The sequence below is a fragment of the Mycobacterium senriense genome (assembly GCF_019668465.1).
Classification (GTDB): domain Bacteria; phylum Actinomycetota; class Actinomycetes; order Mycobacteriales; family Mycobacteriaceae; genus Mycobacterium; species Mycobacterium senriense.
The window spans coordinates 2,514,557-2,569,999 of sequence record NZ_AP024828.1 but is presented as its reverse complement, the minus strand read 5'-3'; the positions used below and the strand labels follow the sequence as shown (position 1 = coordinate 2,569,999).

Below are 55,443 nucleotides of genomic sequence, written 5' to 3'. Positions count from 1 at the left end.
TCCAGTCCGAGTTCGCGGGCCAGCCCGAAGTGCTGGATCGACACGTCGGCTTCGGTGCAGTGGGTGGCGATCCGGCAGATCGAGCCGCCGTTGTTCTGGGCCTCTTTGATGTCTTCTTTGGTGCCGACGCCGGGCAGCATCAAGAAGGCGATCTTGGCTTCTTTGGCCGTCTCGGCGGCCAGTTTGATCAGCTCCTGCTCGGGGGTCTTGGAGAACCCGTAGTTGAAGCTCGAGCCGCCCAGACCGTCGCCGTGGGTGACCTCGATGACGGGCACCCCCGCGGCGTCCAGCGCGGCCACGATGGCGCCGACCTCGTCGGCGGTGAACTGGTGGCGCTTGTGGTGAGAGCCGTCCCGCAACGACGTGTCGGTCATCCGGACGTCCCAGACCGGGTTGAAGAAGATGTCGGTGGTCATGATTGCGCTCCTCCGGCCGTCGCGCTCAAGGATTCCTTGGCGATCTCCTCGCCGACCTTGGTCGCCGCGGCGGTCATGATGTCCAGGTTGCCCGCATATGGCGGCAGATAATCGCCGGCGCCCTCGACCTCCACGAAGGTGGTGACCAGCGCCTGGCCGCCGGAGTTGATCGACGGGTCGTCGAACTGGGGCTCGTTGAGCAGCCGGTAACCCGGCACATAGGTCTGCACCTCGGCCACCACGTCGTGGATGGACTTGGCGATCGCGTCCCGGTCGGCGTCCTCCGGGATGGCGCAGAAGATGGTGTCGCGCATGATCATCGGCGGGTCCGCCGGGTTCAAGATGATGATCGCCTTGCCGCGTTTGGCGCCGCCGATGGTCTCGACACCCCGGCTGGTGGTCTTGGTGAACTCGTCGATGTTGGCGCGGGTGCCGGGGCCGGCCGACAGTGAGGCGACCGAGGCGACGATCTCGGCATACGGCACGCCGCCGAGGTCGGCGACCGCGCGTGACACCGCGTAGACGATCGGGATGGTCGCCTGCCCGCCGCAGGTGATCATGTTGACGTTCGGCGCGTCCAGGTGCTGGCGCAGGTTGGCAGGCGGGATCACCGCGGGGCCCACCGCGGCCGGCGTCAGGTCGATGGCCCGGATGCCGGCGGCCTCGTACTTGGGGGCGGCGTCGCGGTGCACGTAGGCGCTGGTCGCCTCGAACACCAGGTCGGGCTTGTCCGACTGGGCCAACAGCCAGTCGACACCCTCGTGGGTGGTCTCCAGGCCCAGCTTGCGGGCCCGGGCCAAGCCCTCGCTTTCCGGGTCGATGCCGACCATCCAGCGCGGTTCCAGCCAGTCCGATCGGAGCAGCTTGTAGAGCAGGTCAGTGCTGATGTTCCCCGACCCGACAATGGCCACAGTCGCCTTAGTCGGCATGATTGCCCCTTTTCGAAGCGTTTGAGATTTAAGTTAGACGATTTAATTCGAGCTTATTCGAACGATAAACGCACCGAACCGAGGCCCGTGAAGTCGGCGACGAAATTGTCACCGGGGTGCGCGTCGATCGCCCGCGTGCACGATCCGGGCAGCACGACGTCGCCTTTGCGCAGGCGGACACCGAAACCGTCCACCTTGCGGGCCAGCCAGGCCACCGCGGTGACCGGATTGCCCAGCACCGCGTCGGTACGGCCTTCCGCGACAACCTCACCGTTGCAGCGCAACACGGCGTCGATCCCCTTGACGTCGATGTCGCGGGGGGAAACGCGCGCCTCACCGAGCACAAAACCCGCCGACGACGCGTTGTCGGCGATGGTGTCGCACAGCTCGATCTTCCAGTCGGTGATCCGGGTGTCGATCAGCTCGATCGACGGGACCAGCGCCTCGGTGGCCGCCAGCACGTCGTCCTCGGTGCAGCCGGCTCCCGGCAGGTCCGCGTTCAGGACGAACCCGACTTCGACCTCGACCCGGGGGTACAGGTAGCGGTCCGCCTCGACCGGGGTGTCCTCGAACAGCTGCATCTCGTCGAGCAGATGTCCGTAGTCCGGCTCGTCGACGCCCATCATTTGCTGGATCGCCAACGACGACAGCCCAACCTTGTGGCCCAGCACCCGGGCCCCCTCCGCGACTCTCTGGCGGATGTTGATCAGCTGAATCTCGTAGGCGTCGACGACGTCGATGTCCGGGTAGGCGGCGGTAAGCGGGGCGATCGGCTCGCCGCTCCGCTCGGCTTGCGCCAAGTCGGCGGCCAGCTCGTCGCGCGTGGCAACACTGAGCATTTTTTCACGTCTCCTCGTACAGTCGACCGGGCCAGTAGCGGCCGCCCGGGGCAATTCTATAACGTGTTCTACATGTCAGCGCAGGAGTACGACGTCGTCGTGGTCGGGAGCGGCGGGGCCGGCATGGTGGCCGCCCTTACCGCCGCTCACCGGGGTCTTTCCACCGTAGTCATCGAGAAGGCCCCACACTTCGGCGGTTCGACGGCGCGCTCAGGCGGCGGCGTTTGGATCCCAAACAACGAAGTCCTCAAGCGTGACGGGGTCCGCGATACCGCCGAGGCCGCCCGCACCTATCTGCACGGGATCGTCGGCAACGTCGTCGAGCCGGAACGCATCGACACCTACCTCGAGCGCGGCCCCGAAATGCTGTCGTTTGTGCTGAAGCACACCCCGCTGAAGATGTGCTGGGTGCCGAAGTACTCCGACTACTATCCGGAGTCGCCGGGCGGCCGCGCCGAGGGCCGATCGATCGAGCCGAAGCCGTTCAACGCCCGCAAGCTCGGCGCCGACGAAGCCGGCCTGGAGCCGGCCTACGGCAAGGTCCCGCTCAACGTCGTGGTGATGCAACAGGATTACGTGCGGCTGAACCAGCTCAAGCGGCACCCGCGCGGTGTGCTGCGCAGCCTGAAGGTCGGGGCGCGCACCATGTGGGCCAAGGCAACCGGCAAGAACCTCGTCGGCATGGGCCGGGCGTTGATCGGGCCGCTGCGCATCGGGTTGCAGCGGGCCGGGGTGCCCGTAGTGCTCAACACCGCGCTCACCGACCTCCACGTCGAAGACGGTGTGGTGCGCGGCGTCTACGTGCGCGGCGCCGGCGATGCCGAATCGGGCGAGCCGCAGCTGATCCGCGCCCGGCGTGGCGTGATCCTGGCGTCGGGCGGATTCGAGCACAACGAACAGATGCGGGTGAAATACCAGCGCGCACCGATCACCACCGAGTGGACCGTCGGCGCGGTGGCTAACACCGGCGACGGGATTCTGGCGGGCGAAAAGCTCGGCGCCGCACTGGACATCATGGAAGACGCCTGGTGGGGACCGACCGTCCCGCTGGTAGGTGCACCGTGGTTCGCGTTGTCCGAGCGCAACTCGCCGGGATCGATCATCGTCAACATGTCGGGCAAGCGGTTCATGAACGAGTCGATGCCCTACGTCGAAGCCTGCCATCACATGTACGGCGGCGAATACGGTCAGGGGCCGGGGCCGGGTGAGAACATCCCCGCCTGGCTGGTGTTCGACCAGCGGTACCGGGACCGCTACATCTTCGCGGGATTGCAGCCCGGACAACGTATTCCGCGTAAGTGGCTGGAGTCGGGTGTCATCATCACCGCCGACACTCTGGCGGAGCTGGCGCAGAAGGCCGGCCTTCCGGTGAGTGAATTCACCGCGACCGTGGAACGCTTCAACGGCTTCGCCCGCTCCGGCATCGACGCCGACTTCCAGCGCGGCGAAAGCGCCTACGACCGCTACTACGGCGATCCGACCAACAAGCCGAACCCCAACCTCGGCGAGATCAGTCACGCGCCGTACTACGCGGCCAAGATGGTGCCCGGTGACCTGGGCACCAAGGGCGGCATCCGCACCGACATCCACGGCCGGGCGCTGCGCGATGACGGCAGTATCATCGAGGGCCTCTACGCGGCAGGCAACGTCAGTGCCCCGGTGATGGGCCACACGTACCCCGGGCCGGGTGGCACCATCGGGCCGGCCATGACGTTCGGCTACCTGGCGGCGTTGCACATAGCCGGCGGAGCCGGGGAAAGGTAACCGCGATGCCAATCGACGTAGACGTCGCCCTGAATGCCGAGCTGGATCCCATCGAATTCTCTTGGGCCAGCAGTGATGTGCAGCTCTACCACCTCGGGCTGGGCGCCGGCGCCGATCCGATGGACCCGCGCGAGCTGCGCTACCTGATCGACGACACCCCGCAGGTGCTGCCGACGTTCGGCAACGTCGCCGCCACCTTCCATGTCACGAAGCCGCCGACCGTCAAGTTTCCGGGCATCGACATCGAGCTGGGCAAGGTGCTGCATGCCAGTGAGCGCGTGGAGGTGCCCGCCCCGCTGCCGCCGTCGGGCTCGGCCGAGGCCGTCACCCGGTTCACGGACATCTGGGACAAGGGCAAGGCCGCGGTGATCTGGAGCGAGACGACGGTGACCGCGCCGGACGGCACGCTGCTGTGGACGCAGCGACGGTCCATCTTCGCCCGCGGCGAGGGCGGATTCGGCGGCGAGCGAGGGCCTTCGACGTCGGACGGCGCGCCCGACCGTGCCCCCGATCTCGAGGTCGACGTGCCGATTCTGCCGCAGCAGGCGCTGCTCTACCGGCTGTGCGGCGACCGCAACCCGCTGCACTCCGATCCCGAATTCGCCGCTGCCGCAGGCTTTTCGCAGCCCATCCTGCACGGGCTGTGCACCTACGGCATGACCTGCAAGGCGATCACCGATGCACTGCTCGACGGCGATACTGGAGCAGTGGCGGCCTACGGCGCACGTTTCGCCGGGGTGGCTTTCCCCGGCGAAACGCTCAAGGTCGGCATTTGGAAGGACAACGGCCGCTTCCTGGCCAGCGTTGTCGCGCCCTCGCGCGACAACGCCGTCGTGCTGTCGGGCGTCGAATTGGTGCCGGCCTAGGCTCCTTGCCGTCGAGCGTGAAGTTAGTTTCACATTCGGCTGCGAGCGTGAAACTAACTTCACGCTCGACGGGCACGAGCCGCGCGAACACGTCGGACGATTTCCGCAGGCCGGTCTCCTGCCACCACTCGAATGACGATCCAGCCGAGACGCTCGAGCATCTCCATTCGTCGGACGTCCCAAGTGTATTGTCGTCGATCGCTACGGTGCTGTTCACCGTCGTACTCGACCGCTACTTTTATCTCCTCCCAGCCCATATCGAGATAAGCCACCGGGTCACCGAAGTCATCGGTGACGGCGATCTGCGTCTGAGGCGACGGTAACCCGGCCTGGACCAGTACAACGCGCAGCCAAGACTCCTTCGGAGACTGTGCCCCACTGTCGAACAGGGCTATTGCCTGCCGTGCTTGTACGATGCCTCGGCGGCCCGGGTATCTTGCTGCGAGCAACTCGACATCGGCCCCCTCGATTCCCGTTGCCCGAGCCAATGCATCGATGCCCGCCACCGCCGCGGTAAGCGGATACCAGCAGCCGAGGTCCAGGGCCGTCCTGGCTGCCGAGGTCACCGGCATCCCTCCCATCACAACGATTTCGTCTTCCTCGATACGGTCTCCGTGAGCCCGAACTCCAGCCTGACGGTGGCGGTTCTCGTGAATGAGGTCCACCATCGTCACGCTGTCAACCCATTTGCTCCCATGCAGTGCGGCCGCGGAGAACCCTGCGACCACGCCCCTGCGCCCAGTCCACAGCCATCCGGCCTTCGCGCGCAGTGCGGAAGTAGCGTCACAATCCCTACTGACGTACACATCTCGAAAAAGCCTTGTGTATCCGGTACTCAGCTGACTTCTGGTCAATGCGCCGCAAGCAACGGCCTCGCTGCCAAGGAAGGGCTCACCCACGACGGCAGCGTCGCACGAGTCACCCGCAGCGTCACTTCAGCCGTCGAGTGTGAAGTTAGTTTCACACCCGGCTGCGAGCGTGGAACTAACTTCACACTCGGCGTACAGAGACGCATCCGCGGGCCGCACACTCGCGCCCAAGGGCCACTCAGCCCAGGATCAAGCCCGACGTCGGCACACCGGTTCCGGCGGTGACGAGGACGTGCTCGACGTCGGGCACCGGATTGACTGAGGTGCCCCGCAGTTGCCGCACCCCCTCGGCGATGCCGTTCATGCCGTGAATGTAGGCCTCGCCGAGTTGGCCACCATGGGTGTTGATCGGCAGTCGCCCACCGATCTCGATGGCACCGTCGGCGATGAAGTCCTTGGCCTCGCCCTTGCCGCAGAATCCCAACTCTTCCAACTGAATCAGCGTGAACGGCGTGAAGTGGTCGTACAGGATCGCGGTCTGAATGTCGGTCGGCTTCAACCCTGACTGCCCCCAGAGCTGCCGGCCCACGACTCCCATCTCGGGCAGGCCGAGCTCGGGCCGGTAGTAGCTGACCATCGTGTACTGATCGGGGCTGGAGCCCTGGGCCGCCGCCTCGATGATCGCCGGTCGCTGCTTGAGATCCTTCGCGCGCTCCGGAGACGTCACCACGATCGCGACGGCGCCGTCGGTCTCCTGACAGCAATCCAGCAGCCGCAGCGGCTCGGCGATCCACCGCGAATTCTGGTGGTCCTCAATGGTTATCGGCTTCTCGTAGAAATACGCCTTCGGGTTCTTGGCCGCATGCTTGCGGTCGGCCACCGAAATCGCACCGAAGTCCCGGCTGGTCGCACCGGACAGGTGCATGTAGCGCTGCGCGATCATGGCGACCTGCGCGGCCGGCGTGGAAAGCCCGTGCGGGTAGGAGAAGGAGTTGTCCGCCGCCGTCGAATCAGCCTGCACGCCGGCGTTTCCCACCAGGCGGGTCTGCACCTGACCGAACCGCATGCCGGAGCGCTCGTTGAACGCCCGGTATGCGACGACGACGTCGGCCACCCCGGTGGCCACGGCGATCGCCGCCTGCTGGACGGTCGCGCACGCGGCGCCGCCGCCGTATCCGATCTGTGAGAAGAACTCCAGGTCACCGATGCCGGCCGCCCGCGCCACCGCGGTCTCGTTATTGGTGTCCATGGTGAACGTGGTCAGCCCGTCGACGTCCGAGGGACTCAACCCCGCGTCGTCCAGCGCATCCAGGACCGCCTCGGCCGCCAGTCGCAGCTCGCTGCGGCCGGAGTCCTTGGAGAAGTCGGTGGCGCCGATGCCGACGATCGCAGCCTTACCCGACAACATCAGGACCCCCCGATCGTGAGCGTCACGTTCGCGATGACATGATCGCCAAGGCTGTTGCGGCCAAACACCTTCAGCGTGATCAGGCCGTCGTCGATGGCGGTCACCTCGCCGGAGAAGGTGACGGTGTCGTAGGCGTACCACGGCACGCCGAGTCGCAGCCCGATCGATTTGATCCGCGCGGTCGGGCCCGCCCAGTCGGTGATGTAGCGCTGCACCAGGCCGGTATCGGTGAGGATGTTGACGAAGATGTCCTTGGAACCCTTGGCCTGGGCCAGGTCCCGGTCATGGTGCACGTCCTGGAAGTCCCTGGTGGCCAGGGCCGTTGAGATGATGAACGTCGGCGTACCGTGCAGCTTGAGTTCGGGCAGGGTGGTGCCCACTTCAACAACGGGTGCGCTCATGCTTGATCTCCCAAGGGCTCCCAGGCGTAGAGGCTCCACTCCGGGCCGGACTCACCGGCCGGGAAGTCGATATAGGTTGCGCGGACCGGCATTCCGATCTTGATCTCGGCGTGGTCGACGTTGCGTAGCTCGCCGAGCATCCGAACGCCTTCTTCCAGTTCGATAAGTGCGATCACGAACGGCAGCGTGCGGCCGGGCACCTTCGGCGCGTGGTGCACCACGAAGCTGAACACCGTGCCACGGCCGCTGGCCACCGCGTAATCGATGGGCTCGGCCTTGTCCTGCCACACCGCCGGCACCGGCGGGTGCTGCAGCGTGCCGTCGGCGAGGCGCTGGATGCGCAGTTCGTGTGCTTTGACGCCCTCCCAGAAGAAGGCGGTGTCGCGCGACACCGCAGGACGCATCATGGCGTCGGCGTCCAGGTCCTGCGGGACGGAGCCGGTGGCGCCGGAATCCTCGCGCGGCCTGAACTTCAGGATGCGCCAGGCCATTTCGGCGACATCTTCGTCGCCGACCCGCCAGGTGATGTGCTGGTTGATGAACCAGCCCTCGCCGAGGCCGGTCTGCTTGGGGCCGATCACGTCGCGCATCTCGGAGTGGACGGTGACCCGCTCGCCCGGACGTAGATACCGGTGATAGGTCTGCTCGCAGTTGGTCGCGACCACACCGATGTAGCCGGCGTCGTCGAACAGCTGCATGATCGGGCCCATGGGGTCGTCGGTCGGGCGTTCGCCACCCAGTCCGAACATGGTCCACACCTGAATCATGGCCGGCGGTGCGACGATTCCGGGATGACCGGCGGCCTTGGCGGCGGCCTCGTCGACGTAGATCGGGTTGGCGTCGCCGAGCGCCTCGACCCAGTTGTTGATCGTCGGCTGGTTCACCGGATCCCGGGCGTCCCGCGGCTTAGCGACGACGGTGGCGGTGATTTCCGCGACCGCTTCTTTGATATCGGTCATCGAGGCACCCTCGGCACCTTGAGGCCGGACGCGGCGATCATCTCGCGCATCACTTCGTTCACGCCCCCGCCGAAGGTGATGACCAGGTTGCGCTTGGTCTGGGAGTCCAGCCAGTTGAGCAGCTCGGCGGTGTCCGAGTCGGCGGGGTTGCCGTACTTGCCGACGATTTCCTCGGCGAGCCGGCCGATGTACTGGATGCGCTCGGTGCCAAAGACTTTCGTCGACGCGGCGTCGGCCACGTTGATGTCCTCGCCCGCGGCGGCGACCTGCCAGTTGAGCAGCTCGTTGATCCGCCACATCGCGTGGATCTCACCGAGCGCCCGCTTGACGTCCTGGTGGTCGATCGGCGTGACGCCGTCGCTGCCCGGCTTGGACGCCCAGGCGTGCACCCGATCGTAGATGCCGGCGGTCCGGCCCGCGGGGCCCAGCATGACCCGCTCGTTGTTGAGCTGGGTGGTGATCAGCCGCCATCCGCCGTTCTCCTCGCCGACCAACATGTCCGCGGGCACCCGTACGTCGTTGTAGTAGGTGGCGTTGGTGTGGTGCGCGCCGTCGGACAGGATGATCGGAGTCCAGGAGTAGCCGGGATCCTTGGTGTCGACGATCAGGATCGAAATGCCCCTGTGTTTCACGGCTTCCGGGTCGGTGCGGCAGGCCAGCCAGATGTAGTCCGCGTCATGGGCGCCGGTCGTGAAGACCTTCTGCCCGTTGACGATGTACTCGTCGCCCTGGCGCACGGCGCTGGTCCGCAGGGAGGCCAGGTCGGTACCCGCCTCGGGCTCGGTGTAGCCGATCGCGAAGTGCACCTCGCCCGCCAGGATGGCGGGCAGGAACTTCTTCTTCTGCTCATCGCTGCCGAACTGCTGCAGAACCGGGCCGACCGTCTGCAGCGTCACCGCGGGCAGCGGCACGTCGGCCCGGTGCGCCTCGTTGACGAAGATCGACTGCTCGATCGGGCCGAAGCCCAAGCCGCCGAACTCCTTTGGCCATCCGACGCCGAGCTTGCCGTCGCGGCCCATCCGCCGGATCACCGCGCGGTAGGCCTCGTTGTGACGGTCCTGCTCCATCGCCTTCATCTCGTCGGACGAGATCAGGTTCGAAAAGTATTCTCGCAGTTCCGCTTGCAGCTGGCGCTGCTCCGGAGTCAGGTCTATGAACATTGCGCTCCCACCAGATCGAGACGATGAGAAGGGCCGCCCAGCAGCCGGGACAGGTCCTTGATCGTGGAATAGTACCGGTGCATCGGATAGGTGATGTCCATTCCCATCCCGCCGTGCAGGTGATGACAGATCTGCATGACCGGTGGCGCCTGCGAGGTGATCCAGTAGCCGAGGACATCCAGGTCGTCTTGTACTTGAGGGGCGGATCCACCCCGTTCCGACAGCCCCCAGGCAACCGACTTCGCCACCAAATCGATGGTCCGCGAGGCGATGTAGACCTCGGCGAGCTGGGCGGCCACGGTCTGGAACGTCGACAGCGGCTTGCCGAACTGCTTGCGGTTGGCCACGTAGTCGGCGGTCAGGCGCAGCGCCCCGGCCACCAGCCCGTCGGCATAGGCGCCGATGGCGGCCAGCACCAACTGGTTGACCTGGGAAGCCGTCGCACCCTCCAGAACGTCGGAGCCTTCGACCGCGACATCGGCGAACGTGATTGTGTACTCCTCGGAGTCGTTCGAGGTCGGGGTTTGAACCACCTCGACCCCGTTGGCCTTCGCCGACACCACCACCACCGCGCTGTCGGCGGTGACGAGGATCCAATCCGCTTGTCCGGCATAGCCGACGCCGACCTTGGTGCCCGACAACCGTCCGTTCGCGAACGTGGTCGAGGGACGGTCCGGAAGCGCGGTACCCGGCTCGTTGAGGGCCGCGGTCAGGACCGCGCCCTTGGCGACGCCGGCCAAAAACCTGTCCTGCTGTTCGTTGGAGGCCAGCTCGAGCAGCGGCAGCACGCCGAAACCCAGGGTGGCCAGCGCCGGCGTGATGGCGCCGTGGCGGCCGATCTCGGTCAGCACGGTGGCAACCTCGAGCAGACCCACGCCGTCACCGCCGAGACGTTCGGGCACCGGAAGCGCCGTCACACCCCCGCTGACCAAAGCGTCCCAGCTCAATTCGCGCTCGGACACCGACGTCACCACATCGGCGACGGCCTGTTGCGTCGCGGTGAGATCGAAGTCCATCAGGACGTCACCGCGGCATTGCCGGCGTAGTCAACCTGCCAGTGCTTGATGCCGTTGAGCCAGCCCGACCGCAGCCGCTCGGGCTCGCCGATCGGCTTGAGATCCGGCATGTGATCGGCGACCGCATTGAAGATCAGGTTGATCGTCATGCGGGCCAGGTTCGCACCGATGCAGTAGTGGGCTCCGGTGCCGCCGAAGCCGACGTGCGGGTTCGGGTCGCGCAGGATGTTGAAGCTGTGCGGGTCTTCGAAGACCTCTTCGTCGAAGTTGGCCGAGCGGTACGACATCACCACCCGCTGGCCCTTCTTGATCTGCACGCCGCTCAGCTCGGTGTCCTCGTTGGCGGTGCGCTGGAAGGCCGAAACCGGTGTGGCCCAACGGATGATCTCGTCGGCCGCCGTCGCCGGGCGCTCCTTCTTGAAGAGGTCCCATTGATCGGGGTTGTTCGCCATCGCGATCATGCCGTGGGTGATCGAGTTCCGCGTCGTCTCGTTGCCAGCCACGGCCAGCATCACCACGAAGAAACCGAACTCGTCGTCGGAGAGCTTCTCGCCGTCGATGTCGGCCTGGATGAGCGTGGTGACGATGTCGTCGGTGGGGTTCTGGTTGCGCTCCGCGGCCATCGCCATCGCGTACATGATCAGTTCCATCGACGACTGCGCGGGGTCGACGGTGGCGTACTCGGGGTCGGTGCCCCCGGTCATCTCGTTGGACCAGCGGAAGAGCTTGTCGCGATCCTCCTGCGGAACGCCCAGCAGACCCGCGATGGCCTGCAGCGGCAGCTCGCACGACACCTGTTCGACGAAGTCACCGCTGCCCTCCTTCGCGGCGGTCGCGGCGATGTTCTGGGCACGCTCGGCCAGTTCGGCCTCCAGCCGTCCGATGGCCCGCGGCGTGAACCCGCGGGAGATGATCTTGCGTAGCCGGGTGTGGTGCGGCGCGTCCATGTTGAGCATGACGCTGCGCTGCAGCTCGACCTGCTCCCGCTTCATCTCCGGCGGCCAGGTGGGGATGGCGCCGTTCATCCAGCTGGAGAAGATGTCGCTGCGCTTCGACACCTCCTTGACGTCGGCGTGCTTGGTGACGAGCCAATAGCCGTGGTCCTCGAATCCACCCGCGCCGTTCGGGATGTCAACCCAGTGGATCGGCTCTGCCTTACGCAGCTGGGCAAGCTCCTCGACTGGCAACCCGGCGAGGTTGACATCAGGGTCAAGAAAGTCGAAGTCGGCGGGAATATTGGGGGGTGCCATATAGAGTGCGCTCCTTTTACAACACTAATTGCAACGTGTTCTAGTTCCAGTAAAACACGCCTCGTAGGCAGATAAAAGGCAGGTCACCATCCTCGCTTGTCAGAGTAATGAAACGTGTTCTAGCCTGACGGAATGGGTAACCCTGTCATCGTTGAAGCCACTCGTAGCCCCATCGGCAAGCGGAACGGATGGCTGTCCGGCCTGCACGCCACCGAGCTGTTGGGTGCGGTCCAGAAGGCGCTGGTCGAGAAGGCCGGCATCGACGCCGGCGACGTCGAACAGGTCATCGGCGGCTGCGTGACACAGTACGGCGAGCAGTCCAACAACATCAGCCGGGTCAGCTGGCTGGTGGCCGGGCTGCCGGAGCACGTCGGCGCCATGACCGTGGACTGCCAGTGCGGCAGCGGCCAGCAGGCCAACGGCCTGGTCGCCGGACTGATCGCCGCGGGTGCGATCGACATCGGCATCGCGTGCGGCATCGAGGCCATGAGCCGCGTCGGACTCGGCGCGAACGCCGGTCCGGACCGCACCATCCTGCGGCCCGCCTCGTGGGACATCGACCTGCCTGACCAGTTCACCGCGGCCGAGCGGATCGCCAAGCGGCGCGGCATCACCCGCGAGGACATCGACGAGTTCGGCCTGGCGTCCCAGACCAAGGCCAAGCAGGCCTGGGAAGAGGGGCGCTTCGACCGGGAGATCTCCCCGATCGAGGCCCCGGCGCTCGACGAGAACAAGCAACCGACGTCCGAGCGCGTCACGATCAGCCGCGACCAGGGCCTGCGCGACACCACGCTGTCGGGCCTGAGCTCGCTGAAGCCGGTGCTCGAGGGCGGAATCCACACGGCGGGAACGTCGTCGCAGATCTCCGACGGCGCGGCGGCCGTGCTGTGGATGGACGAGGACAAAGCCAAGGCGCTGGGCCTGCGCCCGCGGGCCCGCATCGTCAGCCAGGCGCTGGTCGGGGCGGAGCCGTACTACCACCTGGACGGCCCGGTGCAGTCGACGGCGAAGGTGCTGGAGAAGGCCGGGATGAAGATGGGCGACATCGACATCACCGAGATCAACGAGGCATTCGCTTCCGTCGTGCTGTCGTGGGCACGGGTGCACGACCCGGACATGGCCAAGGTCAACGTCAACGGCGGCGCCATCGCCCTGGGCCACCCGGTCGGCAGCACCGGCAGCCGGCTGATCACCACGGCGCTGCACGAGCTGGAGCGCTCCGACCAGACCACCGCGCTGATCACCATGTGCGCGGGCGGCGCCCTGTCGACCGGCACCATCATCGAGCGCATCTAGCGCTCGATCGTTTTCCGGTACCTGGTGAGCGTCTCCGACGACAGCCGCATCGCCGCGGCGCAGGCCTACATCGACGCGTTGGTCAGCCATGACGGTGATGCCGTTCCGTTCGCGCGCAGGTGCACCCGCATCGAGCAGGGAATCAAGAACGGTTTCTCCGGAAATCACCTGCGGCGCAGCCTCAATCGCGGGCTCCAGTACCGCCTGCTCGCGGACACGACGCCGCCGGATTACCGCATCGACGGTGACCGGGTGCACGCGTCGTACCAGGTGCTGACCAAGGTCGCGCTCGGCGGCAGGCGGCTCGCCGCGCACGTCGACGAGACCTTCGTGATTCCGGCCGAAAGCGCAAGCGGGAAAGCCGAAATCCACCACATCAAGGTTCGCTTCCAACCCTTTATCCAGCGTTAAGGACGTCAAGGAGTTCCATGCCGAAACCGAAGCCGCGTTCACTCAATGCGCCCTGGGTCAGCTTCATCATCAAGTGGATGGCCAAGGGCAACACGTGGGTCTACAAGCGCAGCAACGGAAAGCTCGGCAACACCTTCCAGAAGGCTCCGGTCGCGCTGCTCACCACCACGGGCCGCAAGAGCGGCGAACCGCGGGTCAGCCCGCTGCTGTACCTGCGCGAGGGAAACCGGGTGATCCTGGTCGCCTCCAAGGGCGGCAGCGACAAGCACCCGCAGTGGTACCTCAACCTCAAGGCCAATCCAAAAGTCTCCGTGCAGATCAAGGACGAGGTCCTGCAGCTGCAGGCACGCGATGCCACCGAGGCGGAACGCGCCGAGTACTGGCCGAAGCTGGACGCCATGTATCCCTCGTTCGACGACTACCGGGCCTGGACCGATCGGGTCATCCCGGTCATCATCTGCGATCCCTGAGTTTCCATTGCGTCCAGCCGGGGAATCATCTGGGCACCATGTCCGACCGCCGCTGGATTCGCAACTCGCGCCCGATTGCGCTGCTGCTCAAGTATTTCGCGCGCGCCCATATCTGGGTGTACCGACGAACCAACGGCAAGGTCGGCGCCAAGCTGCTGCGGTTCCCGGCGGCCTTGCTGACCACCACCGGACGCAAGTCCAACGAGCCGCGGACCACCGCGACGCTGTACCTGCGCGACGGCGAGCGGGTGATCCTGCCCGCGTCCTTCGGTGGCCGCGACGACGATCCGCTGTGGTACCTCAACCTCAAAGAGAATCCCGACGTGCAGGTGCAGATCCGCGCCCAGTGCCTTGACCTGGTCGCCCGCGACGCCACCGACGCTGAGCGCGAACGGTATTGGCCACGACTGACGCGGATGTACCCGCCCTACCGCAAGTACCGCGAGGCCACCGACCGGGTCATCCCGCTGGTGGTGTGCGAGCCTCGCTAGGCGCCGTACACCGGGACCGGCCGGCGCGCCTTGGCGAGCAGGTCGGCGACGACGCGGCCCAGTTCCGCGGGATCCCACCTCGCGCCCTTGTCGATCTCCGGCCCGTGCGCCCAGCCCTCGGCGACCCGGATCTTGCCGCCCTCGACCTCGAACACCTTGCCGGTGACATCGCGTGCCTCGGCGCTGCCCAGCCAAACCACCAGCGGTGAAACATTTTCCGGCGCCATGGCGTCGAAGTCCTGATCCTGCGTCGCCATCATCTCGGCGAAAACCGTCTCGGTCATCCGGGTGCGGGCCGAGGGCGCGATCGCATTGACGGTGACGCCGTAGCGCCCCATCTCGGCGGCGGCGACCAACGTCAGCGCCGCGATGCCGGCCTTGGCGGCGCTGTAGTTGCCCTGCCCGACGCTGCCCTGCAGGCCGGCGCCCGAACTGGTGTTGATGATCCGGGCGTCAACGGTTTTGCCCTCCTTGGACAGCCCCCGCCAGTACGACGCGGCGTGGCGCATCGTGGCGAAGTGCCCCTTGAGGTGCACTGCGATGACGGCGTCGAACTCCTCTTCGCTGGTGTTGGCCATCATCCGGTCGCGCACGATGCCGGCGTTGTTCACCAAAACGTCTAGGCCGCCGAAGTTTTCGACGGCGGTCTGAATCAGGCTCTCCGCCTGGTCCCAGTCCGCGATGTTGGATCCGTCGGCGACGGCTTCACCACCGGCGGCGACGATCTCGTCGACCACACCTTGGGCGGCGCTGCCACCGCCGGCCGGCGAACCGTCCAGGCCCACCCCGATGTCGTTGACCACCACACGCGCGCCTTCTTCTGCGAAGGCCAGCGCGTGCGCGCGACCGATACCGCCGCCCGCTCCGGTGACGATGACGACGCGGCCGTCAACCACTCCCATAGTCCTTGTCTCCTCTACTTGATCGCGCTCGCGTTCGTGGTGGCCAGATAGTGCGGCGGCTCGCCGCCGCCGTGCACCTCCAACGACGCCCCGCTGATGTAGGACGCTATATCAGAGGCCAGAAACGCTGCGGCCCAACCGATATCGGCGGGCTCGGCGAGCCGGCCGAGTGGCACATTCTTCGAGATCGCGGCGATGGAGTCGGCATCGCCGTAGAACAGTTCGGATTGCTCGGTCTCCACCATGCCCACCACGCAGGCGTTCACCCGGACCTTCGGACCCCACTCCACGGCCAGGGTCTGCGTCAGGCTTTCCAGGCCTGCCTTGGCCGCGCCGTAGGCGCCCGTCCCGGGGGACGGCCGGCGGCCGCTGAGGCTGCAGATGTTGATGATCGACCCGCCCTGCTGCCGGGTTTGCATGTGGGCATTCGCGTGCTGCGAAACCGACAGCGCACCAATGAGATTGAGTTCGATGATCTTGCGGTTGAACTTGGCGCTGGACTCCGCGGTCAGCACGTAAGGCGATCCCCCGGCGTTGTTGACGACGACGTCGAGGCGCCCGTGCCGGTCCACGATGGTGTCGACCAAGACCTTGACGGCGTCGTCGTCGCGGACGTCGCACGAGTGAAATTCGTAGGGCAAGCCCTCGACCGCGCGCCGCGCGCAGGTGACGACGGTGGCGCCCTGCTTGGCGAAAACGGAGCTGATGCCGGCACCCACGCCGCGGACACCGCCGGTGACGAGAACCACCCGCCCGGCCAGCCCCAAGTTGATGGCGTCGGATGCTTCGGCGCGAGTCACTGTGCTAGCGTACCAAGCAAGTGCTTGCTTAGGTAGTTACCCCACAAGGAAGTGGCACCTTGCCCATCACATCCACAACCACCGAACCGGGCATCGTCGCGGTCACCGTCGACTTCCCGCCCGTCAACGCCATCCCGTCGCGCGGCTGGTTCGAACTTGCCGACACCATCACCGCGGCCGGCCAAGACCTCGCCACGCACGTGGTGATCCTGCGCGCCGAGGGCCGCGGCTTCAACGCCGGGGTCGACATCAAGGAGATGCAGCGCACCGAGGGATTCACCGCGCTGATCGACGCCAACCGCGGCTGCTTCGCCGCGTTCCGCGCGGTCTACGAGTGCGCGGTGCCCGTCGTCGCCGCCGTCAACGGGTTCTGCGTCGGCGGCGGCATCGGGCTGGTCGGCAACTCCGACGTCATCGTGGCCTCCGACGACGCCACCTTCGGGCTGCCGGAGGTGGAGCGCGGCGCGCTCGGCGCGGCGACGCACCTGTCGCGACTGGTTCCGCAGCACATGATGCGGCGGCTGTTCTTCACCGCGGCCACCGTCGACGCCACCACCCTGCACCAGTTCGGTTCGGTGCACGAGGTGGTGCCGCGCGACGAGCTCGACGAGGCCGCCATGCGGGTCGCGCGCGACATCGCCGCCAAGGACACCCGCGTCATCCGCGCGGCCAAGGAAGCGCTGAACCTGATCGACGTGCAACGAGTCAACTCGAGTTACCGCATGGAGCAAGGCTTTACGTTCGAGCTCAACCTCGCCGGGGTGTCCGACGAGCACCGTGACGCGTTCGCCGGTACCGAGAAGGGCAAGAAGTAGTAGCCGCCGGCGACGATGCAGAGCGAAGCGATGAGGAGGAGCGGCGCATAGTGTCCGACAAGAGAACCACCCTCGACGAGGCCGTCGCGCAAGTGCGCAGCGGCATGACCATCGGGATCGGCGGCTGGGGATCGCGGCGCAAGCCGATGGCGTTCGTGCGTGCGCTGCTGCGCACCGACGTCACCGACCTGACGGTAGTCACCTACGGCGGGCCGGACCTGGGCCTGCTGTGTTCGGCGGGGAAGGTCAAGCGGGTCTACTACGGATTCGTCTCGCTGGATTCCCCGCCCTTCTACGACCCCTGGTTCGCCAAGGCCCGTGCCAACGGCGCGATCGAGGCCCGGGAGATGGACGAGGGCATGCTGCGGTGCGGCCTGCAGGCCGCAGCGCAGCGCCTGCCCTTCCTGCCGATCCGCGCCGGGCTGGGCAGCTCGGTGCCGGACTTCTGGGAGGGCGAGCTGCAGACGGTGACCAGCCCGTACCCGGCACCCGGCGGTCGGCACGAGACCCTGATCGCGATGCCGGCGCTGCGCCTGGATGCCGCGTTCGCACACCTCAATCTCGGTGACGCGCAAGGCAATGCGGCCTACACCGGGATCGACCCGTACTTCGACGACCTGTTCCTGATGGCCGCCGAGAGGCGCTTCCTGTCAGTGGAGCGCGTCGTGTCCACCCAGGAATTGGTCAAGGCGGTCCCCCTGCAGGCACTGCTGGTGAACCGCATGATGGTCGACGGCGTGGTCGAGGCGCCGGGCGGCGCCCACTTCACCACCGCCGCACCGGATTACGGCCGCGACGAGAAGTTTCAGCGGCACTACGCCGAGGCGGTCTCGACGGACGAGGGTTGGCAGCAGTTCATGCAGACCTTCCTGTCGGGCAGCGAAGAGGACTATCAGGCGACCGTGCGCGCTTTCAAGGAGGAGGCCTCGTCATGAGCGGCGTTGTGATCACTCGTCCCGAGATCTGCGCGGTCGCCTGCGCGGAATTGTTCCGGGATGCCGGCGAGATCATGGTCAGCCCGATGACCAACATGGCCTCGGTCGGCGCGCGACTGGCCCGGTTGACCTTTTCACCGGACATCCTGCTGACCGACGGCGAGGCGCAGCTGCTTGCCGAGACCCCGGCCCTGGGCGCATCGGCTCCCGTCGAGGGCTGGATGCCGTTCGGCCGCGTCTTCGAAACCCTGGCCTGGGGCCGGCGGCACGTCGTGATGGGCGCCAATCAGGTTGACCGCTTTGGCAATCAGAACATCTCGGCGTTCGGCCCGCTGCAGCAGCCCAAGCGCCAGATGTTCGGTGTCCGGGGTGCGCCCGGCAATGCCATCAACCACGCGACCAGCTACTGGGTGGGCAACCACTCCAAGCGGGTGTTCTGCGAGAAGGTCGACGTCGTCTGCGGAATCGGTTGGGACAAGGTGGACAACGACAACCCGGCGTTCCGTTTCGCGAACACGTATCGGGTGGTGTCCAATCTCGGTGTGTTCGACTTCGGCGGACCGGATCGCACCATGCGGGCGGTGTCGCTGCATCCCGGTGTCGCGGCCGACGAGGTCGCCGAGAACACCTCGTTCGAGGTGTACGGCTTGGACGGCGCCGCGGAGACCAGGCTGCCGACCGATGACGAGCTGCACCTGATTCGCGAGGTCATCGACCCGAAGACGCTGCGCGACAGAGAGATCCGTTGATGAAGCTGCGCACGCCGCTGACCGAGCTGGTCGGTGTCGAGCACCCGGTGGTCCAGACCGGGATGGGCTGGGTGGCCGGCGCCCGGCTGGTGTCCGCCACGGCCAACGCGGGCGGGCTGGGCATCCTTGCCTCGGCCACCATGACCCTCGACGAATTGGCCACGGCCATCGCGAAGGTCAAGGCCGCCACCGACAAGCCGTTCGGTGTGAACATCCGCGCCGACGCCGCCGACGCCGGCGACCGCGTCGATCTGATGATCCGCGAAGGCGTCAAGGTGGCGTCGTTCGCCCTGGCGCCCAAGCAGGAACTCATCGCCCGGCTCAAAGATGCCGGTGCGGTGGTGATTCCGTCGATCGGCGCGGCCAAGCATGCCCGCAAGGTGGCGAGCTGGGGCGCCGACGCGATGATCGTGCAGGGCGGCGAGGGCGGTGGCCACACCGGGCCGGTCGCCACCACCTTGCTGCTGCCCTCGGTGCTGGATGCCGTGCAGGGCAGCGGGATTCCGGTGATCGCGGCCGGCGGATTCTTCGACGGACGGGGCCTTGCCGCCGCGCTGAGCTACGGCGCCGCCGGCGTCGCGATGGGCACCCGCTTCCTGCTGACCTCGGATTCGACCGTGCCGGATGCGGTGAAACGCCGTTACCTGGAGTCGGCGCTGGACGGCACGGTCGTCACGACGCGTGTTGACGGCATGCCGCACCGGGTGCTGCGCACCGGCCTGGTCGAGAAGCTGGAAAACGGCACACCGATCAGGGGTCTGACCGCCGCGGTGCGCAACGCCGCGAAGTTCAAGCACATGTCGCAGATGACCTGGCGATCGATGATCAGCGACGGCCTGGCGATGCGACACGGCAAGGAGCTGACCTGGTCGCAGGTGGTGATGGCGGCCAACACCCCGATGCTGTTGAAAGCCGGGCTGGTGGACGGGGACACCGATGCCGGCGTGCTGGCTTCCGGGCAGGTGGCCGGCATTCTCGAGGACCTGCCGTCGTGCGCCGAACTGATCGAATCGATCGTGCGCGACGCGGTAAAACACCTGCAAGCGGCATCCGGGCTGGTGGAAGGGCCGTAACCGGCTGGCCCCGACGACTGAAGCATATAGCTGAAGTTATGCGTTATTAAGCTATAGTCTTCATATGGTCCGGATGAAGCAGTATTCTTCACCGCGAGCGACCCTCATCGGCGACGTCGTCGGCTCCCGCCGCGCCACCGACCGCTCGAAGCTGCACCGGGCCTTGGCGAGCGCCCTGCGGCACGTCGCCGCCGACGCCATCGACCCACCGGCGTTCACCGTCGGCGACGAGTTTCAGGGCAGCTACCCGACCGTGGGCGCCGCGATCGATGCCGCGCTGTCGCTGCGGCTGGCCGTCGGCCCCGACATCGACGTCCGGTTCGGCATCGGCTGGGGCGCGGTCACCGTCCTGGATGCCGACACAGGAATCCAGGACGGACCGGGCTGGTGGACCGCGCGAGAGGCCATCCAACAGACCGCGGCGGCTCAGCGGCAGCCGGGCTTCCAGCTGGTGCGCACGACGTTCCGGGCGGATAGCGACACACGCGACGACGTCGCCGCGGTCAACGCGGCCCTGATTTGTCGGGACCATCTGCTTGGATCGCTCGATGAAAGGTCATTGCGGATTGTGACGGGGTTGATGACAGGCCGGACCAAAAAGGAGCTCGCCGCCGACGAGGGCATCAGCCCGTCGGCGGTGTCCCAGCGCGCGAGTCGCGACGGCTTGGATCTGGTTGTCCTTGCCAGCCAATACCTTCGGAGCCTGCCATGAGCGCCATCGCGGTCTTTCTCATCGCACTGGGAGTCGCGGACCTCTGCCGGCGGGTGACCCGCGCGGTCTGGCCGCCGCTGGTGATCGGGCCGGTGGTGGTGCTGGCATGTGCGGCGCTGGGGGCCCTCTGGCGTGCCGGCGACATCGCATTGCTGGTGTTGGCGGCCGCGGCGGTCATCGCCTGGGAATGGCTGTGCGCGCGAAGCGAGCGCAGCGGCACCGCGCAAGGCGCACCGTTGGCCGTCTTCGGGTCGGCGCTGGCGCTGCTGGCGGTGTTGTCGGGCTGGTCCTCGCCGGCCAACGGCGCCGTTGCGCGGTGGTCGGCCTGGGTCCACCTGCCGCTAGACCATGTCGCGCCCACGCGGCTGCTGATGCTTCTCGGCGTGGTGCTGGTCCAGTTCGCCACCGCAAATCAGTTGGTGCGCTTGGTGCTTGGCTCGGTGGGCGCGGTGCGCCCGGCCGGTGAGCCGCAGCCGTCGGACCGGCTCAAGGGCGGCAGGCTGTTGGGACCGATGGAGCGCCTGCTGATCCTGAGCCTCGGTGTCGGCGGACAGGTGGCCGCGGCCAGTGCCGTCGTCGCCGCCAAGGGCATCATCCGGTTTCCCGAATTGAACGCTCAGACAAACCGCAACGGCGGCGTCGGCATCGACGAGGTGACCGAGTACTTCCTGGTCGGCAGCTTCACCAGCTGGCTGCTCGCCCTGGGCAGCATCGGGCTGGTGGTAGCAACCCGCTAGCGGCGTAACGAGTGCGACTGCACTTCGGCCCGCACAAATCAACGCCTAGTTCGCAGTGGCCAGTTTGGAGCGGACGCGCACCAGCGGCGGGCTGGGATTCCACGGCTGCGGAACAGCGGCCAGACTGAAGTCCGCGATCACCCCCGGGCGGAAGATGAGGCACTCGGTGGAGCCGCCGAACTGGAAGTAGCCCAGTTCGTCGCCCTTGGCGATCCGGTTGCCGGGCTTGATGTTTGGGCCGATGACGCAGGAGGACACCTCCGACATGCCCACCCCCAGGAACGCGACAAGACCGATCTTCGGATCGTCCGCCTCGATCAGGATGATCGCCCGCGCGGCGACATGGGCCAGATAGCTCTGCGAGGTGGTCGGGTCCACCGCCTGGGCGCCCTCCGAGTCGTCCTCGGAGTAGTAGGTACCTTCCTGAACCAACGCGCGCGAGATTGTGCCGGCGACGGGGCTATGCCAGCGATGGTAGTTGGTGGCGCTCAAAAACGCTTGGTAGACGGTGCCGTCGACGAACTGATCAACGGCGTCGTCGTTGGCTAGCAGGTCGTTGAGTGAATACGGCTGGCGTTTGATCCAAAAGTAGTCCTGGCGTTGCACGCCGGTGCTGATCCGGTAGGGAGTCGACTCGCAGGCGCTGACGATCACCTTGTCGTCCTCGGGGGCGGCGACCGGTCGCGCGGCCTCGACGAAGCGTCGGGTGAAGTAGTCATTCCACGACGTGAAGCCCCAGTGCTCGTCCGCCGGGTCGTGCACGAACTCCTCGATGCCCACAGCACGTTTGGCGGCCTCGCATTTCCAACCCGACGGCGAATCGTTCAGCACGTACAGCGAATCCGCGCTGCTGAGGAATTCGCACCAAGCGTTGAGAATTTTTTTGAACATGGCGTTGATCCGCGGATCGCGGTAGGCGGCGAACCCGGCGGGTGTGCCCATGGTCCAGTCCAGGATCGCGTTGAGCGGCAGCGTCACCGCACTCTCGCCGAATTCGGGGGCCATCCTCAGCACCTCGTTGATCATGCGCAACAGCTGCGGCACGTCGTGCAGGTGCCGTTTGCGATAGGGCTTGCGCTCGGGTACCTGGGCGATCATCTCGTTGAGGTACAGCCGCACAACCGGATCGGCGTCGATCAACTGTTGGAACTCGACGAGCACAGGATGCAGCGGCACGTCCTGGCCGCGGCTCTCCGTCCGGTCGGCGTGACCCTCGAGCCAGGACTCGAGGTCTTCCTGGTTGGAGGGCAACCAGCCGGCGAGTTGCGGTGCACTTCTGGTTTCACTGCGCGATGTCATAACTGGCACGCATAACCGGCGCGCAGAAAATGAAACCTTTGACAAGGGTGCGCCCGCGGAAACTACGCGGGCGTCGTGTGCGTAATTTCGGTGTCGCGGTAGAGGCGCGCAGGCCTACCGGTTACAGGCGCTCGATGATAGTGACGTTAGCCGTGCCGCCGCCTTCGCACATCGTCTGCAGGCCGTAGCGCCCGCCGATGCGCTCCAGCTCGTTGAGCATGGTGGTGAACAGCTTGGCGCCGGTGGCACCCAGCGGGTGCCCGAGCGCGATCGCGCCGCCGTTGGGATTGACCTTCTCCGGGTCGGCCTTGATCTCCTTGAGCCAGGCCAACACCACCGGCGCGAAGGCCTCGTTGATCTCCACGGTGTCGATGTCGTCGATGGACAGCCCGGCCTTGTCCAGCGCATAGCGGGTCGCCGGGATGGGCCCGGTCAGCATGAAGACCGGGTCGGCGGCGCGGGCGCTGATGTGGTGGATGCGCGCCCGCGGCGTCAGATTGTGTTCCTTGACCGCCTTTTCGGACGCCAGCAGCACGGCACTGGCACCGTCTGAGATCTGACTGGCCATGGCCGCCGTCAGCCGGCCCCCTTCGACCAGCGGTTTGAGGCCGGCCATCTTCTCCAGCGACGACTCACGCGGGCCCTCGTCAACCCGGAACGGCCCGGATTCCGTTTCGACGGTGATGATCTCGTTGTCGAAGTGACCGCCGCGGATGGCCGCGAATGCGCGCTCGTGGCTGGTCAGCGCGTAGCGCTCCATCTCCTCGCGAGACAGGTTCCACTTCTCGGCGATCAGCTCCGAACCGCGGAACTGCGAGATCTCCTGGTCGCCGTAGCGGTGCAGCCACTGCTTGGACTCGTTGGTGGGCGAGGTGAAGCCGAACTGCTCGCCCACCGTCATGGCCGACGAGATCGGGATCTGGCTCATGTTCTGCACACCGCCCGCGACGATCAGGTCGGCCGTGCCGGACAGAACCGCCTGTGCCCCAAAGGAAATGGCTTGCTGGCTGGAACCGCACTGGCGGTCGACGGTGACGCCGGGAACCTCTTCGGGATAGCCGGCGGCCAGCCACGAGAGCCGGGCGATATTGCCCGCCTGCGCGCCGATGGCATCCACACAGCCGGCGATCACGTCGTCAACGGCGGCGGGATCGACGTCGACCCGGTCAAGCAGTCCGCGCCAGCCCAGGGCGCCCAGATCCACCGGGTGAACCCCGGAAAGCGATCCGCCGCGCTTGCCGACCGCGGTACGCACAGCATCGATGACGTACGCCTCTGGCATTTCAGACTCCTTCTTCGGTCTTCTTCGATTCCGCAGTGATTCCGCCAAGGACGATGGCGAGGTATTGCCGGCCTACCTGCTCCGCGGTGAGCGGCCCGCCGGGCTGATACCAGCGCACCGACACCCACGTGGTGTCCCGGATGAAGCGGTAGATCAGGTCGACGTCGAGGTCGGGCCGGAAACAACCCTGCTCCACGCCCTGATTGAGCAGCTCGAGCCACATCTTGCGTTGCTGCCGGTTCATGTCCTCGATGTAGGAGAACCGGGGCTGCGACAGCAGCCGCTGAGCCTCGTCCTGGTAGATGACGACCTGGGCGTGCCGGTGCTCGATCGCCTCGAACGACGCCATGAACAAGCCCTTGAGCCGCTCCAGCGGATTGGCTTCGCTGTCCACGATCTCGCGGTAGCGCGCGAACAACCAATCCAGGAAACTGCGCAGCAGCTCGTCGACCATCTCCTCCTTGGAGGAGAAGTGGTGATACAGGCTGCCGGACAGGATGCCGGCGCTGTCGGCGATGTCGCGCACGGTGGTGGCACGCAATCCGCGCTCGGCGAACATGGTCGCGGCGAGCTCTAATAGCTCGTCTCGCCGGCTGTTGGCCTGACCGGGCACTCGGTCCACCCGATCAGAGTATCAACCAAGCGCTTGCTTGGCCACTGGGACTCACGGGTGCTGGCTGGAAACCGAGATGACCTCGCCGGTGAGGTAGCTGGAGTAGTCGCTGGCGAGGAACGCGATGGTCGCCGCCACCTCCCACGGCTCGGCGGCCCGCCCGAAGGCCTCGCCGGCCGACAGCCGGTCGAGCAACTCCGACGACGACGTCTTCTCCAAGAACTTGTGCCGCGCGATGCTCGGCGACACCGCATTGATCCGCACGTCGTATTCGGCGGCTTCGATTGCGCTGCAACGGGTCAGAGCCATCACCCCGGCCTTGGCCGCGGCATAGTGCGACTGCGAGTGCTGCGCGCGCCAGCCGAGGACGCTGGCGTTGTTGACGATCACCCCGCCGTGCGGCGCATCGCGGAAATAGCGCAGCGCCGCGCGGGTGGCACGAAACACCGACGTGAGGGTGACGTCCAGGACGCGGTCCCATTCCTCGTCGGTCATGTCGACCACCGGGGTCTGCCCGCCCAACCCGGCGTTGTTCACCAGGACGTCGATGCGTCCCATCCGCGCGGTGGCCGAGGCGAACAAAGCATCGATCTGCGCGGTCGACGTCACGTCGCACAACACGCTTTCCACCCGGCCCTGCCCCAGGGCGGCGAGCTCGTCGGCGGTTTCCCCCAGCCGGCGTTCGTGGTGATCCGAGATCACCACGTCGGCACCCTCGGCCAGCGCCCGCCGTGCCGTCGACGCGCCGATGCCGGTGCCCGCGGCCGCGGTCACGACCACCACCTTGCCCTGCAGAAGCCCGTGTCCGGCAATCTCTTTCGGAGCTTCGGACAGACTCATCCTTTGACCTCTCGGGGTAGGCCGAGCACCCGCTCGGCGATGATGTTGCGCTGGATCTCGTTGGATCCGCCATAGATTGTGTCGGCGCGGGTGAACAGGAACAGCCGCTGCCATTCGTCGAACTCGCCGTCGGTCAGCGTGAGTCCGGGCTTGCCGACGACGTCCATGGCCAGCTCGCCCAGATCGCGATGCCAGTTGGCCCACAACAACTTCGACACGTTGTCCTGACCGGGCTGCTCGACGTCCATGGTGGCCAGCGCGTAGCTGCGCATGGCCCGCAGCCCGGTCCACGCCCGGGTCAGCCGCTCGCGGATGAACGGGTCGTCGGCGGCGCCGGTGCGCTGGGCGAGCTCGGCCAGGTTGGAAAGCTCACGGGCGTAACGGATCTGCTGCCCCAGTGTCGACACGCCGCGCTCGAAGGTTAGCGTCCCCATCGCGACCCGCCAGCCGTCGCCGGGCTCGCCGACCACCAGAGAAGCCTCGGTGCGGGCGTCGTCGAAGAACACCTCGTTGAATTCCGAGTCGCCGGTCAGCTGGATGATCGGGCGGACTTCCACGCCCGGCTGATCCAGCGGCACCAGCAGATACGACAGCCCGGCGTGGCGCTTGGACCCCTTCTCGGTGCGCGCGACTACGAAGCACCACTGCGCCCAATGCGCCAACGACGTCCACACCTTCTGGCCGTTGATCACCCACTCGTCGCCGTCGAGTTCGGCGGTGGTCGCCACGTTGGCCAGGTCACTGCCGGCGCCGGGCTCCGAATAGCCCTGGCACCACAGCTCGGTGACGTCGAGGATGCGCGGCAGGAAGCGCTGCTGCTGCTCGGGCGTCCCGAAGGCGATCAGCGTGGGACCGAGTAGCTCCTCGCCGAAGTGGTTGACCTTGTCCGGGGCGTCGGCCTTGGCGTACTCCTCGTAGAACGCCACCCGGTGCGCGGTGGACAGGCCGCGGCCGCCGTGCTCGACCGGCCACCCCAGGCAGGTCAGCCCGGCCTCGGCGAGATGCTGGTTCCATGCCCGGCGCTCCTCGAACGCCTCGTGCTCGCGTCCGGGCCCGCCGAGGCCCTTGAGAGCTGCGAATTCGCCGACCAGATTGTCGGCGAGCCACTGACGGACCTCCGCCCGGAACTCCTCGACGTCCTGCATGCCCTGTAGGCTAACCTACCAAGCACTTGCTTTGTTAGGCCGCCGGTGACTGCGCTTCGCGGGTGGAACTCTCTAGGAGCATTCGATGACCAACGATCCGCGCACGGTGCCCGCGGCGCTGGATCGTTTCGCGGGCCGGCTCCCCGATCACGACGCGTTGATCACCGACGAACGGTCCTTCACCGCGGCCGCGCTGCGCGACGAGGTGCACCGGGCCGCCGCCGCGCTCATCGACCTCGGCGTGCGGGCGGGCGACCGGGTGGCCGTCTGGTCGCCGAACACCTGGCATTGGGTGGTGGCCTGCCTGGCGATCCATCACGCCGGGGCGGCGATGGTGCCGCTGAACACCCGCTACACCGCCGCCGAGGCCTGCGACATCCTGGCCCGCACCAACGCGCCCGTGCTCTTCGGGATGGGCCGATTCCTCGGCCACGACCGCCTCGCCGACCTGGACCGTGCGGCGCTGCCCGCGCTGCGGTACATCGTTCGGATACCGATCGACGCCGACGACGGAACCTGGGACGAATTCGTCGCGCGCGGCAGCGACCTCGACGCGGTTGCCGCTCGCGCGTCCGCCGTCGCGCCCGACGACGTCAGCGACATCCTCTTCACCTCCGGTACCACCGGCCGCAGCAAAGGTGTGCTGTGCGCGCACCGGCAGTCGCTGTCGGCCTCGGCGGCCTGGGCGGCCAACGGCAAGATCACCAGTGACGACCGCTACCTGTGCATCAACCCGTTCTTTCACAACTTCGGTTACAAGGCGGGCATCCTGGCCTGCCTGCAGACCGGCGCGACGCTGATCCCCCACCTGACCTTCGACCCGCTGCGCGCGCTGCAAGCCATTGAGCTACACCGCATCACGGTGCTGCCGGGGCCGCCCACCATCTACCAGACGCTGCTGGACCACCCGGCGCGCAACGATTACGACCTGAGCTCACTGCGGTTCGCGGTGACCGGCGCCGCGACCGTGCCGGTCGTGCTCGTCGAACGCATGCAATCCGAACTCGACATCGACATCGTGCTGACCGCCTACGGGCTGACCGAGGCCAACGGCATGGGGACCATGTGCCGCGCCGACGACGACGCCATCACCGTGGCCACCACCTGCGGACGCCCGTTCGCCGATTTCGAACTGCGCATCGACGCCGACTCAGCCGGGGAATCGGGCGAGGTGTTGCTGCGCGGGCCGAACGTGATGCTGGGCTACCTGGAAGACCCGGAGGCCACCGCGGCCGCCATCGACGCCGACGGGTGGCTGCACACCGGTGACATCGGCGCCGTCGACGCCGCCGGCAACCTGCGGATCACCGACCGGCTGAAAGACATGTACATCTGCGGCGGATTCAACGTCTATCCCGCCGAGGTCGAGCAGGTGCTGGCCCGCATGGACGGTGTGGCCGACGCCGCCGTGATCGGGGTTCCCGACGAGCGGCTCGGCGAAGTGGGCCGGGCGTACCTGGTGACCCGGCCCGATGCCCAACTCGACGAGCAATCCGTGATCGCTTACACCCGTGAGCATCTGGCGAACTTCAAGGCACCGCGGTCGGTACGGTTCGTCGACGCGTTGCCGCGCAATGCGGGCGGCAAGGTGGTCAAACCCCAACTGCGAGAGCAGGACTGATGGATCTGGACCTCGATGAAGACACCCTGGCCTTCCGGGCCGAGGTGCGGGAATTCCTGTCGGCCAACGCCGATTCGATCCCGACGAAGTCGTACGACAACACCGAAGGCTTCGACCAGCACCGGCAGTGGGACCGCGTGCTGTTCGACGCCGGGCTCTCGGTGATCAACTGGCCGAAGAAGTACGGGGGCCGTGACGCGCCGTTGCTGCACTGGGTGGTGTTCGAGGAGGAGTACTTCCGGGCCGGCGCGCCGGGCCGGGCCAGCGCCAACGGCACCTCGATGCTGGCACCGACGCTGTTCGCACACGGCACCGAGGAACAGCGGATGCGCATCCTGCCGAAAATGGCCAGCGGCGAGGAGATTTGGGCGCAGGCGTGGTCGGAGCCCGAGTCCGGCAGCGACCTGGCGTCGCTGCGGTCCACCGCCACCCAGACCGACGGCGGCTGGCTGCTCAACGGGCAGAAGATCTGGAGCTCGCGGGCACCGTTCGCCGAGCGCGGTTTTGGGCTGTTCCGCTCCGATCCCGGCGCCGAGCGGCACAACGGGCTGACCTACTTCATGTTCGACCTGAAGGCCAAGGGCGTCACGGTGCGGCCCATCGTCCAGCTGGGCGGCGACACCGGGTTCGGCGAGATCTTCCTCGATGACGTGTTCGTGCCCGACGAGGACGTGATCGGCACCCCGCACGAGGGCTGGCGCGCGGCCATGAGCACGTCGAGCAACGAGCGCGGCATGTCATTGCGCAGCCCGGCCCGCTTCCTGGCCACCGCGGAGCGGCTGGTGCAGCTGTGGAAGGACAGCGGCTCACCCGACGCGTTCGCCGACCGGGTCGCCGACGGCTGGATCAAGGCCCAGGCCTACCGGCTGCAGACCTTCGGCACGGTGACGCGGCTGGCGCTCGGCGGCGAGCTGGGCGCCGAATCGTCGGTGACCAAGGTGTTCTGGTCTGACCTCGACGTCGAACTGCACCAGACCGCGCTCGACCTGCTCGCCGCGGACGGCGAGCTCACCGGCCGCTGGACCGAGGGCCTGCTGTTCGCGTTGGGTGGCCCGATCTACGCCGGCACCAACGAGATTCAGCGCAACATCATCTCCGAGCGGTTGCTGGGCCTGCCGCGCGAGAAGTCCGGGGGCAAGAAGTGAAATTTGCGCTAGACGAACAGCAGCGTGACTTCGCGGCCAGCATCGACGCCGCGCTCGGCGCCGCGGATCTGCCCGGCGCGGTGCGCGCGTGGTCCGCGGGCGATACCGCACCGGGCCGCAAGGTGTGGGAGCAGCTGGCCAACCTCGGCGTCACCGCCCTGGCCGTCCCGGAGAAATTCGACGGCATCGAGGCCCATTCGGTCGATCTCGTCGTCGCCATCGAGCGCCTCGGGCGTTGGTGCGTGCCGGGACCGGTGGCCGAATCCATCGCCGTGGCACCGGTATTGCTTGCCGAAGACGAGCGCTGCGCGGGATTGGCGTCCGGTGAGCTGATCGCCACCGTCGCGCTGCCGCCGCAGACGCCGCGTGCGGTCGACGCCGACGTTGCCGGCCTGGTGCTGCTGGCCGGCCAGGACGGCGTCACCGAGGCGACAGCGGGTGAGGTCCACGAGTCCGTCGACCCCAGCCGGAAGCTCTCCGACGTGTCCGCGACGGGGGCGGCGTGGCAGGCAGACGTCAAGCGCGCCTACGAATTCGGCGCACTGGCCACCGCGGCCCAGCTGATCGGTGCGGCCGAGGCGCTGCGCGACGGCGCGGTCGACTACGCCAAGCAGCGCACCCAGTTCGGCCGGGTGATCGGCTCGTATCAGGCGATCAAGCACAAGCTCGCCGACGTGCACATCGCCATCGAACTGGCCCGGCCGCTGGTCTACGGCGCGGCGTTGACGATGGACCCGCGGGATGTCAGCGCCGCCAAGGCGGCCGCATCCGAGGCGGGGCTGCTGGCGGCGCGGTCGGCGTTGCAGACCCACGGCGCAATCGGTTTCACCCAGGAACACGACCTGTCGCTGTTGCTGCTGCGCGTGCAGGCATTGCGGTCGGCCTGGGGAACGCCGGCGGGACATCGGCGGCGAGTGCTGGAGGCGCTATGACTGAAGAACGCGAGCTACTCCGCGAGACCGTCGCCGCCCTGGTGGCCAAGCACGCCGGCCCGGCGGCCGTGCGTGCGGCCATGGAGTCCGACCGCGGCTACGACGAATCACTGTGGCAGCTGCTGTGCGAGCAGGTCGGCGCGGCGGCCCTGGTGATACCCGAGGAGTTGGGCGGTGCGGGCGGCGAATTGGCCGATGCCGCAGCCGTTTTGCAGGAGCTCGGCCGCGCCCTGGTGCCCTCCCCGCTGCTGGGCACCACGCTGGCCGAGCTGGCGCTGTTGAGCGCGACCGAGCCGGACGCCGCGACGCTGGAAGACCTCGCCGAGGGCGCCTCGATCGGCGCCCTGGTGCTCGATGCCGACTACGTGGTGAACGGTGATGTCGCGGACGTCGTGGTCGCCGTCGAGGACGGCAAGGTGAGCAGGTGGACGCGGTTCGGTGCGGAGGCCGTCACCACCATGGACCCCACCCGGCGGCTGGCGCGACTGACGGCCGAGGAGACCGAGTCGATCGGCACCGACCCGGGTCTGGCGGACAGGGCGGCCGTCCTGCTGGCCGCCGAGCAGATCGGGGCCGCCGAGCGCTGTTTGGAACTGACCGTCGGATACGCCAAGGACCGAGTGCAATTCGGCCGGCCGATCGGCAGCTTCCAGGCCCTCAAGCATCGGATGGCCGACCTGTACGTCATCGTCGCCGCCGCGAAGACCGTCGTCGCCGACGCTTGCGATGATCCCACTTCCACCAACGCTGCCGCCGCCCGCCTGGCCGCCACCGAAGCGCTGAACACGGTGGCCGCCGAGGGCATCCAGCTGCACGGCGGCATCGCGATCACCTGGGAGCACGACATGCACCTGTACTTCAAGCGCGCCCACGGCAGTGCGCATCTGCTGGAGTCGTCGCAAGATTTGCTTAAGCGCCTGGCATCCGAGGTACTCAAGACGCCGTGACCGACCGTGTCTCGCTGCGCGCCGGCATCCCCCCGTTTTATGTGATGGATGTCTGGCTGGCGGCCGCGGAACGCCAGCGCAGCCACGGCGACCTGGTCAACCTGTCGGCGGGCCAGCCCAGCGTGGGGGCGCCCGAGCCGGTCCGAGCGGCCGCGGCCGCCGCCGTGCATTCCAACGAGCTGGGTTACTCGGTGTCGTTGGGCACCCCCGAGCTCCGCGCCGCGATCGCCGCGGACTATCAGCGCCAGCACGGGCTCGACGTCGAACCGGACGCGGTGGTTATCACCACGGGCTCCTCGGGCGGCTTCCTGCTCACCTTCCTGGCGTGCTTCGACGTCGGTGACCGGGTGGCGCTGGCCAGCCCCGGCTACCCGTGCTACCGAAATATCTTGTCCGCGTTGGGCTGCGAGGTGGTGGAGATCCCCTGCGGCCCCGAGACGCGTTTCCAGCCGACCGCGCAGATGCTGGCCGAGCTCGACCCGCCGGTGCAGGGGGTCATCGTGGCGAGCCCGGCCAATCCGACGGGCACCGTCATCGAGCCGGCAGAGCTGGCCGCCATCGCGTCCTGGTGCGACGCGACAGGTGCGCGGCTGATCAGCGACGAGGTCTACCACGGTCTGGTCTACGAAGGGGCACCGCAGACCAGTTGTGCGTGGCAGACATCGCGAAATGCCGTGGTGGTCAACAGCTTTTCCAAGTACTACGCGATGACCGGCTGGCGGCTGGGCTGGCTGCTGGTGCCCCCCGAGCTGCGCCGCGCGGTGGATTGCCTCACCGGGAACTTCACCATCTGCCCGCCCGTGCTGTCCCAACTCGCCGCGGTGGCGGCCTTCACCCCGGAGGCCACCGCCGAAGCCGACGGCCACCTGCATCACTACGCGACCAATCGCTCGCTGGTGCTGAACGGGCTGCGCAGCATCGGCATCGAACGCCTGGCACCGACCGACGGCGCCTTCTACGTGTACGCCGACGTCTCGGAGTTCACCGACGACTCGATGGAGTTCTGTTCAAAGTTGTTGGCAGAGACCGGTGTTGCGATCGCACCGGGCATCGACTTCGACACCACGCGCGGGAATTCGTACGTCCGGCTGTCCTTCGCGGGGCCGACGAACGACATCGAGGAAGCGATGCGGCGCCTGGGTCCCTGGCTCTCGGCCCGCTAGCGAAATGCGGCCGGGCGCTACGCGTCGAGCACCTGCGCGATGCGCGCCTCGAGCGCACCGCGGTCGCCGATGCCCGTCAGGTCGATGCCGAACCGCTCACCGAGCACGTCGACGACCGCCGCCGCGTCGTCCAAACGGATCTTCTCGCTGCCGTCGGCGCGGTGGATGGTCAGGTTGCGCCCGGCCAGGTTGTAGCGGGCGTCCTCGGTGGTCCGCGCGACCATCAGGCCGGTCACGAAGATCGAGGACGGGTGCGTGGACACGTACCAGCTGCCGACCCGCAGATCGACCTGCGGCACGGTGTTCGTGCCGAAGATGTACAGGGGTTGCCACTCGTCGCGGACCAGGGCTTGCAGGACCAGGCCGTCGCCGCGGTCGTTGAGCCGGTACGGCTCGTGCGTGGTCTGCTGGGTGTTCCCGGTCTGAAAGCGAATGGGTGAGGTCAGGGTCTGGCCACCGAACCCGACGTCGACCAGGAATGAACCCTGCGATCCCGGGAACGTCACCGCCAGCACCGTGTGCGTCTGGGCGCCCAGCGGCGTGTCGGGCGGTAGCATCCAGACCACCCGGCCGGCCAACCGCCGCACCCGAAACCCGATCTCGGTCAGCACGTACCCCATTAGGCCGTTCTGCTCGTAGCAGTAACCGCCGCGGCGACGGCGGACCAGCTTGTCGGTCAGGGCTTCCGGACTCAGGTCGTCGACCGGCACCCCCATCAGCGGGTCGAGGTTCTCGAACGGAATCGACCCCGTGTGCGCGGTCATCAGCTCCTGCAGCACCTCGAGGGTCGGCTCGGGGGCGCCGCGGTAGTTGATGCGGTCGAAGTACCCATCCAGGTCCAGCGTCATGACACCATTCTGGCCCAGTGCACCGCATCGAGCTGCCGCCTGCCTGCGGGCCCGGAGGCCATCGGCGAGAGGTCGCTGACCTCGCAGTAACCGTGCAACTGGTTTGATTCGTGCCGAAGAGGGCAACCGGCTAGGACGGGGCAGCCCGGGAATAGCAAACATCGATCGATCAAACGGAGCTCGCCATGAGTACCAACCAGATCACCTGGATTGTGATCGCCGCGGTAGCAGTCGTCTTAGTCGTCGTCCTGATCATCGTGGCCAGGCGGGCCACGATCCACCGCCGTCAGCGCGAAGCCGCACGAATCCGTCAAGAGGCCAGTGTGCAGACGCAGAAGGTTGAACGCCGTGAAGCGCTTGCCGCCGAGACGGCAGCAAAGGCGCGTGCCGCGCAGGCGGAGGCCGAGGCCAAAGCCGCGGAGGCAGCACGGCTGCAGGATCGGGCGGGCGCGCACCAGAGCGAGGCCGCCGCATCACGCGAAGAAGTCCAACAGCAGTGGGAGCGCGCCGACAGCATCGACCCGAAAGTCAAGGCCGACCCAGGCGCGGCCACGGACCAGTCCGGCGCCGAGCGCGATACCGCGTGGAGCGGGGAGCGGCCGACCGACGCCCAACAGCCCCGGCACGGCAACCACCGCGACGCGCGATAGTCGAAGCCGCGGCCCGTGTTGCCCGTCAGAGCCGCCGGGCGTCGTGACGGCATTGGCGAGCGATCTGCTGTTCGCGCGCATACATCATGCCGAAGGTAAAGCCGTTCTCTCCGACCGTGGTTCCCGCCGCCAAGCCCATCCTGCGCAGCGCTTCCGCGGCTACCACGCAGTCCTGATGATCGCCCAGCGTGCTCTGGATTCGCTTGTAGCGCTTGATGGTTCGTTTGGCGCGATTTCGCTTGCCCAACGGGTCGCAGAGTTCGGCGGCGTACCGGGCACGCTTGGCCGCTTTGCGCGCGCGGTGCAGCATCGCGGCGTCTCCGGATTCGAGCGCGGCCGCCAACCGCCGGTCCGCCTTGCGCTGTGCACGGCGCGCCCGCTGTCGCAGCGCCGCGGCCGCCACGGCCCCCGCGATGGGAGGTTCGGCGCGCCAGCGTCGCAGCGCGGCCATCATGCTCTGGTAGCGCGCGGATTCCATTGTCTCGTCGATGTGTTTGCGTGCCGGAAGCTCGATGGATGCAAAATGATCGCCGATCCGCGATTTGACCGGACCGAGGATCAGTTCGTCGGGCATGCCGTCGAGCACCTGATCGAACCGGGCGCGTTGGACTTGGCAATCGCGAACGTCGCCGAGTAATCCGGCAAACCACTTGAGTTCGGTTTCCATACCCTCGATTTCCGATGCGTCCAGCGCTTTGGCGAACACCCGCAGGGTGCTGCGCAACCTCCGGATCGCTACCCGGGTGTCGTGAATGGTGTCGTCATCCTCACCGTGGCGCAGCGCGAGGTCGCCGGCCTCTGTCCGATCGATTTGCGTATTCAGATAGTCGCCCAGCGTCCGGGTACCCCGGGCGGTGCGACCCTGTGACGGCGCGGTCGCGTGCATGCGTCACGCATTCCCGTCCGAGCGCGGGCGAAACATCGGCGTCAGAGCCAGGCGTCTCTAGAAAAGAGTTGGACGCGAAGTACCGGCCGGAGCGAATGAGTCGGGATCGCCTTACCGGTGGTCAGACACGGGGATGGCGGGGGTGGCTCAGAGCCAGGTGTCCTGCGTGGTGGTGGTCAGGAACGCTTCCAGATCGTCGCGCCACTGCGCCGGCGTCGTCTTGTCCGGCTCGATCCCGGTGTATTCGCCGCGATAGAACAACAGCGGCCGGGGCTTGATCTTCGGTGCCTCCGAAAGCGACTGCACCGCACCGAAAACCACGAAGTGATCGCCGCCGTCGTGCGCGGAGGTCACCGTGCAGTCGATGTAGGCCAGCGACCCGTCGATGATCGGCGAGCCGAGTTCGGAGGGGTGCCAGTCGATCCCGGCGAACTTGTCGGGCTCCTTGGAGCCGAACCGGGCCGAGACGTGCTTTTGCTGCTCGGTCAGCATGTTGACGCAGAACCGGCCGCTCGCCTCGATGGCCTTCCACGACCGGGACACCTTGGTGGGACAGAACAGCACCAGCGGCGGGTCCAAAGACAGCGCCGCGAAGGACTGGCAGGCGAAGCCGACTGGGGCGTCGTCGTGCACGGTGGTGATGATGGTGATCCCGGTGCAGAACTGGCCGAGCACGCTGCGGAACGTGCGCGGGTCGATCGGCGCGGCAGTCATAACCCCGAAATTACCCCTTGAAGCCGACGCTGAAGTCGTGGCCCCACAGGCTGATCGCGGTGCTTTCCCGGGCGATCCAGTCGTCGTCCTCGACTTGCCTTCCCTCGCAGCCGAATTCGACATCGAATCCGCTGGGTGTCTTCATGTAGAAGGACAGCATCAGGTCGTTGACGTGGCGGCCCAGGGTCGCCGACATCGGCACCTTCTTACGCAGCGCCCGGTCCAGGCACAGCCCGACATCGTCGGCCTCTTCGACCTCGACCATCAGGTGCACGATGCCGCTGGGGGTCTGTCCGGGCATGAACGCCAAGCTGTGGTGGCGAGGATTGCAGCCCAAGAAACGCAGCCAGGCCGGCGGGCCGTCGGCGGGCCGGCCGACCACCTGGGGCGGCAGCCGCATCGAGTCGCGCAGCTTGAAGTCCAGCACATCGCGGTAGAAATGCAGTGTCTCTTCGTCGTCGCGGGTGGTCAGCACCACGTGCCCCAGGCCCTGCTCGGCGGTGACGAACTTGTGGCCGTACGGGCTGACCACGCGGCGGTGCTCCAAGGCGGCGCCGTGGAAGACCTCGAGGCAGTTGCCCGACGGGTCGGAGAACCGGATCATCTCGTCGACCCGGCGATCGGCCAGTTCGGCGGCGGTGGCCTCCTTATAGGGCGTGCCCTCGACGTCGAGTCGGTTCCGGATCTCTTGCAGGCCAGCCGCATTCGCGCACTCCCAGCCCGCTTCGATGAGACGGTCCTGCTCGCCGGGCACGATCACCAGCCGGGCCGGAAAATCGTCCATCCGCAGATACAGCGCACCCTCGGTCGTGCCCTTGCCCTCGACCATGCCGAGGACCTTCAACCCGTACTCGCGCCAGGCCGCCATGTCGGTGGCCTCGATACGCAGGTAGCCCAGAGAGCGGATGCTCATCGCGCACCTCCCAGGAAATCGATGGTGAGCTTGTTGAACTCGTCGAACTTCTCCACCTGCGCCCAGTGCCCACATTGCCCGAAAACGTGAAGCTGTGCACGCGGAATGGTTTTCAGCGCGACCAGCGCCCCGTCCAGTGGGTTGACCCGGTCCTCGCGGCCCCAGATCAGCAGTACCGGCTGACGCAACCGGTGCACCTCGCGCCACATCATGCCGAGCTCGAAATCCGCTCCGGCGAACGACATTCCCATCGCGCGCGTCGCCGTCAGCGATTCGGGCGTGCTGGCCAACTCGAAGCGTTGGTCGATCAATTCGTCGGTGATCAGTTTCTGGTCGTAGACCATCACCCGCAGAAAAGCCTCGAGGTTTTCGCGGGTGGGGTCGGCGGAGAACTTGCCCAGCCGCTTGACGCCCTCGGTCGGGTCGGGGGCGAACAGGTTGACACTCACCCCGCCCGGCCCCATCAGCACCAGCTTGCCCGCCCGGTCGGGGTAGTCCAGCGCAAACCGCACCGCGGTGCCCCCGCCCAGCGAATTCCCAATCAGCGGAACGCGTCCCAGGCCAAGCTGGTCGAAGAGACCCTTGAGGGCCCGCGCCGCGTAGTGGTTGAACTGCCCGTGCTCGGTGCGCTTGTCGGAGTGGCCGTAGCCGGGCTGGTCGACGGCCAGCACGTGGAACTGCTGCGCGAGCACCGGGATGTTGCGCGAGAAGTTTGTCCAACTCGCCGCGCCCGGGCCACCGCCGTGCAGCAGCACCACCGTCTGCTCGTTGCCCACGCCGGCCTCGTGGTAGTGCAGCTTCAGTGGCCCATCCACGTCCACCTCTGCGAAGCGCGAGGTGGACTCGAAGGTCAATTCCTCGGTCGCAGTCACTGATCAGACCATGGTGTCGCCGGGCGGCAACCCGAACTCGTTGTTCCCGAAGATCTGGTAGGCCCGCTCGGGGTCGTTGGCCGCGTGCACCCGGCCGGCGTGGGCGTCGCGCCAGAACCGTTGCACCGGTTGGTCGTTGCCCAGGGCCGTGGCACCGGAAGCCTCGAACAGCCGGTCGATGGAGGCGATCGCGCGGCCGGTGGCGCGCACCTGGTCGCGGCGAGCGCGGGCACGCAGGTCGAACGGGATCTCCTTGCCGGCCGACAGCAGCGCGTACTCGTCGGCGACGTTGCCGCTCAGCTGGCGCCATGCCGCGTCGATGTCGCTGGCCGCTTCGGCGATGCGAACCTTGGCGAACGGGTCGTCCTTGGCCTTCTCACCGGCGAACGCGGCGCGCACCCGCTTGCCCTGGTGCTCGACGTGCGCGTCGTACGCGCCGTAGGCCATGCCGACAATCGGCGCCGAGATGGTGGTGGGATGCATTGTGCCCCAAGGCATCTTGTAGACCGCGGCGGTGTTGTTCTCGTACCCACCCGCGGTGCCGTCGTTCATCGCCTTGTACGACAGGAACCGGTGCCGCGGCACGAACACATCCTTGACGACGACGGTGTTGCTGCCGGTGCCGCGCAGGCCGACGACATGCCACACGTCGTCGATGCGGTACTCGCTGCGCGGGATCAGGAAGCTGCCGAAGTCGACCGGCCGGCCGTCCTTGATCACCGGACCGCCGAGGAACGCCCACGTCGCGTGGTCACACCCCGACGACCAGTTCCACGAACCGTTGACCAGGTAGCCGCCGTCGGTCACCACGCCCGCACCCATCGGGGCATACGACGACGAGACCCGGGTCGTGGGGTCCTCGCCCCAGACCTCCTCCTGCGCCTGCTGGTCGAACAGCGCCAGGTGCCAGTTGTGCACGCCGATGATCGAGCTCACCCAGCCGGTGGAACCACACGCGCTGGCGAGCCGCCGCACCGCCTCGTAGAACAGCGTCGGATCGCACTGCAACCCGCCCCACTGCTCGGGCTGCAACAGGGTGAAGAAGCCCACATCCTGAAGGTCCTGAACGGTCTCGTCGGGCAGCCGCCGCAGGTCCTCCGTCGCCTGAGCGCGTTCGCGAATCTGCGGGAGCAGATCATCGATGCCAGCCAAAACCGACTGCGCATCACGCTGTTGAATGGACGTCACTTACGTTTGCCTCCTGCGCCAGACTTACTCAGCGGACTTACACCAGAGACTAGAACACGTTCCGATTTGTGTCGAGCAGGGTATTCCTGCGGCTGGTAGCGATACGAATCCGCTTTTCTGTAACATGTTCTAGTTGCAACGAAAGGAAGGGAGGGCCTTGACCGAGGCTGATCCGGACCAAACACCCGACGAGCCACTCGGTGACCACGTCCTTGAACTGCAGGTCGCCGAGGTCATCGCAGAGACCGACGATGCGCGGTCCCTGGTGTTCGCGGTGCCCGACGACGTGGGCGACCCCGAAATCCCGCCCGAGCGGCTACGGTACGCGCCGGGCCAGTTCCTGACGCTGCGCGTTCCTAGCGAGCGCACCGGCTCGGTGGCCCGCTGCTATTCGTTGTGCAGCTCGCCGTTCACCGACGACGCTCTGACGGTCACGGTCAAACGCACCTCGGACGGTTACGCCTCCAACTGGCTGTGCGACCACGCGCACAAAGGCATGCGGATCCACGTGCTGGCCCCGTCGGGCAACTTCGTGCCCAAAACGCTGGGCGACGACTTCCTGTTGATGGCCGCCGGCAGCGGGATCACCCCGATCATGTCGATCTGCAAGTCGGCCCTGGCCGAGGGCAGCGGGCAGGTGACGCTGGTCTACGCCAACCGCGACGAAAATTCGGTGATCTTCTCCGACGCCCTGCGGGAGCTGTCCGCCAAATATTCCGACCGGCTCACGGTGCTGCACTGGCTGGAATCGCTGCAGGGCCTGCCCAGCGTGGCCGCGCTGGCCAAGCTGGCCGCCCCCTACACGGATCGGCCCGTCTACATCTGCGGCCCTGGCGCCTTCATGGACTCGGCGAAAGAAGCGCTGCACACGCTGAAAGTGCCTGCGCCGCAGATACATATCGAAGTGTTCAAGTCGCTGGAGTCTGACCCGTTCGCGGAGGTGAAGATCGAGGACACCGCCGAAGGTGACGAGCCGCCGGCGACCGCGGTGGTCGAGCTGGATGGCGAAACCCACACCGTGTCGTGGCCGCGCAACGCCAAGCTGCTCGACGTCCTGCTGGCCAAGGGCCTCGACGCGCCCTTCTCCTGTCGCGAGGGTCACTGCGGCGCGTGCGCGTGCACGCTGCGCAAGGGCGACGTGAGCATGGAGGTCAACGACGTGCTCGAGCAGCAGGATCTGGACGAGGGCCTGATTCTGGCCTGTCAATCTCACCCGGAATCTGATTCGGTAGAAGTCACCTACGACGAATAGTCGCGGGGTTAAGTTCACCCCGGGGTCAGAGGGAAAGGAACATCGATGATGCGGCTGGTATCGGGATTCGCAGTCGTCGCAGTGATGCCGATGTTTCTGCCCGCCGCGGTGTGCGCGGCGGCGAGCAACACCGCCACCACGCTGTTCCCCCTGGATGGCCCCAACCAACTGGAGACGCGCGTCATCCTCAATTGCTTCAAGGCCGATGGCCACTGCGACTTCACCGCCGGGGCGGACATGTTGACGCCCGGTGGGGTGACCGGCTTCCCGCCCAGCCTGTGGGCCCGGCAAACCACCGAGATCCGCTCCTCGAACCGGCTGGCCTACCTCGACGCGCACGCCGACGGCCAGTACGAGCGGGTGATGAAGTCGATGGGTTCCGACGAGATCACCACGATCTACATGGGTGAGGGCCCGCCGGAGAAGTACCAGACCAACGGGCGCATCGACTCCACCGACTGGCAGACCGGCCAGCCCAAGACCGACAACAACGTCATCGCCTGCACGCACATTCAGGTCGTCTACTCCGGGGTCAACATCACGTCGCCGAGCACCTGCGCGGTCACCACGTTCTCCTGAAATCCGGGCGAGCCAGCGGTTTATCTCCCCATTCGTAAGATGCGAGCCGAAACATCCCGATAGGCTGCGGCACTCGTGGATCCCACCGGGACTTACCTGAACGTGTCATAGCTTCTACCCCGTGGACGATTCGCGGGGTGTGTCGTCATCTCACTGACAACGGAACGGCCTTGTCCGCGAGGAGATTCCTTTGCTGCGGACAGCAAAACATCGACAGAGCGCGCGATTCCGGTGGCGATATCGTCGACTCCAGGCACGCTGTCGGGGCATGCGCAAACGCTCACGTCCAGCTTCTCACCATGGGAGGTCAGCGCAACGTTCAGCCCACCCCCCTCGGCTAGTGGCGCTACGCTATGCATACCGACGACCTTGGCGCCGGCGCAATACGCCGGCACCGGCCCATTGGCGATGTAGGAGACGCTGCCGTGACAGATCGGCTCGAACCGGTGCCGCAGACCTGATCGTGTGTAGAGCTGCGTACCGACGCGAGCTACGCTCGGTGGCATAAGCGACGCCAGCGTCGCCACATCAACTGTAGGACAACCCTTTTGATTGCTTCCGCCGCGGATGGCGTTCAGCCGTTCGGTGGCGGTATGCAGATTGGCGAGGACCTGCACAGGGTCGTCGAGGTGCACCGGGATGCGAAGTCGCCCCACAGTCAGCGACTTACCGATGTGTGGCGGATCCGTGGCCGGTAACTCGAACGGCATCCGCATGAGCAGCGGATCGTCGGGCACCTTGTCGTGCTGTTGCAGCCAAGCGCGCAGTGACAGCGTGCAGGCGGCTAGCACAACGTTGGGGATGCTGCCGCCGAACGCGTCGCTGACCGTCTTCACGTCTGCCAGCCGGATCGAGGCAAAGGCGACTGCGCGCCGCTCGGTCGGTGGCGCGTTGAATGCGGTGTGCGGCACCGGCCCGCTCATTGGCGATGCTGTCGGCGCCATGGAGTCCCGTCCAGCGGTGCCGGACAGCCGATCCCGTAGTGCCCGCAGCACACCAGACATGGTCTGAGCAGCCAGCCACAGGCCCGTGACATGGTTCTCGGCGATCTCGCTCACCACATCGGTAACGACGTCGCCGGCGGACGGCGCCGAGCCGAGGCTAGGCTCGGCCGGCAGATTATTTGTCGCGTCGGCGTGCGGCAAAGTCGTCAGCAGCCGCGGCCACAGAGACGCCATCCCTGCCGCTCCGTCATTCAGCACAGGCGACGTCTTCACCGCCAATGCCCAGCGGCCGCCCGCCAGACCGTCGATACTCCACGCTTCCCAGAGCCGGTCACGGGAATCGTGACGCGCCGTACTTAGGTCGCCGATGAGATCGGCCAACTCGCGCCGGCCACCGGGGGCGCGAACTGTTGCGCAATGGATCTGCGGAGAGGCGTCATAGTCCTCGATCTCGGCCCATAGCGGCTGCCCGAGACCTAGGGGCTTGTCCACCAATCGGCTGCGAAAGCGCGCCATCTGCGGCAGCGACGCCACCACCAGTTGGTGTAGCCGATGGTGGCTGAAGCGATCGGGCGCGTCGATGATGACCAGCGTGACCGTGTGGGCAGGCATCTTCGAGCTCTGGGTATGCAGCGACAACGCATCGATCCCCAACAATCGCGCAACCATCAGCGCACCATCCCCTTTCCAACGAATCCTTGTGCGCCGCTGCCCCTAACGACCACCATGCCGCCCGGCGAAGGGATAAACAACGACTGTTGCAATGGATGACCTAGTTATGGTGCGGTGGAGCGCCGCGGTATGGAAAAGGCGCCGGAACAAACTGCCGCAGGGTCGAGGATCGATCGTGACGCTTCGACCGGTTTGGCGTTGCATTGCGAATCCCAGCGCTCACGCGCGGCGTCCCGCTCGGTGCGGCTTTCCCTGTCCTGCACGCTGATCATGAGCAGGGTGTCGACGCTTGACGCGTTGCCCGACGCGGCGGCTGCCATCACAATCGCGTGCGCCTGGTCTGGATCGATGTGAGCCGGGACGACCAGGAAGACGAGCTTGTTGCCTTTGGCGTCAAGGACTTCGACCGTGTTGGGGTGCTGGCCACGGGATCCGTCAAGGTGGACCGCACGCTCGCTGGTGACGAGTTCAGTAGGCGTCGTTGCCCATTCGCCGGGGTGATACATCACCTGGCCGACGGCACCCAGGCGCCCCGACAGAACCTCGATCAGATCCGGCAGCTCCATCATCAGGTCATCGCTGCGTGGCCACCATGCGCCATCCACATGCCCGCTGCCATGCGCCTTGGGTTTCAATCGAAACCGCGGCATGCGGAAGTTCCGCGTGCCGTCCAAATTCACTCCGTTGCCGACTTTCACTCGCGTCATAGCGGACGCTCCCGTCTGGACCGCGAGACCGGCCAAATCATTCGAATCGGCGATGACGCAACCATGACGGTCACGAACGGAAGACCCCCGACGCTTCTTCCACGCTACGCCGGCTTGGTCTGGAACCAAGGGGCGCCGGCAGCCGCGCCGCCGCCACTGTTCCCGGCGACACCAGCTCAGCTGTCGCAAACCACGAGGCGGGCCACGGAAGCGAGTAACGCCTGACTTCGGCACTTGCCCAGGAGCTGTTGAGCCCGCAGGCCCGCGCCGAATTATCGGCTTTATCGGAGACGTACTGCGTTGGCGCACACAGTAGAGCATCGACGGCGGCCAGTCTGGTGCTGACTGCTTAACACCCAGTTGCAAACCAACGGCCATCTAGCAACGGACTACAAACGCAACCTGCTCGATCAATTGCTGACTCCCACGGTATGGTCAAATACGGCAAAAACAAAACGACTCGAAGGTCAGCCACAGCCACCACTGGGTACAGCGCTCACCGTGTCGCCGCAACCTAATTCGGCTCTCGCAGCTCGGGCGCAAGCCTGACCGACTGACGGGATCAAGCGACCTCATCGACAAATCCGGGGGAAACTTTGCTCTCCAGCGAAGTGTCTGCCGTGATCACGCCCGCCGGGTAGCGACCCGTCGGCGGTGCTGCTATGCGTGCGCGATGCGCGGCAGCCGCCGTACCCGCCTACCCTCTCGACAGCGCGTGTAGCGTAGGAATCATCGGCGATATTCCGTACCTGACTAATCAATGCCATGTCGTCGCCGAGTCGAATGAATTGACCGGTCTCGCGGTCAAGACGGGAGCGTCACTTTGACGCTGAAAAAAGACCAAACGGACGCCGCGCACCGGCATACCCCGCCCGCACACACGCCGCGCCTGAGGCTGAAATCCAAAGCGCCGACGAGCGGATACGTCGACGGTGCATGGTGGCCGCACAGTGACGACCTCACTGCAGAGCTGCCAGACTTGTTATCGGTCCTCTCGGTTCGGCTCGGACCGATCGGCCGCGTGATCTACAACGTCAACGAATGGGCAACGCCGCCAAAGAAAATCGCGACCGGCGGGCGAACGGTACGTATCGACGGATATCGCCGCCAGCCGGCCAGCACCGTCGAAGTGCTTGGCCTTAATTCCGGCAGAATCGTCTTATTGGTTGTCTCCCTGCAGGCTGACTCAGCCCAGGCACACGCCATTATGATGACCGCAGCCGGCCCGAGCAATGCCTCGGCGGTCGAGAACCTCCTCGCGACAAGCGCTGCCGACGCGGAAACTTCCACATAAGCCTGTCCGTAAAGCCCTAGATCTCAACGATCCGCACAGCACGTCGCCGACACGGGACGCGCGTCGGGCGGACCGGGCTCGGCTCAATCCCGACGGTCTTGGGGCATCACCGCGCAATCCGCCGCGCGCCCCGCGCTTCGAACATTTGCTCGCCTCGGGCCAAGCGAACGATCGATTCGGCTACCTGAAAGCCGCGAGAATTGCGAGGCGCCTCGAATACGGGCAGGCCTGCGGCCTGGCGTAACACCATCACCGCGAGTGCGGCACCGGTCCGGTGGGGAACGATCAAAAGGGTCGCCCGCCCATCGCGGCCGCCAACCGTCATAACGTGTGGGCGTATCCCCTGCCACCAGTCCCAATTCAGGTCGTGCTGGCGTTGCAACGATGGCCAGTTGACGTCTATTTCGCTGATCTGACCCAATCGGGCGTCCAAGACAAAGACCAACTCGGTCAGCTCTCGCGAGATCATCCCGGTACGGGGCCACCAGGCGCCATCGATCTTGTTCCCGAGCCGGTATGCGAGAGTGAGCCGCACCGGGCTGGTGGGGCGCCGGGGCCCTGCCGTACCGATCGTGTATGCCGAGCGATCCGTCAACGGGGAAGCCGTCCACTCGTCCCGCTGCCCCAACGAGTCTGCGGTCACATCTGTTACCGAAATCGGTTGGGATGCAATGGCACCGCTCGGCGGTCCTGCTCGCTTCATCAAGCACCCTTCGCAGTTCGATCGATTCAGCCCGCGAAACGGGCCGACGGAGAAATCACATTGCGGGTGATCTCGATGGGAATGCCGTGGAAGGCACCGAGGCTACCGCTGACAACGAAACGGCTCGCCAACGTTACGCCACAATTCGCTCTGGTGGGGCCCTACCAGGTGCGAAACCGTCGTCGCGCGCCATTGAGGTTCGTGCCGTCGCCACCCCAGTGGAGTTAGCCCTTTTCGGATCCGGGACGTGCGCGTCGTACTGCGCATGTGCACAGTCAAATGGTTCAACAACGACAAAGGTTTCTGGTTTCATCGCCCCTGACGGCGGCGCAAAAGATGTATCCGCCCACCATTCCGATATCCAGGGGGACGACTTTCGCTCCCCTGAGAAAAACCAGCGAGTCCAGTTCGACTCGTAAGTCAACACCGGGTGCTTTGAGCAACGGTCGAGTGAGTCCCGTTGGAAGGCAAGCGCGCTCGGCGAAACTAGGGACAACCACCCTGTAACTGATCGGCATCACCCTCGCCGCATGAAACCCGCGTTTCTCGTCCAGGAGACGCTGCACGCGTATTCGTCGCTTTCGATCCCCGAGATGGCCACAGCTGTCCTGGCTGACCAAATGCCGCAATATGTGTCGGGCATACCGTCGAATCTAAGGTCATCGCGGCGCGCCGTAGTCCGGCGGTTTCGCATCCGGGCAAGAGGCGTAAAGGTGGCGTATCGTTCGGCAAACGCCGGTTACGGAGCCATGCGGCCCGGCGTCTCTAGCGCCGCCGGCACCAGAACGCCAGTCCCGTGCTCCCCATGTTTTGTCCGCTGATCGGCCGCGCCGCCTTCGGAATCCCATGTCGACTCCGCCGCAGCAGTTTGTCTGCGCTCCGCGGTGCGGCGCATTCCCGCACGAAGCACATCCCCGGCGGTCAGATACGGCCTGGCGCTGGCCGTAGTCGTCGATCTGCTCACGCCGGCAGCGTTGGCAGTAACTGGTCCTTCGAGTACGTACGTCATCTCATCTCTTTCTCTATTTAGCCGCAAAAGCGAGCCGGCTGGTTTGGGTCGGCTGTCAATGGCGCGCATCGCCGATAACGCTTTGCGGCGCTGCTGATTACGCTGCAGCCCGAAGACCGCTACCAGGTGTGCAGCGGCGGGCGGGCCGGGTGTGCAAGGTGGCGCGCTTCGCCTTGTCATTGCGGCCCTGTCAGGAGAAATCCACAACCACCAACTTGGGGTTCGCACCTTCTCAGGTGGGCCCCGAGGATCGGCCACGCCTCCGCTAGGTGCCGACGATTCTTCTCTGTCAATCCCGTACGTAGATGAAAGGCGTTTCCGCCGTGGACATCTAGCTGTTCTTCTTCGGAGTTATTCATTGTGACCCGTTTGGGCGTCCCGGTGTCCCACAGGCAAAGACGTGTGGCAACGGCTGAGTCGATGATGCTAGAGCAACCGAGCGTTTCCCTTCCGTGGCAGTGTCCGCCGTTGACCGGAGGCGTGCGCCGAGGTGTTCGAGATTGCCGCAACGCGTGTCGTCGCGCGGCGACCGGCCTTGCGTCCCTCGGACCAAGCTGAATCGAATTCACGACACCAGCAAACTCAGGAGAGCGCCCGCTTCTATTCGCTTTCGATCTCGGCGCTCAGTCAAATCGCTTGTGAGATATCGTCTCAACACCGGCCGTATGTCGCATGTAGGCAAGCAAGACGATGACGAATCGGCCCTTCTCGACTTGGCTTCGGACAAGCCCGACGGCGGGGGACACTAAGGCGCGGTGCGGGCTGGGCAGGACCCTTAGGTCAAGCCCGGGGTCCCATTGTTTCCAGAGCGCGCAGAGCCGGCGGGTGGTGTCGGGGTCGGTGTCGACGGCGACCGGGACGACTTCGCCGCCAAGCCGCATCGCCACCTGCAACGCACACACGACGACCTTGCTGATTGTGACGACCGGGACTATGACCAGCGCTTCGCCGCACGGCCTCCCAACGGGTTTGGGTGGCAGCTGGCCGAGATCCAATTGTGCGGCGACACCGTTGTAGTAGCGTTCGATCCGATCGAAGAGGAGCATCCCACGGTCGCCCGCCTGATGCGGAGTTCATCGAGCAGATCACGCAGCAACGCCGCGAACGCACCCAGCGAATAGTCACCGCGCGGCTTGGCGGATTCACCGTGCCCCAACAGGTCCGGTGCCACCATCCGATACTTCTTCGACAATTCGGGAATGACCGCCCGCCAGGTCGCCGAGCTTCCGGCCATGCCATGAATCAACAGCAGCGCCTCGCCGGCCCCGGCGTCTCGATAGGAAAGGCGTTCACCGTGCAAATCGACATAGTTCATCTCGGTCACTTGAACCGCCATTGGCGGACCGCTGCGATGGCCGTCTTGAGACCGCGGCGGCGTCCTGTCGCTAGGTCGGTCCCGGCGAAACCAGGTTCCAGTTGGCTAAACATTCGCTCGCTGCGAGTCTCGGGCGCGTCGTCGGCGGTGTCGCGCAAGTAGCGGTCCGGCAGCGACAGTTTCGCGATGGTGCGCCAAGTCTTGGCGTACTGCATCAGGAATGAGCCAGTGGTGTAAGGCAAGTCGTACTTGTCGCAGACTTCACGCACTCGCACCGCGATCTCATGCAGCCGGTTGCTGGGCAGATCGGGGTAAAGGTGGTGCTCGATTTGGTGACACAGGTTGCCGCTCATAAACCGCAGCGCCGGTCCGGCTTCGAAGTTGGCACTGCCCAGCATCTGGCGCAGATACCACTGACCCTTCGTTTCGTCGATCGTGTCGTTTTTGGTGAATTTCTCTGCGCCATCAGGGAAATGCCCACAGAAGATGACCGCGTTGGCCCAGATGTTGCGGATCACGTTAGCCGCCATGTTGGCCGTCAACGTCGATTTGTAGGTCGCGGCCGGCGATAGCGAGGTGAGCGCAGGCAACGCGACATAGTCCTTGACCACCTGCCTGCCGGCCTTGGCTGAAAACTCGCGCACCTGCTCGACGGTCATTGCACGGTCCGTGCCGGCCTTGAAGACCTTGCCGAAGTCTATGGGCTGCAAGCCAATTCCCCACTCAAATCCGAGCGCGAGGATGGCGTTGAACAACAGGTTGCCGATGTTGAAGGGCTCCCAGGGTTGGTCGCGGGTAACTCGAAGCACGGTGTAGCCGACGTCGTCATCCATGCCGAGGATGTTGGTGTACTTGTGGTGCTGAAAGTTGTGGGTGAAGCGCCAGTGTTTTGACGCCCCACTCATGTCCCACTCCCACGTCGAGGAATGGATCTCGGGATCGTTCATCCAGTTCCACTGACCGTGCATGACATTGTGGCCGATCTCCATATTCTCGATGATCTTGGCCAGGCCGAGTGTCACCGTCCCGCCCCACCAGGCCCAGCGTTTCGAACTGCCGGTCAGCATGAGCCGGCCGACGACATCGAGGGCGCGTTGCGCCGCGATAGTGTGGCGGATGTAGTGGGCGTCGTGCTCGCCCAGGGAATCCTCGATTTCCAGCCGGACCGCGTCCAGCTCGACGGCCAGATTCTCGACATCGGCGTCGGTCAGGTGCGCGAACGCCGGAATGTTTGTAATTGCCAATGTGTTCCCTTCCGTGCTTGTTGGGTTCCCAGCGTCATAAGCCACCGACAAAAGCCCAGCCGCGATAAGCGAGGCCACTACTTTCGGTGGCTCGATTCGACCAAATGCTGGGCTGCGAAGTTCAGCCGCAGACGGTCAACAGTCTGCGGTTGCTTCTGGTTGGCGGACTTAGCTCGTGAGGCCGCCGGCTCGCGCCGATGAGCGGCCGAGCCGGGTAGCCACTGCTATACCTGGCCGGGTCAGTAGTAGTGGCGGCGGCCGCCGACGGCGTGCCCCATCCGTCCCACCACTGCGAGTAACAGTCCGACGACAAGGAGGATTACCCCAATGACCAAGCAAATATGAGCGTAGGCGAAGGTGGGGACGAGGGCAGGCAGGAGGAGCCCGAGGACGATAAGAACGATTCCGAGAGTGATCATGATATCTACCTAATTTCTGGAGAGATGTTTGGGAGAATTTCCGGGGTCAGTGCCTGAAGGTGGTCATTTAGCTTGGTCCCCAGCTGATTTGAATTGTCCTGTCGACAAGCCGACGGACACGGACCGGGGTGAACGCGGAGTTGGTGGTCATCGGAGGTCCCGGGTAACGAGGGGATGACTGGAATGCATGTCGTCTCGACCGCTCAGTCAGGTATCGGAATGTACGGCGCGAGCTGAAGCTCATCGAGTTCGGCGGCGTACAGCTAAACTCTTTCCGGACTGGCTGAAGGACTCAGCAACAACAACGTTACCCTTCTGGGGGATCCGCGGCTAGTCGACCGTCGAGTGCCGGCGCGAGCGCGGTGGTGAACGCAGGTGTGCAGCCAGATGGTGAGGACTCGGCGGCGTTTTGGCGCGGGGCCCCCGGGGCGGGCCAGGCGACGCACCATCACTGCACCTTTGACTTATACCAATTCCCGATATTTGGCGGATCCTCAGAACGGACAGTCAGATTCGGTACCCCCATACGGGACCGTTGTTGCCCACGGGCTGTTTCCCAACATCTTGCCCTACAACCGTCGGCACACCGGCAGTGTTCAGCTTCGTCAGTTTCAACGGCCGCTCGCTGATCGACAACGCGCCGAAGGTAATGACCACCCTGGCGATGAACACGCCCGTCGCCCAGGAAATCGGGCCCGAATCCGTCACCGCGAGACCTGCCACCCGGCCCGAGGCCACCCTCATCACCGTGTGCTCGGGTCTGAATTCACGGTTAGCTTGGACGCCAGCATAATTCGGATCTTCCATGCTGCGATCGAGTCGTCCGTTGTCGCTGCTGTGTCGCAGGTGGACCTGGATTGTTGTTACGCAGCGAGCGCATTGGTTGACCCGCTGCGGAGATGCCGCTTACACCACACGCCGCGGGCATATGGGCGCTACCGCGCCGCCTGGCTTTGCGCGATCAATGCACTCAGCCGATATTGGGTCCTGATCCGCGTGCGCCGCGTTGTTCCGGGTCTGCGGCGGCGAGCGTGTCGAGGATGAACTGCGCGATGGCGTGTCGCTCGGTACTCGATCGTTCGCCCTGAGTGTCCAGTTCTCGATCAGCTTGCTCCGGGGTATAGCCGCGTCCGATGAGGACGCCGATGGCCTGATTGATGACCGACACCGTCCGCAGACACGTCCCGGCGTCCGGCCTGGCTGGGCCGGGCAGGTGCTGATCGAGAACGAAGTCGCTGGGCGGGCGTCCGGTTAACCACGCCAGGTCAGCGGTGAGGTCGATAAAGGTTCCCGGCGTCGCGGCGTAGAGGATGAGGGAAACCGATAGCGATGACCGGCCGCCACCGACACCGGGCAGCCTCAGCCGAAGGGATGAGCGAACATCGTCCGCCGCGGCGCGGTCCTCGAGGATGGTGAACGCGATCGGCGGATCACTGCCGTCAACGGTAACGCGTAGGCCGAGATAGGTGGGCACCGCCGCTCGCGCGTTGACACCCAGTTGATGCAGAGTGTGCAGCACATCGGCGCCGGGTTGATCCAGGGCGGCGGTGAGGATGTCCAAATCAGCGGCCAGGGCCGCACCGATTTTCATCACGGGATGGTTCCGCTGGGCGCTCCCGAGCGCGGATCGAACCTGCCGGGCCGCACAGGCAAGTCGCCTGCAGGGTGGGGAACCTGCGACGCGAGCCAGGACCCGTCGCCTTGACTGTTTCCCCGCCCTTTAACCTACGCGCGCCACTTCGTGCGGCAGCAGTTCGGGCGTAGGCCGACCTCCCGGTCAGGCTCAGGTCAGGTTGCGCCGGGCGCGGGCGCGAGCGCGGCGCACGGCTTCATCGACGATATGTTGGGCCACTTCACCCAATTTGCGGTGTTCGACTTGGCTGATCGTCCGCAGCTGAGTGAACGCCTCCTCCGCACTGCGCCCGGTGCGTCCCCGAATCAGGCCGATCGCCTGATCGATCACCGGGCGCGTCGACAGCGCCATCCGCAACTGGGTGGTCAGCGTCAACGCGTGCGCGAGGGTCTGTGCATTGTGCACCGCCACCGCCGCGGGTTTGGCGAACAGCTCCCCCAACTCGGCGGCGTGCTCATCGAAGACGTCTTTGTCGTGGGCGTAGACATTGATAGCTCCAATCACCTGATCCGAGAGCAGCAGTGGCAGCGACAGCGCACTGTGCACCCCCAAACGCCCCACCCGGGGACCGAAGCGCGGCCACATCTTCTCCCCACCCAACGACCCAGACCGCACCGTGCGCCGCTCCAATGCTGCGGTAATGCAGGGCCCCTCCTTGAGGGTCACGTACTGGATCTCGTCGATCTCGGCGACAAATGGAGCGCTGGCCGCCAACGCTTCCACCATGTTGTCCACCCGATCGACCTCCAACAAGGTCACCCCGGCACCGTCGGCACCCGGTATCGCGTGCACCGCGAACGTCGACACCTCAGCCAGCAACTCAGGCAAGCCCAGACTGCCCGCCACCAAGCCCGCCAGGTCGTCGATCCCGGCCCGCAAATCGGCCGCATCGGCACTGGCCTGCTGCACGCTCAGCGACCCCAACGGCAAACCACTGGCGTCCTCGGTAAACTCCGTCATCGCTGCGCCCAATTATCTTGCCGGAACTGCACATCCACACCGAAGCCCGGCGCCCCAGCCGCGGACCAACCGTCGAAAGGCGGTTGTCAGAGTAATAGTAGCGCCCCACTGTTGATACGGACTGTGAGAGCGATGAGCCGGTGCGTGTTCGAAAAGCAGACACCGTCATTCGGTTCCGGTGTCGGTGGCCAGACGATGGCCGAACAGTATTGCTGCATGCCGTGTATGCGTCAGAGCCCCCGCTGCGCGACATGTTTAGTCAATCGGCTGGCCAATCCGAGCAGTCAAACGGGTGTAGCGTCGAGGGTGCTGAGAATCTCAGCTGGTCCGGGATGAGTTCGGCTGTCCGCCGCCTAACTCAAGGAGCATCGGCTCCGAACCCTCACACGCCGTTGATCGATGCGCGTCAGGTCACCCATCACCACTTCACTCAATTCCCCTCAGCCCACCCACGCGCGGGCGTCCCAGATCCCGACGACGCTTGCCTCGCCGGCTAACTCACGCCTGACGTCGGCTTCTTTTGCGACGAGGCCCGAATCCCAGATTCCTCGATATCTCTGAAGGACATGCCATGAAAGCTCTGATCATCCTGGTGGTGGTGCTGCTCGTTGTCGCCCTGATCGTGTTGTCGTTGTCGGTCAGAGTGGTGACCCAGTACGAGAAGGGGGTGTTGTTCCGCCTCGGCAAGGTGGTGGCTGTTAAGGACCCCGGGCTGGCCTTGATCATCCCGGTCATCGACCGGCTGATGAAGGTGTCGTTGCGAATTGTGACGATGCCGATCCAGTCCCAGGGCATCATCACCCGCGACAATGTCAGCGTCGACATTTCGGCGGTCGCTTACTTCCGGGTTATCGACGCGGTGAAATCGGTGATCGCCATCGAGAACGTCCACGCCGCAATCAACCAGATCGCGCAGACCACCCTGCGTAAGGTCGTCGGCCAGCACACCCTTGACCAGGCGCTGTCGGAGACCGACACCATCAACGCCGATATCCGAAAGATCCTCGACATCGCAACACTTGAATGGGGTGTCGAAGTGACACTGGTCGAGCTCAAAGACATCCAGTTGCCCGACAGCATGAAACGCGCGATGGCTCGGCAAGCCGAGGCCGAGCGCGAGAAGCGAGCCAAAATTATTGCGGCAGAGGGCGAATCGATGGCCGCAGCCGCGTTGGGTGAGGCGTCGGACACGATGATGGCGCACCCGCTGGCGTTGCAACTGCGCAACCTGCAGACGCTCGTCGAACTCGGGGTGGAGAAGAACACCACCATTGTTTTCCCGGCACCTCTCATGAGTGCGATCGGTGAACTGGGCGCCTTCCTCGCCAGAGAGAATTCGGCCGCCGCGTCCCCACCCCATCCGGTCAGCACCGCGATTGGGGCCGGCACGTCAACGCGAACCGGGCCTCGGCCGACGAACGGCGTAGTTGCCGGACCCGGGGCCAAGCCCGCTGAAACCCCCTGACCGGCCGTCCTTTCCGGCCGCAACCACCGTGACGTCACACGGGAGCGAGCAGGCTGCGAAACGCACGTGAAATGGGATTCCAACCGTAGACCTACACCAGGGGTCAACGGTGTTGACACGCTCGAGATTGAGGCGTGTAATGAACTTCTGCACTGCAAATTGGAGACTTCGACATGATTGTCATCGTTGGATTGGTTGTTCTACTCTTCGCCGTCATCGTGGGATTCACCGGCGTCCTCAACAATGCCGGACCCACGCATCCGTTGAGCGAGAACTTCTCGGTGTGGGGCTATCACGTCACGGGATCGACCGGCACCCTGTTCCTCTTCGGGATCGCGATTGGCGCGCTGGCGATGCTGGGTATGAGCGTATTGCTGGCCGGTGCGCGGCGCACCGCGGCACGCGGCCGCGACGCCCGACGTGAACTGCAAAGGTCCCAGCGTGAAGCGGAGTTCTTGAACAGAGACCGCGACTTCGACCGCCAGCCCGCCGTGGCAGGCGGCGCAACCGTGAACTCGGAAACAGCAGGGATCCGACCGAAAAGTAAGTGGGGTCCCCTCGTCCGCCGGCCGTACGGTCGACAACCGACCTCCCCGCGCGCCGGCGGCGGACGCTGGTAGCCGCCAAGTCAAGGCGACACGTACGGCCTCAGTCGCCAGCTCTGGGATACCTGAAGTAAGAACTCGCAACGAAATAGGTGAGAAGCAATGAGTATCGGTAAGAAGATCGCCCATAAGCTCGAAGGGGCAAAGGGCGCCACCAAGAAGATTTTTGGCCGCACCACCGGTAATACCCGCCTGCGTACCGAGGGGCGCGCCGACCAATTCAAGGGCAATACCAAACAAGCAGGGGCCAAGGTCAAAGACGCCTTCAAACACTAACTCGGGCAGCCAAGGCCCGCGCCGCGCAAGCCCAAGGCCGAGAACTTTCGCGGGAAGACTATGCATGGCGCGCGTGTCACGGGCTGTCGGCTATGGGTGGTGTCTGCGACCGGCTGAAACCAACCGAAAACACCGTACGCGCACGCCGGTGGCGTTTTGACGTTTAAGGGCACCCTTCCGGTATATGGTGTAGTGCGGTTGACTCCCCAGCCTCCCGGAAACGTCCGGTGGCGATCTGTTCAAGGTCCCCGCCTGTACCGTGTCCGCACACCGCATAGCCGACAGTTACAGGGTCGTGCTGTTGGACCGACATCGACGGAGTCGCGTGCTCAGGGCTTCAAAGGGGACGACCGCAGCTGGCGGAGATTTCGGCGCGCCTCGGCACCTGGGTGCCGGTCAGTACGTATGGTCATCACGTCTGCACTGCTCGACCCCTCGCTTCGCCCGGAGTGACGGTCCGTCCGGTGCGGGCGTGAAAGGAGCAGGCGCTCCCGCCGCAGTCAGCGTCAGCCTCAGTTCCGGGCCGGCGGCAGTCACAGCGCAACGGCACGAGTGGTGGCGGCGTGCCCGCAATTTTCGAGGCGAGCTTCGCGGCTCATACCCACCCATTCAACGCTTACGCGTCATGCGTGTCCGCCGTTGAACACCCCACTCGCAGTCGGAGGTCAACCGCAGGGCCGGAGCCGGAGGGAGGATCTTGAGTAAATTCACCGACACCATGTATGGCACCGCCCAGTCCAGTTCGAAGGGTCTGGTCACCGGGGAGCCGAACTGCCCGGTCAGGCATACCTGGGGCGAGGTGCACGAGCGGGCCCGTCGGATCGCGGGTGGCTTGGCCACGGCCGGCGTCGGCTGCGGTGATGCCATCCCGGTGCTGGCCGGCGCCCCGGTCGAGATTGCGCCGATCGGCCAGGGCATCTGGATGCGCGGCGCCAGCCTCACCATGCTCCACCAGCCGACTCCCCGTACCGATCTTGCGCGCTGGGCCCAGGAGACCACCGCTGTCGTCAACATGATCGGCGCCAAGACGGTCGTCATCTCGGACCCGTTCATTGCCGCGGCCCCGGTGCTGTCAGACCTGGGTCTGCAAGTGCTCATCGTCGAGCAGCTGCTTGGCAGCCGCCCGATCGATCCGGTCGAGACCAACGATGACGACGTCGCGCTTCTTCAGCTGACGTCGGGTTCTACCGGGTCACCCAAGGCGGTACGGATCTCGCACCGCAATGTCGTTTCAAACGCCGAGGCGATGTTCACCGGCGCGCAGGTCGACATCGAAACCGACGTCATCGTGAGCTGGCTGCCACTGTTCCATGACATGGGCATGACCGGATTCTTGACCGTGCCAATGTATTTCGGAGCAGAACTCGTCAAGGTCACCCCGATGGACTTTCTGCGCGACACGCTGCTGTGGGCCAAACTCATCGACAAGTACAAGGGCACCATGACCGCGGCGCCCAACTTCGCCTACACGCTGCTCGCGAAACGCCTTCGCAGGCTGGCCCAGCCTGGCCAGTTCGACCTCTCCACCCTGCGATGGGCCCTGTCGGGCGCCGAACAGGTCGAACCCGCCGACGTCGAAGACCTTTGCGAAGCGGGCAAGCCGTTCGGGTTACGTCCGGAGGCGATCCTGCCGGCTTACGGCATGGCCGAGACGACCGTGGCCGTGTCGTTCTCTGAGTGCGGCGCAGGCCTATTGATCGATGAGATCGACGCGGACCTGCTCGCCGTACTACACCGGGCTGTCCCCGCAACCAAGGGCAAAACCCGGCGACTGGCCACGCTCGGACGTTTACTCCAGGGGCTGGAGGCGCGCATCGTCGACGAAGACGGCAACATTCTGCCCGCCCGCGCGGTCGGCGTCATCGAGGTGCGCGGTGAGCCGGTGACGCTGGGTTACGAAACAATGGCCGGTTTCGTCGCGGCACAGGACGACCAGGGCTGGTATGACACCGGCGATCTGGGTTACCTCACCGAGACCGGTCACGTCGTCCTCTGCGGCCGGGTCAAGGACGTGATCATCATGGCCGGGCGAAACATCTACCCGACCGATATCGAACGCGCCGCCGCGCGCGTTTCCGGTGTACGGCCAGGTGGCGCCGT

Annotated in this window: 57 protein-coding genes and 2 pseudogenes (2 of these 59 only partly in view); 26 read left to right on the top strand and 33 right to left on the bottom strand. The window is 65.8% G+C overall.

The features are described 5' to 3' along the window. The 3 genes in view from dmpG to MTY59_RS12245 are tightly spaced (at most 53 nt apart) and all read right to left on the bottom strand, a layout consistent with a single transcriptional unit that may run on beyond the window. Positions 1–416, bottom strand: partial view of a 4-hydroxy-2-oxovalerate aldolase gene (dmpG, locus tag MTY59_RS12255; protein ID WP_221045868.1) — the beginning only. Its footprint begins 643 nt before the window's first position; the window shows 416 of its 1,059 coding nt (coding positions 1–416); its start codon is at positions 414–416; its stop codon lies off the left edge, out of view. Next, positions 413–1,345: an acetaldehyde dehydrogenase (acetylating) gene (locus MTY59_RS12250; protein WP_221045867.1), complete on the bottom strand. Its 933-nt coding sequence runs from the start codon at positions 1,343–1,345 to the stop codon at positions 413–415. The genes dmpG and MTY59_RS12250 overlap by 4 nt, the downstream gene beginning before the upstream one ends. Positions 1,346–1,398: 53 nt before the next feature. Further along, the gene (locus MTY59_RS12245) at positions 1,399–2,184 is read right to left on the bottom strand and encodes a 2-keto-4-pentenoate hydratase (protein WP_221045866.1); all 786 of its coding nucleotides are present in this window, start codon (positions 2,182–2,184) and stop codon (positions 1,399–1,401) included. 72 nt (positions 2,185–2,256) lie between these two features. Between MTY59_RS12245 and kstD the strand changes: the two genes are divergently transcribed. Both kstD and MTY59_RS12235 read left to right on the top strand, forming a co-directional pair. Beyond that, positions 2,257–3,948 (top strand): 3-oxosteroid 1-dehydrogenase, encoded by a 1,692-nt coding sequence (gene kstD, locus MTY59_RS12240; protein WP_221045865.1) that lies wholly within the window; start codon positions 2,257–2,259, stop codon positions 3,946–3,948. A gap of 5 nt (positions 3,949–3,953) precedes the next feature. Beyond that, positions 3,954–4,814 carry a MaoC family dehydratase gene (locus tag MTY59_RS12235; protein WP_221045864.1) on the top strand — a complete coding sequence of 287 codons (861 nt, stop codon included), beginning with the start codon at positions 3,954–3,956 and terminating at the stop codon, positions 4,812–4,814. A gap of 59 nt (positions 4,815–4,873) precedes the next feature. Here the strand turns inward: MTY59_RS12235 and MTY59_RS12230 are convergent, their stop codons facing one another. The 7 genes from MTY59_RS12230 to MTY59_RS12200 form a co-directional block, all read right to left on the bottom strand. Further along, positions 4,874–5,713, bottom strand: a complete 840-nt coding sequence (locus tag MTY59_RS12230; RefSeq protein ID WP_221045863.1) for a DUF559 domain-containing protein — start codon at positions 5,711–5,713, stop codon at positions 4,874–4,876. 148 nt (positions 5,714–5,861) lie between these two features. Next, a complete protein-coding gene (locus MTY59_RS12225; protein WP_221045862.1) occupies positions 5,862–7,031 on the bottom strand; it encodes a lipid-transfer protein in 1,170 nt (389 codons plus the stop codon). Beyond that, positions 7,031–7,432: a MaoC family dehydratase gene (locus MTY59_RS12220; RefSeq protein ID WP_221045861.1), complete on the bottom strand. Its 402-nt coding sequence runs from the start codon at positions 7,430–7,432 to the stop codon at positions 7,031–7,033. Before MTY59_RS12220 ends, MTY59_RS12225 begins: the two co-directional genes overlap by 1 nt. Further along, positions 7,429–8,391 (bottom strand): bifunctional MaoC family dehydratase N-terminal/OB-fold nucleic acid binding domain-containing protein, encoded by a 963-nt coding sequence (locus MTY59_RS12215; protein WP_221045860.1) that lies wholly within the window; start codon positions 8,389–8,391, stop codon positions 7,429–7,431. Before MTY59_RS12215 ends, MTY59_RS12220 begins: the two co-directional genes overlap by 4 nt. Beyond that, complete coding sequence (fadE29, locus tag MTY59_RS12210) at positions 8,388–9,551, bottom strand: acyl-CoA dehydrogenase FadE29 (RefSeq protein WP_221045859.1); 1,164 nt, start codon at positions 9,549–9,551, stop codon at positions 8,388–8,390. Before fadE29 ends, MTY59_RS12215 begins: the two co-directional genes overlap by 4 nt. After that, positions 9,542–10,567, bottom strand: a complete 1,026-nt coding sequence (locus tag MTY59_RS12205; RefSeq protein WP_221045858.1) for an acyl-CoA dehydrogenase family protein — start codon at positions 10,565–10,567, stop codon at positions 9,542–9,544. Before MTY59_RS12205 ends, fadE29 begins: the two co-directional genes overlap by 10 nt. After that, positions 10,567–11,817: a cytochrome P450 gene (locus MTY59_RS12200; RefSeq protein ID WP_221045857.1), complete on the bottom strand. Its 1,251-nt coding sequence runs from the start codon at positions 11,815–11,817 to the stop codon at positions 10,567–10,569. Before MTY59_RS12200 ends, MTY59_RS12205 begins: the two co-directional genes overlap by 1 nt. A 132-nt stretch (positions 11,818–11,949) precedes the next feature. On the opposite strand from MTY59_RS12200, the gene MTY59_RS12195 reads away from it, so the two are divergent. From MTY59_RS12195 to MTY59_RS12180, 4 genes are read left to right on the top strand one after another with little or no spacing between them, the layout of a single operon-like run. After that, positions 11,950–13,113 (top strand): steroid 3-ketoacyl-CoA thiolase, encoded by a 1,164-nt coding sequence (locus MTY59_RS12195; protein WP_221045856.1) that lies wholly within the window; start codon positions 11,950–11,952, stop codon positions 13,111–13,113. A gap of 21 nt (positions 13,114–13,134) precedes the next feature. After that, on the top strand, positions 13,135–13,524 hold the full coding sequence (locus MTY59_RS12190; protein ID WP_221046403.1) for a DUF8021 domain-containing protein: 390 nt from the start codon (positions 13,135–13,137) through the stop codon (positions 13,522–13,524). A gap of 17 nt (positions 13,525–13,541) precedes the next feature. Beyond that, positions 13,542–13,994: a nitroreductase family deazaflavin-dependent oxidoreductase gene (locus MTY59_RS12185; protein ID WP_221045855.1), complete on the top strand. Its 453-nt coding sequence runs from the start codon at positions 13,542–13,544 to the stop codon at positions 13,992–13,994. A gap of 38 nt (positions 13,995–14,032) precedes the next feature. Further along, the gene (locus tag MTY59_RS12180) at positions 14,033–14,485 is read left to right on the top strand and encodes a nitroreductase family deazaflavin-dependent oxidoreductase (RefSeq protein ID WP_221045854.1); all 453 of its coding nucleotides are present in this window, start codon (positions 14,033–14,035) and stop codon (positions 14,483–14,485) included. Here the strand turns inward: MTY59_RS12180 and MTY59_RS12175 are convergent. Then, positions 14,482–15,387 carry an SDR family oxidoreductase gene (locus MTY59_RS12175; protein WP_221045853.1) on the bottom strand — a complete coding sequence of 302 codons (906 nt, stop codon included), beginning with the start codon at positions 15,385–15,387 and terminating at the stop codon, positions 14,482–14,484. The genes MTY59_RS12180 and MTY59_RS12175 overlap by 4 nt on opposite strands. Before the next feature lie 14 nt (positions 15,388–15,401). Beyond that, the gene (locus tag MTY59_RS12170) at positions 15,402–16,187 is read right to left on the bottom strand and encodes an SDR family oxidoreductase (protein ID WP_221045852.1); all 786 of its coding nucleotides are present in this window, start codon (positions 16,185–16,187) and stop codon (positions 15,402–15,404) included. A gap of 59 nt (positions 16,188–16,246) precedes the next feature. Here MTY59_RS12170 and echA20 point away from each other — a divergent pair, with 59 nt between their 5' ends. The 6 genes from echA20 to MTY59_RS12140 all read left to right on the top strand — a co-directional run bounded on the left by echA20 (position 16,247) and on the right by MTY59_RS12140 (position 21,208). Continuing rightward, positions 16,247–17,002 (top strand): (7aS)-7a-methyl-1,5-dioxo-2,3,5,6,7,7a-hexahydro-1H-indene-carboxyl-CoA hydrolase, encoded by a 756-nt coding sequence (echA20, locus tag MTY59_RS12165; protein WP_221045851.1) that lies wholly within the window; start codon positions 16,247–16,249, stop codon positions 17,000–17,002. 50 nt (positions 17,003–17,052) lie between these two features. Next, a complete protein-coding gene (gene ipdA / locus MTY59_RS12160; protein ID WP_221045850.1) occupies positions 17,053–17,937 on the top strand; it encodes a cholesterol ring-cleaving hydrolase subunit IpdA in 885 nt (294 codons plus the stop codon). A gap of 8 nt (positions 17,938–17,945) precedes the next feature. Next, positions 17,946–18,686, top strand: coding sequence for a cholesterol ring-cleaving hydrolase subunit IpdB (ipdB, locus tag MTY59_RS12155; protein ID WP_221046402.1), 741 nt, complete (start codon positions 17,946–17,948; stop codon positions 18,684–18,686). Then, complete coding sequence (ipdC, locus tag MTY59_RS12150) at positions 18,686–19,759, top strand: (3aS,4S,5R,7aS)-5-hydroxy-7a-methyl-1-oxo-octahydro-1H-indene-4-carboxyl-CoA dehydrogenase (RefSeq protein ID WP_221045849.1); 1,074 nt, start codon at positions 18,686–18,688, stop codon at positions 19,757–19,759. The genes ipdB and ipdC overlap by 1 nt, the downstream gene beginning before the upstream one ends. A gap of 64 nt (positions 19,760–19,823) precedes the next feature. Continuing rightward, the gene (locus MTY59_RS12145) at positions 19,824–20,471 is read left to right on the top strand and encodes a SatD family protein (protein WP_221045848.1); all 648 of its coding nucleotides are present in this window, start codon (positions 19,824–19,826) and stop codon (positions 20,469–20,471) included. Beyond that, complete coding sequence (locus MTY59_RS12140) at positions 20,468–21,208, top strand: hypothetical protein (RefSeq protein ID WP_221045847.1); 741 nt, start codon at positions 20,468–20,470, stop codon at positions 21,206–21,208. Before MTY59_RS12145 ends, MTY59_RS12140 begins: the two co-directional genes overlap by 4 nt. A gap of 45 nt (positions 21,209–21,253) precedes the next feature. Here MTY59_RS12140 and MTY59_RS12135 read toward each other — a convergent pair whose 3' ends face one another. The 5 genes from MTY59_RS12135 to ipdE1 form a co-directional block, all read right to left on the bottom strand. Then, positions 21,254–22,507, bottom strand: coding sequence for a phosphatidylserine decarboxylase family protein (locus MTY59_RS12135; RefSeq protein ID WP_221045846.1), 1,254 nt, complete (start codon positions 22,505–22,507; stop codon positions 21,254–21,256). Between the two features lie 121 nt (positions 22,508–22,628). Next, positions 22,629–23,789 carry a steroid 3-ketoacyl-CoA thiolase FadA6 gene (gene fadA6, locus MTY59_RS12130; RefSeq protein ID WP_221045845.1) on the bottom strand — a complete coding sequence of 387 codons (1,161 nt, stop codon included), beginning with the start codon at positions 23,787–23,789 and terminating at the stop codon, positions 22,629–22,631. Position 23,790: 1 nt separating this feature from the next. Next, the gene (gene kstR2 / locus MTY59_RS12125; RefSeq protein WP_221045844.1) at positions 23,791–24,411 is read right to left on the bottom strand and encodes a TetR family transcriptional regulator KstR2; all 621 of its coding nucleotides are present in this window, start codon (positions 24,409–24,411) and stop codon (positions 23,791–23,793) included. Positions 24,412–24,453: 42 nt separating this feature from the next. Continuing rightward, positions 24,454–25,242 carry a (5R,7aS)-5-hydroxy-7a-methyl-1-oxo-2,3,5,6,7,7a-hexahydro-1H-indene-carboxyl-CoA reductase gene (ipdF, locus tag MTY59_RS12120; protein ID WP_007772408.1) on the bottom strand — a complete coding sequence of 263 codons (789 nt, stop codon included), beginning with the start codon at positions 25,240–25,242 and terminating at the stop codon, positions 24,454–24,456. Next, positions 25,239–26,387, bottom strand: coding sequence for an acyl-CoA dehydrogenase IpdE1 (gene ipdE1 / locus MTY59_RS12115; protein ID WP_221045843.1), 1,149 nt, complete (start codon positions 26,385–26,387; stop codon positions 25,239–25,241). The genes ipdF and ipdE1 overlap by 4 nt, the downstream gene beginning before the upstream one ends. Positions 26,388–26,472: 85 nt before the next feature. Here ipdE1 and fadD3 point away from each other — a divergent pair, with 85 nt between their 5' ends. The 5 genes from fadD3 to MTY59_RS12090 are packed head-to-tail and all read left to right on the top strand — an operon-like array spanning position 26,473 to position 32,195. Then, the gene (gene fadD3 / locus MTY59_RS12110) at positions 26,473–28,008 is read left to right on the top strand and encodes a 3-((3aS,4S,7aS)-7a-methyl-1,5-dioxo-octahydro-1H-inden-4-yl)propanoate--CoA ligase FadD3 (RefSeq protein ID WP_221045842.1); all 1,536 of its coding nucleotides are present in this window, start codon (positions 26,473–26,475) and stop codon (positions 28,006–28,008) included. After that, on the top strand, positions 28,008–29,153 hold the full coding sequence (locus tag MTY59_RS12105) for an acyl-CoA dehydrogenase family protein (RefSeq protein ID WP_221045841.1): 1,146 nt from the start codon (positions 28,008–28,010) through the stop codon (positions 29,151–29,153). Before fadD3 ends, MTY59_RS12105 begins: the two co-directional genes overlap by 1 nt. Beyond that, a complete protein-coding gene (locus MTY59_RS12100; protein WP_221045840.1) occupies positions 29,150–30,085 on the top strand; it encodes an acyl-CoA dehydrogenase family protein in 936 nt (311 codons plus the stop codon). Before MTY59_RS12105 ends, MTY59_RS12100 begins: the two co-directional genes overlap by 4 nt. Continuing rightward, complete coding sequence (gene ipdE2 / locus MTY59_RS12095) at positions 30,082–31,032, top strand: acyl-CoA dehydrogenase IpdE2 (protein WP_221045839.1); 951 nt, start codon at positions 30,082–30,084, stop codon at positions 31,030–31,032. Before MTY59_RS12100 ends, ipdE2 begins: the two co-directional genes overlap by 4 nt. Beyond that, entirely contained in the window at positions 31,029–32,195 is a 1,167-nt protein-coding gene (locus tag MTY59_RS12090) for a pyridoxal phosphate-dependent aminotransferase (protein ID WP_221045838.1), read from the top strand. The genes ipdE2 and MTY59_RS12090 overlap by 4 nt, the downstream gene beginning before the upstream one ends. A 17-nt stretch (positions 32,196–32,212) precedes the next feature. Here MTY59_RS12090 and MTY59_RS12085 read toward each other — a convergent pair whose 3' ends face one another. Beyond that, on the bottom strand, positions 32,213–33,043 hold the full coding sequence (locus tag MTY59_RS12085; protein ID WP_221045837.1) for an arylamine N-acetyltransferase family protein: 831 nt from the start codon (positions 33,041–33,043) through the stop codon (positions 32,213–32,215). Positions 33,044–33,228: 185 nt separating this feature from the next. On the opposite strand from MTY59_RS12085, the gene MTY59_RS12080 reads away from it, so the two are divergent. Continuing rightward, positions 33,229–33,693 (top strand): hypothetical protein, encoded by a 465-nt coding sequence (locus MTY59_RS12080; protein ID WP_250160811.1) that lies wholly within the window; start codon positions 33,229–33,231, stop codon positions 33,691–33,693. A gap of 25 nt (positions 33,694–33,718) precedes the next feature. On the opposite strand, the gene MTY59_RS12075 is transcribed toward MTY59_RS12080, so the two are convergent. From MTY59_RS12075 to hsaA, 5 genes are all read right to left on the bottom strand, one after another. Beyond that, positions 33,719–34,579 carry a CHAD domain-containing protein gene (locus MTY59_RS12075; RefSeq protein ID WP_221045836.1) on the bottom strand — a complete coding sequence of 287 codons (861 nt, stop codon included), beginning with the start codon at positions 34,577–34,579 and terminating at the stop codon, positions 33,719–33,721. Positions 34,580–34,726: 147 nt separating this feature from the next. Next, positions 34,727–35,293, bottom strand: a complete 567-nt coding sequence (gene hsaB, locus MTY59_RS12070) for a 3-hydroxy-9,10-secoandrosta-1,3,5(10)-triene-9,17-dione monooxygenase reductase subunit (protein WP_065051754.1) — start codon at positions 35,291–35,293, stop codon at positions 34,727–34,729. Positions 35,294–35,303: 10 nt separating this feature from the next. Continuing rightward, positions 35,304–36,206, bottom strand: a complete 903-nt coding sequence (gene hsaC, locus MTY59_RS12065; RefSeq protein WP_221045835.1) for an iron-dependent extradiol dioxygenase HsaC — start codon at positions 36,204–36,206, stop codon at positions 35,304–35,306. Continuing rightward, positions 36,203–37,078, bottom strand: coding sequence for a 4,5:9,10-diseco-3-hydroxy-5,9,17-trioxoandrosta-1(10),2-diene-4-oate hydrolase (gene hsaD / locus MTY59_RS12060; RefSeq protein ID WP_221045834.1), 876 nt, complete (start codon positions 37,076–37,078; stop codon positions 36,203–36,205). The genes hsaC and hsaD overlap by 4 nt, the downstream gene beginning before the upstream one ends. 3 nt (positions 37,079–37,081) lie before the next feature. Beyond that, positions 37,082–38,266, bottom strand: coding sequence for a 3-hydroxy-9,10-secoandrosta-1,3,5(10)-triene-9,17-dione monooxygenase oxygenase subunit (hsaA, locus tag MTY59_RS12055; protein WP_221045833.1), 1,185 nt, complete (start codon positions 38,264–38,266; stop codon positions 37,082–37,084). 157 nt (positions 38,267–38,423) lie between these two features. On the opposite strand from hsaA, the gene MTY59_RS12050 reads away from it, so the two are divergent. Together MTY59_RS12050 and MTY59_RS12045 are read left to right on the top strand one after the other, a co-directional pair. After that, the gene (locus tag MTY59_RS12050) at positions 38,424–39,518 is read left to right on the top strand and encodes a ferredoxin--NADP reductase (RefSeq protein ID WP_221045832.1); all 1,095 of its coding nucleotides are present in this window, start codon (positions 38,424–38,426) and stop codon (positions 39,516–39,518) included. Positions 39,519–39,563: 45 nt separating this feature from the next. Then, on the top strand, positions 39,564–40,097 hold the full coding sequence (locus MTY59_RS12045) for a hypothetical protein (RefSeq protein ID WP_221045831.1): 534 nt from the start codon (positions 39,564–39,566) through the stop codon (positions 40,095–40,097). A 92-nt stretch (positions 40,098–40,189) separates the two neighbouring features. Here the strand turns inward: MTY59_RS12045 and MTY59_RS12040 are convergent, their stop codons facing one another. Both MTY59_RS12040 and MTY59_RS12035 read right to left on the bottom strand, forming a co-directional pair. Further along, positions 40,190–41,710, bottom strand: a complete 1,521-nt coding sequence (locus MTY59_RS12040) for a wax ester/triacylglycerol synthase domain-containing protein (RefSeq protein WP_221045830.1) — start codon at positions 41,708–41,710, stop codon at positions 40,190–40,192. A gap of 107 nt (positions 41,711–41,817) precedes the next feature. Further along, positions 41,818–42,411: a DUF5994 family protein gene (locus MTY59_RS12035; protein ID WP_347881618.1), complete on the bottom strand. Its 594-nt coding sequence runs from the start codon at positions 42,409–42,411 to the stop codon at positions 41,818–41,820. Between the two features lie 832 nt (positions 42,412–43,243). On the opposite strand from MTY59_RS12035, the gene MTY59_RS12030 reads away from it, so the two are divergent. Beyond that, entirely contained in the window at positions 43,244–43,714 is a 471-nt protein-coding gene (locus MTY59_RS12030; protein WP_221045828.1) for a DUF5994 family protein, read from the top strand. A gap of 106 nt (positions 43,715–43,820) precedes the next feature. On the opposite strand, the gene MTY59_RS12025 is transcribed toward MTY59_RS12030, so the two are convergent. Continuing rightward, positions 43,821–44,417 carry a DUF5994 family protein gene (locus MTY59_RS12025; RefSeq protein WP_221045827.1) on the bottom strand — a complete coding sequence of 199 codons (597 nt, stop codon included), beginning with the start codon at positions 44,415–44,417 and terminating at the stop codon, positions 43,821–43,823. 265 nt (positions 44,418–44,682) lie between these two features. Here MTY59_RS12025 and MTY59_RS12020 point away from each other — a divergent pair. Beyond that, a pseudogene (locus tag MTY59_RS12020) lies at positions 44,683–44,836 on the top strand (cold-shock protein). 1,213 nt (positions 44,837–46,049) lie between these two features. Here the strand turns inward: MTY59_RS12020 and MTY59_RS28070 are convergent. From MTY59_RS28070 to MTY59_RS11990, 7 genes and pseudogenes are all read right to left on the bottom strand, one after another. Continuing rightward, the gene (locus MTY59_RS28070) at positions 46,050–46,307 is read right to left on the bottom strand and encodes a hypothetical protein (protein WP_488656282.1); all 258 of its coding nucleotides are present in this window, start codon (positions 46,305–46,307) and stop codon (positions 46,050–46,052) included. A 116-nt stretch (positions 46,308–46,423) separates the two neighbouring features. Beyond that, a pseudogene (locus tag MTY59_RS12015) lies at positions 46,424–46,750 on the bottom strand (alpha/beta fold hydrolase); the annotation flags it as partial. Further along, positions 46,747–47,985 (bottom strand): fatty acid desaturase family protein, encoded by a 1,239-nt coding sequence (locus MTY59_RS12010; RefSeq protein ID WP_221046401.1) that lies wholly within the window; start codon positions 47,983–47,985, stop codon positions 46,747–46,749. The pseudogene MTY59_RS12015 and the gene MTY59_RS12010, both read right to left, overlap by 4 nt. Positions 47,986–48,224: 239 nt before the next feature. Next, positions 48,225–48,404 (bottom strand): DUF6131 family protein, encoded by a 180-nt coding sequence (locus tag MTY59_RS12005; RefSeq protein ID WP_221045825.1) that lies wholly within the window; start codon positions 48,402–48,404, stop codon positions 48,225–48,227. 507 nt (positions 48,405–48,911) lie between these two features. Further along, a complete protein-coding gene (locus MTY59_RS12000; protein WP_221045824.1) occupies positions 48,912–49,211 on the bottom strand; it encodes a hypothetical protein in 300 nt (99 codons plus the stop codon). Positions 49,212–49,374: 163 nt separating this feature from the next. Continuing rightward, positions 49,375–49,995: a hypothetical protein gene (locus MTY59_RS11995; protein ID WP_221045823.1), complete on the bottom strand. Its 621-nt coding sequence runs from the start codon at positions 49,993–49,995 to the stop codon at positions 49,375–49,377. Between the two features lie 192 nt (positions 49,996–50,187). Next, complete coding sequence (locus MTY59_RS11990) at positions 50,188–50,997, bottom strand: GAF and ANTAR domain-containing protein (RefSeq protein WP_221045822.1); 810 nt, start codon at positions 50,995–50,997, stop codon at positions 50,188–50,190. 571 nt (positions 50,998–51,568) lie between these two features. Between MTY59_RS11990 and MTY59_RS11985 the strand changes: the two genes are divergently transcribed. The 4 genes from MTY59_RS11985 to MTY59_RS11970 form a co-directional block, all read left to right on the top strand. Beyond that, positions 51,569–52,462: a slipin family protein gene (locus MTY59_RS11985; protein ID WP_221045821.1), complete on the top strand. Its 894-nt coding sequence runs from the start codon at positions 51,569–51,571 to the stop codon at positions 52,460–52,462. A 173-nt stretch (positions 52,463–52,635) separates the two neighbouring features. Then, positions 52,636–53,082 carry a hypothetical protein gene (locus tag MTY59_RS11980; RefSeq protein ID WP_250160810.1) on the top strand — a complete coding sequence of 149 codons (447 nt, stop codon included), beginning with the start codon at positions 52,636–52,638 and terminating at the stop codon, positions 53,080–53,082. An 87-nt stretch (positions 53,083–53,169) separates the two neighbouring features. Beyond that, complete coding sequence (locus MTY59_RS11975; protein ID WP_221045820.1) at positions 53,170–53,343, top strand: CsbD family protein; 174 nt, start codon at positions 53,170–53,172, stop codon at positions 53,341–53,343. A gap of 697 nt (positions 53,344–54,040) precedes the next feature. Then, on the top strand, positions 54,041–55,443 hold the 5' portion of the coding sequence (locus MTY59_RS11970; RefSeq protein ID WP_221045819.1) for a fatty acyl-AMP ligase. It continues 232 nt past the right edge of the window; 1,403 of the gene's 1,635 nt are visible here — the first part of the coding sequence; it begins with the start codon at positions 54,041–54,043; the stop codon falls past the right edge of the window.

Bases quoted from the DNA above. Each gene is read 5' to 3' on its own strand.
- MTY59_RS12250 (WP_221045867.1), bottom strand. From the start codon at position 1,345: ATGCCGACTAAGGCGACTGTGGCCATTGTCGGGTCGGGGAACATCAGC.
- MTY59_RS12245 (WP_221045866.1), bottom strand. From the start codon at position 2,184: ATGCTCAGTGTTGCCACGCGCGACGAGCTGGCCGCCGACTTGGCGCAA.
- kstD (WP_221045865.1), top strand. From the start codon at position 2,257: ATGTCAGCGCAGGAGTACGACGTCGTCGTGGTCGGGAGCGGCGGGGCC.
- MTY59_RS12235 (WP_221045864.1), top strand. From the start codon at position 3,954: ATGCCAATCGACGTAGACGTCGCCCTGAATGCCGAGCTGGATCCCATC.
- MTY59_RS12225 (WP_221045862.1), bottom strand. From the start codon at position 7,031: ATGTTGTCGGGTAAGGCTGCGATCGTCGGCATCGGCGCCACCGACTTC.
- MTY59_RS12220 (WP_221045861.1), bottom strand. From the start codon at position 7,432: ATGAGCGCACCCGTTGTTGAAGTGGGCACCACCCTGCCCGAACTCAAG.
- MTY59_RS12215 (WP_221045860.1), bottom strand. From the start codon at position 8,391: ATGACCGATATCAAAGAAGCGGTCGCGGAAATCACCGCCACCGTCGTC.
- fadE29 (WP_221045859.1), bottom strand. From the start codon at position 9,551: ATGTTCATAGACCTGACTCCGGAGCAGCGCCAGCTGCAAGCGGAACTG.
- MTY59_RS12205 (WP_221045858.1), bottom strand. From the start codon at position 10,567: ATGGACTTCGATCTCACCGCGACGCAACAGGCCGTCGCCGATGTGGTG.
- MTY59_RS12200 (WP_221045857.1), bottom strand. From the start codon at position 11,817: ATGGCACCCCCCAATATTCCCGCCGACTTCGACTTTCTTGACCCTGAT.
- MTY59_RS12195 (WP_221045856.1), top strand. From the start codon at position 11,950: ATGGGTAACCCTGTCATCGTTGAAGCCACTCGTAGCCCCATCGGCAAG.
- MTY59_RS12185 (WP_221045855.1), top strand. From the start codon at position 13,542: ATGCCGAAACCGAAGCCGCGTTCACTCAATGCGCCCTGGGTCAGCTTC.
- MTY59_RS12180 (WP_221045854.1), top strand. From the start codon at position 14,033: ATGTCCGACCGCCGCTGGATTCGCAACTCGCGCCCGATTGCGCTGCTG.
- MTY59_RS12175 (WP_221045853.1), bottom strand. From the start codon at position 15,387: ATGGGAGTGGTTGACGGCCGCGTCGTCATCGTCACCGGAGCGGGCGGC.
- ipdC (WP_221045849.1), top strand. From the start codon at position 18,686: ATGAAGCTGCGCACGCCGCTGACCGAGCTGGTCGGTGTCGAGCACCCG.
- MTY59_RS12145 (WP_221045848.1), top strand. From the start codon at position 19,824: ATGGTCCGGATGAAGCAGTATTCTTCACCGCGAGCGACCCTCATCGGC.
- MTY59_RS12140 (WP_221045847.1), top strand. From the start codon at position 20,468: ATGAGCGCCATCGCGGTCTTTCTCATCGCACTGGGAGTCGCGGACCTC.
- MTY59_RS12135 (WP_221045846.1), bottom strand. From the start codon at position 22,507: ATGACATCGCGCAGTGAAACCAGAAGTGCACCGCAACTCGCCGGCTGG.
- fadA6 (WP_221045845.1), bottom strand. From the start codon at position 23,789: ATGCCAGAGGCGTACGTCATCGATGCTGTGCGTACCGCGGTCGGCAAG.
- ipdF (WP_007772408.1), bottom strand. From the start codon at position 25,242: ATGAGTCTGTCCGAAGCTCCGAAAGAGATTGCCGGACACGGGCTTCTG.
- ipdE1 (WP_221045843.1), bottom strand. From the start codon at position 26,387: ATGCAGGACGTCGAGGAGTTCCGGGCGGAGGTCCGTCAGTGGCTCGCC.
- fadD3 (WP_221045842.1), top strand. From the start codon at position 26,473: ATGACCAACGATCCGCGCACGGTGCCCGCGGCGCTGGATCGTTTCGCG.
- MTY59_RS12105 (WP_221045841.1), top strand. From the start codon at position 28,008: ATGGATCTGGACCTCGATGAAGACACCCTGGCCTTCCGGGCCGAGGTG.
- ipdE2 (WP_221045839.1), top strand. From the start codon at position 30,082: ATGACTGAAGAACGCGAGCTACTCCGCGAGACCGTCGCCGCCCTGGTG.
- MTY59_RS12085 (WP_221045837.1), bottom strand. From the start codon at position 33,043: ATGACGCTGGACCTGGATGGGTACTTCGACCGCATCAACTACCGCGGC.
- MTY59_RS12080 (WP_250160811.1), top strand. From the start codon at position 33,229: ATGAGTACCAACCAGATCACCTGGATTGTGATCGCCGCGGTAGCAGTC.
- MTY59_RS12075 (WP_221045836.1), bottom strand. From the start codon at position 34,579: ATGCACGCGACCGCGCCGTCACAGGGTCGCACCGCCCGGGGTACCCGG.
- hsaB (WP_065051754.1), bottom strand. From the start codon at position 35,293: ATGACTGCCGCGCCGATCGACCCGCGCACGTTCCGCAGCGTGCTCGGC.
- hsaC (WP_221045835.1), bottom strand. From the start codon at position 36,206: ATGAGCATCCGCTCTCTGGGCTACCTGCGTATCGAGGCCACCGACATG.
- MTY59_RS12045 (WP_221045831.1), top strand. From the start codon at position 39,564: ATGATGCGGCTGGTATCGGGATTCGCAGTCGTCGCAGTGATGCCGATG.
- MTY59_RS12040 (WP_221045830.1), bottom strand. From the start codon at position 41,710: ATGGTTGCGCGATTGTTGGGGATCGATGCGTTGTCGCTGCATACCCAG.
- MTY59_RS12025 (WP_221045827.1), bottom strand. From the start codon at position 44,417: ATGAAGCGAGCAGGACCGCCGAGCGGTGCCATTGCATCCCAACCGATT.
- MTY59_RS28070 (WP_488656282.1), bottom strand. From the start codon at position 46,307: ATGCGGCTTGGCGGCGAAGTCGTCCCGGTCGCCGTCGACACCGACCCC.
- MTY59_RS12005 (WP_221045825.1), bottom strand. From the start codon at position 48,404: ATGATCACTCTCGGAATCGTTCTTATCGTCCTCGGGCTCCTCCTGCCT.
- MTY59_RS12000 (WP_221045824.1), bottom strand. From the start codon at position 49,211: ATGGAAGATCCGAATTATGCTGGCGTCCAAGCTAACCGTGAATTCAGA.
- MTY59_RS11995 (WP_221045823.1), bottom strand. From the start codon at position 49,995: ATGAAAATCGGTGCGGCCCTGGCCGCTGATTTGGACATCCTCACCGCC.
- MTY59_RS11990 (WP_221045822.1), bottom strand. From the start codon at position 50,997: ATGACGGAGTTTACCGAGGACGCCAGTGGTTTGCCGTTGGGGTCGCTG.
- MTY59_RS11985 (WP_221045821.1), top strand. From the start codon at position 51,569: ATGAAAGCTCTGATCATCCTGGTGGTGGTGCTGCTCGTTGTCGCCCTG.
- MTY59_RS11980 (WP_250160810.1), top strand. From the start codon at position 52,636: ATGATTGTCATCGTTGGATTGGTTGTTCTACTCTTCGCCGTCATCGTG.
- MTY59_RS11975 (WP_221045820.1), top strand. From the start codon at position 53,170: ATGAGTATCGGTAAGAAGATCGCCCATAAGCTCGAAGGGGCAAAGGGC.